The following is a 57671-nucleotide window of genomic DNA, read 5'->3' on the forward strand; positions in this document are numbered from 1 at the left end:
CATTGCACGCATCGCGAATAGCGGGGCATGTCTCATAAACTTCCTGCACCATCGTGCCGATCAGGCAGGTAAATTCAGGGACGTTACCGACCAGTATTTCCTTGCGGAAATCGATATAACCCAGCACACGCTTCAGCGGATCTTTATGGCGATGATAAGGTGCCGCCGCAAAAAACTCACTCGTGATTTGCGACCAGTATTCCGCAGCCGCCACGGCCAGCGCTTCCTTTCCCTTGAAGTGATGGAAAAAAGAACCCTTCGCCACCCCGGCTTCGGCGCATAATTCGTCGACTGTTGTGGCTTCATAGCCCTTCGTGCGGATCACTTTAAGTGCCGCATCCAGCAGCTTTTGCCGTGCCGCCGCCATAGGGCGGTTATGGGAAGTCGTGTTGCTCATAAGAATATTTATACCGACCAGTCAGTATAAATGCAAGAAAAATCTTAAGTGCCTTTAATATAAAGCATTATGCATCCGTTGAATTTATTGCTGCGCTTTAAGCCAAGCCGCCAGCTCTTCCTTCGGCATCGGTCTGGCAAAGTAATAGCCCTGTCCTTTATCGCATCCAAGTGCTTTGAGCAGCTCTTTCTGCTCCTGGGTCTCAATACCTTCTGCGACCACTTTGAGATTGAGCGCATGCGCCAGATTGATAGTAGCACTGGCAATCAGCAGGTTATGGCCATTGGTCAGAATATCTGCGACGAAGGAACGGTCTATTTTCAGAATATCCAGCGGCAGCTGGCTCAGATAACTGAGCGACGAATAACCTGTGCCGAAATCATCGATAAATACCGAAGCCCCTAACTCACGGCACAATGTCAAAGTCTGTATGGCCTGCTTTGGATTTTCCATCAGCGTGCCTTCGGTGACTTCCAGCGCAATATGCTTCGGGTCGATCCCGGCGCGCCGCAGTATTTCCTGCAAATGGCGGGAAAAACCTTCCTGCTGGAAATCACGCGAGGCGAGGTTCAACGCAATATAGATCGGCTGTTCCTGTATGCCTTGCCATAAGACCGCATCTTCGCATGCCTGCCGTATGACATAGTCGCTGACTTCGGTAATAAGTCCGGATTTTTCCGCCAGCGGAATAAAGGCCAGAGGTGGAATCATTCCTCTTTCAGGATGCTGCCAGCGCACCAGCGTCTCCACACCGCAAGGTTTCGCGGTTTTCAGATCGATGATCGGCTGATAATAATTCAGCAACTGGCGCTGCTGTATAGCAGTGCGTAAATCCCTTTCCAGCAGCACGCGCTGGCTCAGTTCTTCATTCAGCGCCGACGTATAAAATTCAAATGTGCTGTCGGCATTCTGCCGGGCGCGATGCAAGGCACTGTCCGCATGCGTAATCAATGTGTTCTTATCGCTGCCGCAGGCGGGATAAATCGCAATGCCGATGCTGGCGCCAATATGCAAAGCAAGCCCGTTGATTTCAAAAGGCCGCTCGACTACCTTCAGCAACTGGCCAGAAAGTTTGGCCAATTCCGCCGGAAGTGCGGACTGTCCGGTGACCAGTATCGCGAACTCGTCCCCCTCCATCCGCGCCACCGCGTCCTGCTGCGTAATGCGCTCGCTCAGCCGGACTCCCACCGCTTTCAGCAATGCCTGTCCCATCTCCGGCCCAAGCGTAGCGGTGACTTCCTTAAAGCGCCTGAGGCTTAACAGGAGCACCGCCAGCGGTGAATCCGGCTGACCGGCAAGCCTGCTTTCCAGACGCTCCATGAAAAGATTGCGGTTGATAAGGCCCGTCACACGATCGAAATGCGCCAGCTCAATAACTTTGCTCTCAAATTGTTTACGCTCGATGGCATAACGAATCGCGCGCGGCAGTATCTTATTACCGTATTGTCCTTTGACAATATAATCCTGCGCACCGCGCTGAAGCGCTCCCAGAGCTCTTTTATCGTCGTCCAGCCCCGTCATGACGATAATGGGGACTCCGGGTAAATCACGGCGCAACTTTTCAATCGCTTCCATGCCGGTAATGCCCGGCAGGTTCAGGTCAAGCAGGAGAAGATTGAACGGTTTATTTTTATACTGCGGTTCCGCTTCCTCTAATGTAGGGGAATGTTGAATGGAAAATGTATGAGGGGCTTCCTGCTCCAGCATTTCCCGAATTAGGAATGCGTCGCCCTCATTATCCTCAATGATTAAAATATTAAGCGCAGCATCCACAACTTATCCTACCTGGTTAAGTTTTTCACCGACAAACCCATTACGCTAAATATTATAAGAAAATCTCTATCTACACAAGGACCATAAGCGTATGAATACGCTGGAGATGTCATGAATGCTCCGCCATACCGTTTCAACCGATAGAATTTTTATGATGAAATCATCTACTCTGTTTTAACTATGCAAACACGGGAAGAAGTATGAAACCCTCCATCACATTGCCGCCCTGGCCGCAGGACGCAAAACAGGCTATCTCCATGCAGGAAGAGCTGCGCCGAAAGATCAGCCTGAACGACGATTTCGGCGAGATCAGAGTGATTGCCGGGGTCGATGTCAGCTATGATATTAACAACAATATCAGCCGTGGTTTTGTCGTCTGCCTGCATGCGGATACGCTGCAGCCTTTCTGTTCGGTGAAAGCGGAACTTCCCACCACCTTCCCCTATATTCCGGGGTTACTGTCATTCCGGGAAATCCCGGTCATTATCAAAGCGCTCAATATGCTGGATAGGACGCCCGACCTCCTGATGGTGGATGGACAAGGTATCGCCCATCCGCGCCGTCTAGGCATCGCGGCCCACCTTGGGGTGCTTACGGGGCTTCCCTCCATAGGAGTTGCAAAGTCGCGTCTGGTTGGAAGTTACAAAGAACCAGCCTTAGATAAAGGCAGTCAGAAACCACTGACGCATAAAGGGGAAAAAATCGGAACGGTGCTCCGCAGTAAGGACAAACTGCTCCCGCTATTTATTTCCCCCGGCAACCGTGTCTCTCATGAGACCGCTGTCAGAATCACCCTGGAATGCCTGACCAAATACCGCCTTCCCGAACCCACACGCATCGCGGATAAATTATCGAAGGAGAAGAATCAGGATTCTTTGTTTACGGTGTAAGGACTATTTCTAACGCCCACGCGGCTGCACATCCCCCCTCCGCCCCACTTCAAACGTATGTGACGGAGTGCGGAAAACTTCCAGCCTGTCGATTGACGTCATACGCAGCAAATCTGCAGTATCGGATGGCGACATTCCCTTCACCGTCAAATCATCGCGCTCCGCACCGCCTAGCAATTGCGCCGCCATATCCGCCGCTCCCATGGCAAGCGCTCCCATCGCTCCAAGCCCTGCGACCACAACACCATTACTGCATCCCGGAATCCTATCCACAATCGCATGATTATCCGGCGTAACGGGCCGTATCCCCGCCCAGCTTCCGGAATAGTGGGAAAGGTTTGCAATATCTCCCCCCAGTTGATCGCGCAGGAATGCATGCGCCTGATCGGGATATAGCTTTTCGAACATCTCATACTGGCGCGTAAGAAAATCGATCGCAAACGGCTCACTCGTGCTGACATCCTTTGCACCGGAAAAAACCGTATAGCCTCCGACGCGCACACACGGTTTCCCCTCGTTATCATTGATCGGAATCATCACGGGTCCACCGTGTTTGTCCACAAACTTGAGGGGAATATGAAGCTTTTCTTCCGCAACAGGGACCGTCAATGTCGTGCCGCCGACTCCCATAATCGGAGACGAACGATAGCCCAATTTCTGCCAAATCGCCTGATCGGGCCCTGTAGCGAATACATAGCGGTCGTCCAGAGAGCCTACATGGCTGGTGCGTCCGTCCTGAGACTTCAATTGAAGTCCGGTAATATCGCCGGAGTTACCACCATATTCAATATTCTCGACTTCCTGTCCGCCTACGAAATTGATTTTGACACCCTGCGCTTTCAGATGCTCGAGCATTTTGGTGCAAAAAGCCTGACCGTTAATATTTCCACCCTGCTGAGAACAGTAAAGCGCATCCTGTCCGTAAGCATCCACCGCAGCAGGGCAATAGGCATGCGCCTCATCCTGATTTAATTGTCGGCAGAATTGAGCATCACCTCCCACTCCCTGCAAAAAATCCCTGTCTTTCTCAAATTTTGTTCCGGTACCGTCGGCGTAAATTTTCAGAATACCGCTTTGGCCTTCTCCACTGGAATAGCGAAAGCTGCATGCGGATGCGAACTCGGGGTTTTCCTGGCAGAATCGTTCCCAGTCATGAATAGAAGATAATCCGAAACGATGATAAACGGTCTCGTCGGCACGCCGCACTTCCGGTGGCCGGTCGGCGCTTTTGACAACTTGTTCTACCCACCTTGTTTCATCTTTCGTGGCATCATGCAGCGCCCATCCGGAAGCAACTCCTTCGTTCCTTTGCGCATCAGGAATATAAGGCGTCGACAACCTGGTTCTGGCTTCATCCGCACGTGGGAAATCCACTGTCAAATAAGAATTGGCTGTCAGAAGCCCGCCATACGCCTGACTGCTGCCTTGGGCAACATCCGCATTGCGGTCGATAATCGTAATCTCTGGTACAGGCTCGCCTGAGGCACGCGCCTGCTCGGTGAGTTTATAAGCAGTCGCAAGTCCGGCAACACCCCCGCCGACAATATAAACATGCGATTGATCTTCAGCAGACATAACGGAACTCCTATCCTAACTCACTGAACGAAGGATAGAACATATACTGCAAATGAATATTGGGTAAACGCCAATTATAGAGCTTTATATCTGCGGCCTGAACACCATGATATAAAATATGACCATGACCGCCGGGAACGCTATGGAGCCCAGCCCGATCCACCAGCGGTTCATTCGCCAGTAAGCATCAGGCAGCGCCCTCTGCATCTCCAAAGCTACCCTTGCCATATCGCGCATCTTGATCTGCAGCACGACCACCGGCACCCAGCACACACCCGCCAGGCAATAAAGCGCCAGCGCAATCGTGATTCATTGTTCCGTAAGCGCATATCCCTGAAGATGGGCAAGATATATCCCCGTCACTAACTGGAGAATCACGGCAGGAGTCGTAAACACCCAATCCGCTATCACCACATGACGCGCGACGAAATAAATACCATGAATTTCCTTGCGGCAATTGGCCATAAACATGAAAAATGCGCTGCCGAGTCCCGTCCCGAACAGTAGGGTGGAGCTAAGGATATGAACCCATTTTACCCACAGATAGATCATGACGATATTCCTCTGGCAACTATACCTGTTCTCTTTATAATCGCCACCGTTTTAACGGAGGGAAGCGTGCAGCAGGAGGGAATCTGGTTTGTCTACGATGGTGATTGCCCGATATGCACCACCGCCGCACATGCCTTGCGCATCCGTGAAGCCGCTGGCAAACTGCATCTGCTCAATGCCCGCACGCAAGCCTCTCATCCGCTGATGCAGGAAATCCATAACCAGAAACTTAATCTGGACGAAGGCATGGTCATTCGGATCGGTGAAAATTTCTACCATGGCGCAGACGCACTGCATATCATGGCATTGCTCGGAACGAATCGCGGCTGGTTCAATCGAATGAACGCCTTGCTCTTCCGCTCAAAGACAACTGCAAGACTCTGTTACCCTTCCATGCGCGCCTGCCGCAACCTGCTGTTGAGGCTCAAGGGAGTTCACAAAATTCGCAACCTGGAAAACACCTAATGACGAAAATACTGATTCTCGGCGGTTACGGCACATTCGGCGGCAGACTGGCGCAGTTGCTGGCAGACGAACCACGCCTTACGCTTGTCATTGCAGGCCGCTCGCACCGAAAAGCAGAACAATTCTGCAACAAACTCTTCTCCGCTGCAGCACTTACGCCGCTGGCGATAGACCGCAACGGCAATCTTGAAGAACAGTTGAAACTAATAAGCCCTGATATCGTGGTGGATGCGAGCGGTCCGTTTCAGGCATATGGAAACGATCCGTACCGTGTGGTGAAAGCCTGTATCGCACTGGGCATTCATTACCTTGACCTGGCCGACGGATCGGACTTCGTCAAAAACATCCGACAGTTCGATGACGCCGCAAAACAGCGCGGCCTGTTTATCCTCTCCGGTGCAAGCAGCTTTCCTGTGCTGACTTCTGCCGTGGTCCGCCACCTGGCCCAAGGTATGGATAAGGTAAAAACCATTACCGCCGGCATTGCGCCTTCACCTTACGCCGGAGTGGGACTCAACGTCATCCGCGCCGTCATGAGTTACGCGGGCAAGCCCATAAGCCTGATCCGCAATGGCCGCAAGGCCATAGGCTATGGTTTAACCGAAACCATGCGTTACACGATTGCCCCTCCCGGCAAGCTGCCCCTGCGCAATCTGCATTTTTCACTTGTGGACGTGCCTGATCTCCAGCTTCTGCCGGATGATTACCCCGCGCTGGAATCCATCTGGATAGGCGTAGCGCCAGTGCCTGCAATCCTGCACCGCATGCTGAACGCACTGGCAGTGCTGGTAAAAAAAGGCCTTATGCCCTCGCTCCTGCCCTATGCCGGATTCATGCACCGCGTCATCAATATCCTGCGCTGGGGCGAGCATCGCGGCGGGATGTTTGTGTCCGTCACGGGAACTGACAGCAGTGGTGTAACTCTGGAGCGTTCATGGCATATGCTTGCCGAAGGCGATGACGGCCCCATGATTCCCTCCATGGCGGTGGAAGGCATTATTCGTAAACTTCTGGGCGGTGAAACACCTTCCCCTGGTGCGCGTGCAGCTACTCTGGAATTATCCGATTACAATACACTGTTCCGCAGGCGCACCATTTATACCGGTGTGCGCAACCTGTCCGCCCTGCCGGAGAATGCCCCTCTATATCAGCGCATGCTGCAGGATGCATGGCAGGAACTTCCCCCTGCTATTCGTGATATGCACACACTGTATGACACGAAATCCGCTTCCGGAAAAGCAACCGTAGAACGCGGGCCCCATCCGCTGGCACGCTTTGTCGCCGCCTGTATCGGCTTTCCTTCTGCAGGTGAGGATGTACCCGTTACCGTGACTTTCCGTCTTGAGAACCGCAAAGAAATCTGGCAACGGAATTTCGCAGGCCAACGTTTCCACAGTATTCAGTCGGAAGGCACGGGACGCATGGCCGGATTATTATGCGAACAATTCGGCCCCTTCACATTCGGGCTGGCATTGGTGCTGAAAGAAGGTCGCCTGACTCTGATCGTCAGACGCTGGAGCCTCTGCGGCATCCCCCTTCCCGCCAGCCTAGCGCCATCGGGAGAATCTTTCGAATACGCCGATAATGGCCGCTTCCGTTTCCACGTAGAAATAAAACATCCGTTGACCGGACTGATCGTCAGGTACCGCGGCTGGCTGGAATAACAGTCAGAGACCTATGCCGTTAGATAACGTGCCTGCAAATGACGTTTATAATAAGTGGTGTTAAGAACCTCTCCCGTAGCATGCTTAAGCAATTCCTCGGAAGAAAGCTTTGAACCAAGACTATGCACATTCGCACGCAGCCATGCAAACAACGGGGCAAATTCGCCGCTGCGTATCTTCGCCAACAAATCGGGAATCGCCTTTTCAATCGCCTGAAATAATTGCGCCGCTGTCATCGCACCGAGCGTATAGGTCGGGAAATAACCGAACGTTCCGTCCGGCCAGTGAATATCCTGCATGCAGCCATTTGCATCGGAATCCGGCACGATGCCGAGCAGCCCCTGCATCTGTTCACGCCAGGCTTCCGGAAGATCTTTCACCGCCAGTTCCCCGCCGATCAGTTTACGCTCCAGCCGGTAGCGCAGAATCACATGAGCAGGATACGTCACCTCATCTGCATCCACACGGATCAGGCTGGGCTGCACACGCGTCATCAAGCGGTAAATATTGTCAGGAGTCCATGCATCGCCAGACACACCGAACGCTCCACGAATAACCGGCACGGAATATTCCAGAAACTCACGGCGGATACACAACTGCATTTCCGAAAGAAGCGACTGGCTCTCATGGAACGCCATGCCGCGCGCCTGCCCCACCGGCTGATTACGCCAACGTTCCGGCAACCCCATTTCATAAAGCGCATGGCCGGTTTCATGCATCACGGCAAAGAACCCTGACAGGAAATCCTGTTCATTATAGCGTGCCGTCAACCGGACATCGCCCGGCACGCCACCGCAGAACGGGTGCACGCTTTCATCCAGCCGCCCGTGAGTAAAATCAAATCCGACCTTTTTCATGAATTCAATGCCCAGAGCTTTCTGCGCGCTGACGGGAACGGGTTCATGGATTTCAATCGGTGCTACCTCGGAAGCCTGCCGCTCGCGCACCTGCTGGATAAATTCCGGCAGAAACACGGCCAGATCCTTAAATACAGTGTCGATAGTTGTGCTGCGTGTGCCCGGATCATATTGGTCGAGCAGCGCATCATAAGGCGAAAGTCCCAGCACCGCCGCCTTGGCCTGTGCCGATTCCCGCACCAGCTCCAGCACTTTGGCCTGATGCGGAGCAAAATCCTTGAAATTATTTTCCTTGCGCGCCGTACGCCAGAAAAGCTCCGATTCATGGCAGGCTTTAGTCATCGCAGACACCAGCTCCACCGGCAGCGCCGTAGCATGCCGCCATACACGCTTCATCTCACGCAAATTAGCCTGCTGCCACTCATCCAGCGAACCTGCCTGCGCCTCCGCCCCTGCAAACAACTCGCCTAGCACAGGCTGCGTGATCGTCTCATGCGCCAGTTCCGCCAGCACTGCCAGCTGTTCCCCCCGCATATCCCCCGCCCCGGACGGCATCATCGTCGCATTATCCCAATGCAATATACTGGCCGCGTTGTTCAACGCGTTCCAGCGGGTGAAGATAGATTCAAGACTAGCGTAGGGGGGCATACTTTTCCATTTCACCGGTTGCTGATCTTGGTAATATTCTGTGCATTGATCCCCAGATGAACGTCACCATAGGAGTATTGCTGTGCAAGAATATCCTTCTTATCTTTCTGATTCTCGCCAGCGTCCTGACGATACTTAGCTCCGATTGCAGCATAATGATTCACGTCCAGAACAGACGTAAATCGTTCACCTCCCTCCAGTTCAAAACTTCCTACATTGTACTTGGATTCGTCTGCCGGAGTATTAGTCTGAATCTTATCGATACTGATAAAATGTTTACCTTTAGAAAAAGGATGCTCATACATTGCATCGCCATAAGCAGGGCACGCAATATGATTGCGCTCGGAAACCACCAGATCCACCACTTCCCGCATAAGCGACTCACGGGTATTTCCGCTCTTCAACAGATAGTGATCGTCACTGAACTCATAGGCATTTTTCGATAACAGAACAGTGAGAAGCCTTCTGGAAAAGGGCGGGAAGTTGGATTGTACGCAATGGATAAGACGCTGATCGAATAAAACAACATCTCCTTTTGAAACCTTCACTTCGACATGAGGAACATCCGGAAATTGAGTGTTCATTCCGAATAAATCCTTGAAATAGTCCGTTAGAAACGTAATCGGATGCCTTCTTGGATTCTGAGTCATAGGAAGAAAATCATTTTCCGCCAGTCCTCCGGGATGCTTATTCTGCATTGGCCAGGCCATGCTCTTTTGGAGGAATCTTGCATAAGCATCTTCCGTATAGTTGCTGCCCGGGATGACCATAAATTTCCCGCCGAAGAACGGGAATGGATTAAAATAGAAGTTAAATTTCATAATCGGCATCTTAGTGTACCAATCCTTATGCCACGGAAAACTCGTAGTAATGAAATGGCTGCCGTCGCTTCCTAAATATAAGAACCGCTCCCCGGCAAAATACCGGTAAATCGGCATCATCTTCTCACTAAAGAAATGATTCATGAACAACGGGGATGAGTCCACAAAATCTGGCAGGAACCGCATTCCCCATCCACGGCACATCTCACGAAGAATAGCCTTAAAGCCATATTGCTTGGGCCCTGAAAATCCCAAGCGGTTTAAGAGCATTTTAACAACAGATTTTTTAGCCCCCATTCTGGCGGCATATTGTTGATCATACTCGCATAACAGTTGCTTAAACTCTTTTTTTGTCAGTAGCCCCTTAATGACAACAATACCAAAAGTATCAAAGTAATTCCTGATTTTCGGATCGCCTGCTTGAATAGCTTCCAACAACTCGCTTTTAGTCCATTTCATTAGGGGCCTCTTAGAAAAAAATGATAAGAATACATACTATACATGTATTATGACTTAGATATATCTAGGACTTATACGCTTGCATACAACAAAATATAAATCGATAATACGACTGATATACATGATAGCGGCAGCATGCATATCGTAAGAATTCAGACTACCGCTAGACACGATAAATACATTACTTATGAACATAACTATTTCTCTTCCCGGCTTCGTGCCATTCAGCAATGGAATAAAAATCTTTCATGATGCCGCTCTTGAAATGAGCAAACAAGGCTGCAATGTGCGGATTATTCCCTGGGATATCCACTATAGGATCAGTGATACGCCTTCCCAATATCAACCGTTGTACACTACACGTTTTAACAGTGAAGATTCAATCGCGCTCCTGCCGGACAGCGCACCGCCGGAGATAACGTATAAAATGCGTTATTCTCATAAGTTAACCTGTTGGTGGCTATGCAATATTCCGGGGTTGCTTGGGCATCCCGCCCCCCATTTTGAGGACACGGAATTGCTTGTTGCTTATTCCCGGCAGATAAGTACGCACTTGCCTAACTTTTACTTTCACCCGGCTCTCACCGAACTGACTGATCAACTGACAGATTTACGAAAGCTCCCTAAAAATAACAGCATTGTAATTTATACCGGAAAAGGCCATATCACCCCATTGCCTCCGGCAATCAGACAATTCTGCAAAGGAAAAAAGATTATTTACATCACAAGGCATTGGCCAAGCTCCAAGGACTTGCTTTACACATTAGTGGCAAAAGCCGATGCTTTGATTTCCTTCGATCCCATTAGCAATTTAAATTATGAAGCTACGCTGTTGGGAACTCCGACTTATCTCGTTCATGCATTACGCGGCAGCACATTGAATCAGAACTTTAATGTGCCTTTACATGGTTTATATGTTGATGTAGCCGCCTTTCTTGAATCTCTGACAACGCCATTTGACCATGAACGGGTAATGCACTGTCATTATGAGGCACTTGCCGCAAATAGTCAGCGGGTACATTCTTTTCTCGAGAGTATAAAACACTTTACAGCAAATGCCTCCCCGGAAGAACGAAAAGCCAATGCAGTCATTAATAGACTTTATAATGAAATCGTTCCTATTGAATTAAGGCACTTTCGCCCCCTTCTGAATCCAACCATGGGAGGTGATTCCGAGAATCCGATAACAATAGCCAACACAGCTGTCTACATTGAACGTCCTGAGTTGTTAAAACCTTATAGATGCATTGGTCGGTTTATCTTCAGTGCCCGCCACAAAGGATATGTGAGAACAATGGCACGGCGCTGTGCTTCACGCTTACTGCGCCCTGTTATCAGAATACTAAGAAGGCTCCACTGATAGGATACCTATTAAAGGACGCATATATTGGTATGTGAGATTCATCTGGGCTTCGGAAGATAAGAAAGCTCTTCGGCACATCTCCCCAAACACCTCCCCCTCCCCTCTATACCTATCCGCCGGCAATGAAGGATTATAATCGCGGATAATAGCACTGCTGTCCCGCCCTGTAAGCTGGCAGATACGTTCCGCCAGTTCTCCGATTTCAATGGTTTCGGAAGAAGAAACATCAAAGATCAAGGTTTCCGGTTGGGTCTGCAACAGCCAGCCGGTCACGACATTAATAATATCGCCGACATACACATAGCTGCGGATTACCGGATGGCGCGCTTTGATTATCAGAGGTTCCCCCCGCATCGCCATTTGAAGCAGGCTGGAAAGTGCATAGGCATCCCATTTATTGATGTAAGGTCCGCTCATATTGAAAATGCGCGGAATAATAAGCGGAATACGTCCGGCACAAAGGCGCGTGAAATACTCCTCTTCCTCGACCTTGAGCGCAGCATAGGGATAGGCTTCCAGATCGCGGTTAAGCGTGCGCTCTTTCGTATAAACCGCACCCGACGAAGTGACGCACAGACCGGATACATTCAGCCTGCCAAGCGCCTCTCCCACCTGTGTACGAATCGCTCGATTGCGTTCTGCATACTCTTCCAGAGGCATGGCGCTTTGCTTGTCTTTTGTAAGGAAAGCCAAATGAAAGACAAAATAACGGTGCTGCTGCGGCAACGCATTGATTTCCTGTAAAGGTCGTACGGGCACCGTAGTCCCATCCATCAACTCTACTGCATTTTCGCGCGAAGCAAACGCATGCAGCCGCTCTTTGCTTTCTTCACCCAGCGCATGAGTGAGCGCATCCAGCAACGCCTTGCCAAACCAGCCAGTCGCTCCTGTTACGACGAAATGCGCGCCGCTTTCTTTAACACGTGCTGCAATGGAAGGTTCAAGCTCTACGGCAGAAATCATGGAATACGTCCAGGATATAGCCGATTTCCGCATCGCCCAGTCCCGGATAAACGCCGATCCAGAACGTATGATTCATGACGCGGTCGCTGTTTTCCAGCGTGCCGTGCGTGCGGTGCGGACGGCCTTTCATATAAGGCTGGCGCAGCAGATTGCCGCCGAACAGCAGGCGCGTGCCGATCTTCTTTTCATTCAGGTGAATCAGGAATTCATCGCGCGTAAACGGTACGCCGTCCTGCACCGTGAGCGGGAAACCGAACCAGGAAGGATCGCTGTTGGGCGTTGCTTCCGGCAGCAGGAAGAACTCCTGCAGGTCCTGCAGGCCCGCATGCAATTTCTTGAAGTTGTTGCGGCGCGCTTCAATGAAGCCCGGCAGATGCCCCATCTGCGCCACACCGACTGCTGCCTGCATATCCGTGATCTTCAGGTTATAGCCAAGATGCGAATAGGTATATTTATGATCATACCCCGTCGGCAGGTCGCCCAGCTGCCACTCATAACGGCGGCCGCAAGTATTGTCCTTACCCGGTTCGCAGTAACAATCACGTCCCCAGTCGCGCAGGGATTCAAGCGCGCGCTTGAGCGCACTGCGTTGCGTGAACACCGCACCGCCCTCGCCCATCGTGATATGATGCGCAGGATAAAAGCTGACCGTACCGATATCGCCGATCGTGCCGACTTTCCGCCCGCGCCAGGTCGCGCCAAGCGCATCGCATGTATCTTCCACCACGAACAGATTATGGCGTTTGGCCACGTCCATCACTACATCCAGATCGAACGGATTGCCGAGCGTATGCGCCACCATGATCGCCTTCGTGCGCGGTGACACCGCCGCTTCAATCTGCGCCGGATCGATATTGTAAGTCGGCAGATGCACATCCACAAACACCGGAATCAGCCCGTTCATCAGCAGCGGATTGACGGTAGTGGGAAACCCGGTCGCACAGGTGATCACTTCGTCACCCGGCTTCAGCGCGCGGTCTTTCAGCAAATGGCTGGTCAGCGCTGTGGCCGCAAGCAGGTTCGCAGACGAGCCCGAGTTGCAGGTCAGCACGAATTTTGCACCGAGAAAAGTGCCGAGCTGTTTCTCGAACACCTGATTGTAACGCCCTGTCGTCAGCCAAAAATCCAGCGACGAATCCACCAGCATATTGACATCCGCATCCGTGTAGACACGGCCCGAGACTGGCACGGCGGACTGTCCCGCCACAAACGGTTTCTTCGCATGCTCAAGCTGGTAGGCCTCCTTCACCAGCTCGGCAATCTCGGCACGCACCTGTTCTGCGGTGCGTTCTTTGGTCTGGGTCATCGTCGATGTCATCTTTCATTATCCTTTATGTTAAGCCGCGCAGTAACGCTCGATCTGGTCGAGCGAGAAACGCAGCATATCTTCATTCTGCGTGTAGGCCTTATACCATGAGGCCGTTTCCACGACCGTCTGTTCCATATCCCACACCGGGTTCCAATGCAGTTGCTTGCGTGCCTTGGTAATATCGAGCGTCAAGAGATGGGCTTCATGCACCGCTTTCGGATCCGGTACAATCTGTGGCTCAATGCCGCCGCCCCATACTTCGCAGAACCTGCGCGCCAGCGTACCCACATCCACCTGGCCCGATGTATCCGGTCCGAAATTATAGGCAACAGGATCATCCTGTATCTTGCCGTACATCATTTCCGCAAGCATCAGGTAACCCGAAAGCGGCTCCAGCACATGCTGCCACGGACGCACGGAAGAAGGATTACGCAGCACAGGCGCCTGCCCCTGCATCAACCCGCGCACCAGATCCGGCACCAGCCGGTCTTCCGACCAGTCGCCGCCACCGATCACATTGCCAGCGCGTGCGCTCGCGATCGCTCCGGATTTACCGCCCGGCACGAAGAAAGAACGCGTATAAGCCTGCACCACAAGCTCAGCACAAGCCTTGCTGTTGCTGTACGGATCATGCCCACCTAGACGGTCATGCTCGCGGTATCCCCAAATCTGCTCGACATTCTCATAGCATTTATCGGTCGTAATAATGAGCGTAGCCTTCACGCCCGGACAGGCACGCACCGCTTCCAGCAGATTCACCGTCCCCATCACATTGGTTTCATAGGTTTCCACCGGCGCTTTGTACGAATAGCGGACAAGCGGCTGCGCGGCCAGATGCAGCACGATCTCCGGCTGTGCCTTGTGCAAAAGTCCTGCCAGCTCCGCCCCGTCGCGTATATCGGCAACGATATGGTGCATGCGCTTTTCCAGCCCGACCGTCTCAAAAAAATTAGGTTCCGTATGCGGTGCAAGCGCAATACCGGTGACATCCGCTCCCATCTGCGTCAACCACAACGCAAGCCAACCTCCCTTAAAGCCGGTATGGCCTGTCACAAGAACGCGTTTATGTTTCCAGAAACCTGCTTTTACCATATTTTCCACGGCGCCTTGCCGGCGTCCCACATTTCCTGAAGATGTGTTTTATCGCGCAGCGTGTCCATCGGCTGCCAGAATCCGTCATGCGTATAGGCGGCAAGCTGCTTATCACGCGCTACACCCTCAAGCGGAGCCGCTTCCCACGGCATGGAATCGCCTTCGATATAATCCAGCACCTTGGGCGAAAGCACGAAGAACCCGCCATTGATATAGCCGCCTTCATTATCCGGCTTTTCCTGGAAACGCGTCACAAGTCCGTTTTCCATATGCAACGCACCGAAACGCGCGGCCGGGCGCACACCGCTGATCGTAGCATACTTCCCGTGTGATTTATGGAATTTCACAGTCTCCGAAATATTGATATCGGAAACACCGTCGCCATACGTAAAGCAGAAGAACTCATCGTCCTTCACATAATTGCCCACACGCTTGAGACGTCCCCCGGTCTGCGTTTCTTCGCCGGTATCCACCAGCGTAATACGCCAGTCTTCCACATCGGCATTATGCGCAATGATAGTGCCTTCGCGCGTTTCAACCGTAATATCCGAATTGAACATGCTGTAATGATAGAAGAACTCTTTGATCATCGAGCTCTTATAACCAAGACATAGTACGAAATCGCGGAACCCGTGCTGATGATAGATCTTCATGATATGCCACAGGATCGGCTTGCCGCCGATTTCCACCATCGGCTTTGGCCGTCCAACGGTTTCTTCCGAAAGACGCGTACCCTTGCCTCCCGCCAGAATGACAACCTTCTCTTTACGCATTTCCATATTATTGCTCCTCCTGGGGCAGGTATTTGCCGATGCGTTGCAGCACATCGTCCGGCAATGGCGGCGACATACGGTGCAACGGATTGGATTCCATGCCGCCTCCCGGCAGCACACGGCTTGCGATCTTCGGTAAATAGGTTTGTTCCGGGTCGATCGGCACAATGAACGCCGCAGGCCCCTGCGCATTGAAGGCCGAAAGAAACTCAGGATTCTTCTCAAATCCCGGCACAAGCGGAACATACGTGATGCCGTAAGCTGCAAACAGATGTTTCCACTCCGGAATGCCAAGGCCGGTGCGGATATCGCAGCCCACATATTTTCCGCCGAAATAATTTTTCTGCGTCATGCGGATGGAGGCATAGCCATTGTCGTTAAAGATAAAGATTTTCAAATTCAGTTTATTGACCTGTGCCGTGCCTAGTTCCTGCAGGTTCTGGGTAAATCCACCGTCTCCTTCCACCAGCAGCACGCGCCTATCCGGATTCGCAAAAGCCGCGCCGATAGCTCCGCTCAAACCATACCCCATGGAGGCAAGGCCTTTATCGGTGATCATCGTCTGTCCCTGCTTCTGGGCAAAAGTCTGCATCATGACGGTAAATGCGCCGCCGCTGCTGCACGGAACAATAATATCTTCCGCGCCCGCCACGCCGGAAAGCGCCTCACAGACTCGGTAAGGCGAGATATACTTTTCACCTGTCGTATTAATCGGCTCGATCAGAGGAACGGCTTCTTTTATTTCGCGGCAATACTGAATCCACCGGCTGTAATCACCGAGTTTCCGTTCGCACAAAGCCAACAGCGTTGCATTCGCATCCGCACAAATGGCAAGGTCTACGCGCGGATGGCCTTTTTCGAGTTCCGCCTTGTCACAATCCACTTGGATCACCTTGCCTACCGGCGCAAATTTCTGCCAGTTAAATCCGGTCTGCTGCATGCCAAGACGTGTGCCCAGTGCGATAATACAGTCGGATTGCTGCAGTACCAGATTCGCATAACGCTGCCCCCAGGTATTGGGACGGCCAAAATAAAGCGGATGATCTGCTGCGATGCGATCCGCACCGTTCCAGGTCGTCGTAATCGGAATACCGAATTTCTCGGCGGATTTCATAAAGGCTGCCGCTGCTTTGCGGGTAATGCCGCCACCCAACAGCAATACAGGACGTTCGCTGCCTTTCACCAACTCTTCTATGCGCTGAATATTCTCAGCACTTGCTGGCGAAGGTTCCTTGACCTGAACAGCTTCCGAAGTGAGCCAGCCATCATCCACCAGCTGCCCTTGTACATTCAGTGGCAACTCCAGAAAAATGGGACCTTTACGCGGCGAAGCGCCTTCGTTCACCAAGGCAGTAAGCTTTGCGGGCGCAACCGGTTCATCCAGTCGCACAGCACGTTTGGAAACCGGCGCAGCAATACTGACACCGTCAATTTCCTGAATGCCGCGCTGGCGCAATTTACCATGCGCAAGATCCGCCGTCTTCACCTGACCGCCGATTACGAGCAGTTCACGGCTTTCCAGATAAGCTCCCGCCATAGCAGTCACGATATTTGTAAGCCCTGGCCCAGCCGTCACCAGTGCAAACGCTTTCGCTCCCGTTTCACTTTCGTTAAAATATTCCGCCGCAATACCTGCCGCCACCTCATGCACCACCGCCACACAGGTAAAATACCGGCTGGCGCTTTCCAGCAGGTGCATGATGTTCCCGCCCGCAACAAAGAAACAATGCGTATAACCTTGCGCCTTAAGTGCAGCGCATATCACATCACTATATTTGGCCATGACTCGTAATTACCTGATTTATCGCCTGCGCCAGCAGCTTATCACATTGTGCGTCACGCGCAATTTTTTCCTTTACCAGTTGCCCCTGCGCATCAGGCACCACAACTGTATAATGTGTCGGGGAATGCTTCTTATCTTTCTGGAATGCCGTCAGAACACGGCTTGCATCCAGTTTCTTCACATGCTGCGCTAGCTCCGGAACAGAAGCCAGCAGCGCCCGCACATGTTCATACAATTGTTTGACACGCGGATGCCCGGCAGAATTTTGAGCGAACTCCATCGCACACAGCATTCCAAGCCCCACCCCGATGCCATGGCTGATAACATAATCACCCGCCGTCTCAATGGCATGGCCGAACGTATGGCCGAAATTCAGCAGCAGCCGCTCATTCTTGTCGAACTCATCTTTCTCGATAAACCATTTTTTGGCTTTTAATGTGAGCGTGATGAGCTCATCATACGCTTCCGGCGTTAACGGCTCAAGGCAATCAAGCGCCATATATTTATCGAACGTAGCCGTGTCCGGATGTGCAAAGCAGATTTTTGCCGCTTCGCATAACCCATCCACAATCTGTTCATGCTTCAGCGTTTTAATAAATCCAGGATCGACAATAATGCTTTTGGGCGGACAGTATGTGCCAACAAGATTCTTAACTCCGGCGGCATTGATGGAGGATTTCCCGCCGATGCAGGAATCGAGCATCCCAAGCAATGTCGTCGGGGCATAATGCCATGTAACGCCGCGCATATAAATAGAAGCGATAAAACCGCTGATATCCTGGATAACGCCGCCACCTATGGCGACAATTAATCCGCTGCGCGTCAGGCGCGCTTCACGTAAGACCGCAAGATAAGTCGCAATCGCTTCAAACTCTTTGCTGTCTTCATTCGCTACAATACTCAAGCAGGAATGGGTGGGCAGAAGTTTCACCTGCTGCACAAGCGCAGCATCAATAATCACATGGGCGGTTGGATTGGATTCAAGCAGCTTTGCCGCAGCAGCAGCCTGCACTTCAACTCCATAGATGCTGTGCAGCGAAACAATATCAAAGCATGTGGGCATTGCTGAATCCTAAATCTACGGCAATGGACTGCCCGGTAATGCTATTATTCTGCTTAGAGCATAGATAACAGACGAGCGAAGCCACATCGTCAGGGGTGGCAAGCCGACCGAAAAAGGTTGCGTCTATCACGCGTGCAAGCTGTTCGGGCTTAAGATTGGCGCGCGTCATCGGCGTATCCAGGACACCGGGCATGACAATATTAATAAGGTGCCCGTCACGCCCCAGATCGAGTGCTGCAGAATGCACAAATCCCTGTAAAGCCGCCTTACTCATTGTGTAGGAAAGTTTATCCTGACGCGCAATCGTCTGCCAGATGGAGCTTAAGACCACCATACGTGCCGGACTGGTCAGTAATCCGCGTTCTAGCAGCAGGCGCAATGAGGCAAGAATATAAGCGCAATTCGCATCATAAAGCTCATGATGCTTATCAATATCGACATTATAAACCGAATCTCCGGCATTAGCGCCCTGCGCCCAGCATACAGCATCATAAGGACCGGAAGCCGCAAGCGCAGCACTATCCGCCTCTCCGGAATATTGTATATAAGTATATCGGCGCGGATTGGAAGAGGAACTATCCGGTGCCTTTCGTCCCGTTCCAACCACTTCAAAACCCTGCTGCACCGCATAAGCCGCTATGGCACTGCCGATAGCACCGCCTGCACCGAATAATAACAGCCTGCCCATGGGAGATTATGCCGTAGCGACCAGTTTCCTGGTGCTGCTCTGCGCCCGCAACTGCTGCACGCGCGCATCCAGCATTTCAATACGCTTCACATCCTCTTCAGAGATAGTGAGGTAATAACTGCGTTTATTCTGCAGCCACAGCAATTCAAACTCCACTGCTTCGCGGAGCCCCTGTTCAGCCTGCCCTTCCCTGTTCAGGGACTGCGCATCAAAAATGACCTTACGGGTTTCAAAACGCGTCAGGTATGCCGCATTGATTTTACGCAACGTATCGATCGACTCCAGAGCAACGCCGCCGCCCACGACAAAGTCAAGCTTGTGCGGCTTGGTGGCTTTGGCTGCAGTAACACAGTCATTCGTTACTTTATCGCCTGTGATAGCATCACGGGAAAGCCCGCAGGAGCCGGAATAATCCACCCGGCCGAACACCACACCATCCGCACCGTCCGGTTTGGTGGCCATTTCGAGAATGGAATCCAACGAAACAAATGCTGCATGCGTTTCCACATTAAACAGGAAGCGCACCTGCTCACGCTCATATGGCGTATAAAGCTTATTTTTAATCTGAATATATTTGGAAAGAGCGTAAGCGCTCTCGATCATCGGCGCGATAATATAGTCAGCACCAATCTGCTTGCTGTCGATCAGGTCGCGCACCGCTTCGCCGCCGCCAATCTTAATACCAATCTTTAATCCTGCCCGACGAGTAATGTCGATCAGCCGCAGCATTTCGTCCATGCGCGTGCCTTCCGCCTCAAATTCAGCTTTTATCCCTACATAACCATATTCATCACGGCCACGCTTCAGTATATCCAGCATCGCCTGCTCAAGCCTATTCATGTATCCCCCGGATTAGATAATTGCTACGATTCAAGTTCTAGCCTTACCTTCTCAGAATGACAACCCCTAAAAGCACTCAGTTCTTTCAACTAAACGTATTGCCCCTCATATGTCCTCACGAAACCACATAGAATCGCTACTAGTTAACTATTATCATTGACTCAGCTCCATCGTTTACACCAAAATTGGATTTATATTTTATGAACTACCACTGTAAATTTGTATGCCATTTCCTTCAATGCCCCTTCCTCAATTAAATCTTTTTCCTGAAGAAACAACACCTTATATAATAGTTACACCTCAATACAGCAGCATGTCAGCCGGCATACGCGCACTGCATATGTTATGTCATAGCCTTAATATGCTGGGCCAGCATGCTTATATATATACATACCGACAATTCACTGTAGATCCGCGCTTCTCATCCCCCAATTGCCCAGATCTTTGTACCCCTCTGATTACTCAAAATATTATTAGCTACTTTGAACAGCAAGGCCGCCACCCTATTGTCGTTTACCCCGAAAGTATTTCCGGGAATCCGTTAGGTGCAAAACATATTATACGCTATATATTAAATTATCCCAATCTCTTAGGAGGAGATCAAGATTACGACGCACATGAAATGGTATACGCTTATTCCCGCACCCTAGCAGAATACGCGGGAATTAAAATGGATCGCGTATTATTTCTTCCTGCTTCTGATCCCAAACTTTTTACTCCTCCTCCTGCCAATACTCCACGGCATGGCAGCTGTTTTTATGCCGCAAAATACCGTGATTTTCACAAAGGGACATTATTGCCAATCACAGCAAACAGTACCGAGATCACCCGCTATCAGCCAGATTCCCCCACAAAGCAGCAAATCGCAGAGTTATTCCGCAAAAGCGAAATATTTTATACGTATGAAGATACAGCTCTGGCCATTGAAGCAGCATTATGTGGGTGTCCAACCGTATTTATTCCTAATGAGCATTTGAGAAAGTCACTTGGACTCGCGGATCTCGGTATGGATGGCTTTGCATGGGGCACCGATCCTGATGAAATTGCTAGAGCCAAGGCCACCGTACATAAATTTCGGGATAATTACGAAGCTGTTATGGAACGCTACTGGTTGCAACTGCAGAACTTCATTACACAGACACAAAAATATGCCGCAGAAAGTACCTCTACGGCAAATACACACATAACATTATCCGCACTGGAATATTCTTATTGCGCCTACCTGCTGGACTACATCCGTAAATACGGTATGCTGCACTTTATACGCAAGGCCTATTCCTTTACGAACAAATGGGGAGTGGCACGTATTATGAGTATTCTGGCCCGTTCGTAAGAAAGCGCCCTGATTATATCTATGACTGATAGAGAACCTTCTATTATTCAGCTGACCATTGCAATTCCTACGTGGAACAGAGCTGATTATCTACGACTGAATCTTGTGCAGCTTGCAAAGGAACTGAAAACAATTCCCCCGGATAAAGTTGAACTTTTTATATCCGACAATGCATCTACAGACGCCACTGCTTCCGTAGTCCAGGAGTTTATCGACCATGGCATTCCGCTGCGCTATATCCGAAACCCGGAAAATATCGGCTCCGATCACAATATCGCCCAATGTTTTAACGAAGCCTCAGGACGTTACGTACTGATCTTGGGTGATGACGATTTGCTTATAGATGGAACATTAGCTAAAATTCTGGCAATCATTCAACAAGATGATTATGGGGTTATTTTTCTGCGTCCCTATGGTTATAATGAAGATTTTCGCATGGAATACCCTGGCCACTATGAAAGAAAGCCAAGAATCTTAAAGCCGGGCAAATTCATAGTAAAATTGGGTTCACACTCAACACTGATATCCAGTTGTATTATAGGAAAACATTTATTGCCCGGTATGGATGCACGGCAATACTGCGATACAAATCTTGTTCAAAGCTATTTAATTTATCAAGCTGCATTACGCGCTGGCACAAATGTATATTGCGAAAGCTATAGTGTTGCATGCAAGCGCAATAACAGTGGGGGATATTCCATCACAAAAGTATTCATTAATAATTTCTGGGCTATTATTGACCGATTCAAATTCGATATCGGTTCAGAGAACATCCGGCAATTAGCCAAGCAGATGCTGTTGAGATTCTACCCATTCTACGTCTGGAAACAACGCCTGAAACCAGAAGACAGCAACCTGGAAGAAGATTATCAGAGGTTCTACAACCGTTTCCATAACAATATCTGGTTCTGGATCATGATTGCTCCGCTCTATAAGCTACCGCGCATTCCCGCCATTATCTGGGGAGCCGTGGCCGTGACACTAGGACGCGCTGCGACAGGAGACGCTTGGCGCGGAATCTATTTCGGCTGGAACGCACTGCGCAAGAAACTCCGTCCGCAGTAACGGGAATTAGTCTGCGCTTCTTAGCCGATCAAAAATCCCTTGCCAAGCGCCGGGCAATTGCGTCACAATAGCTCCCCCTGCGAATAAAAGGGGAACGTAGAAACGGAAGGATTGAACTATGGCAAAAGTTGGTGGTATTGCAGCCGATCAGTTGCGCTCGATTATTGAGCGTATTGAAAGGCTGGAAGAAGAAAAAGCAGGCATTGCATCCGACATTAAAGACGTCTTCGCGGAAGCAAAAGGCAACGGTTATGATGTCAAAACGCTGCGCACCATTATCCGCCTGCGCAAGAAAGATGCTGCAGAGCGTGAAGAAGAAGAAACCATCCTGGAAACCTATATGCGCGCGCTCGGCATGGCTCCGGAATTTGACGACGACGCAGAAGCCGCTTAAAAGATTACTCAGGGGCCGGAAGCTATTGGCTATTCCGGCCCTTACTTTATCCAAACTACATTTCCATTTATTTTTTCGCCTTATTTTCCGTTACACGTTTGTAATGCAGCGGAATAACTCCTGTAAGACTCACTGTTATATAACGTGAGTATCGTTAATGACTAACAGGAGTAAATATGAAGAAGACATTGTTATCCCTTATGCTGGCTTTGGCCATTCCCCTTGCACCGATGGCAGCATCGGCACATGACTGGGAAGAACATGAATGGCATCATCACCACCACCACCACTGGCATGATGGGGGTGTATACGTCACGGAAGGCCCACCGGCATATTACGCTCCAGCCCCGAGCTATTATTATCCCGCCCCTGCTCCAGTGGTCGTAGCCCCGCAGCCTGTCTATTATGAACCGCAGCCACTCTTATCGTTCGTCTTCCCTCTGTCACACTAGAGGGAAGCGGACGTTTCTGCCGCACTTAGAAGCCAGCTTTAAATATCAGCGAACAGGTGATGCCCGAGTTAGTTACCGTATAGGTCGCTGTTGCTACGGTACTGCTTGAGGTGCAGTTGTTCTGATACGAAGCCGCTCCTGTCGGAGGCAGGGACATGACAGTTCCCGTTGCGGGAAGGGCATTATCGATCTTTTTATCGATGCTATAAGCATCCAGCGCGCTCATGACGGGATATAAATTGATTCCCAGATAGTTATTATTCGCGCCCGTATCCTGAGCGCCGTAAAAATAAGCATGATTGCAGAACCCATTGAGGAAATAAGAAGAACCGGTGGTGACGCAGAGATAAAATGCGGAGAACCCCGCATTGGAGCTGATGCGGGAACCTGGCACATTCAAGCCGGTAAGCACCCAGGAGCTGCTGCCGGAATTAAGGTAGGAATGCCGTGCAGTAAGCCCTCCCGCATCAATGAGCTTTGCCATCGAAAGGTGGTGCCAGAATAATAATCCCTCATCATCCTCAACATTCGCGGGGCCAGGCCCACCACCGCCGAAAGTGCCATTCCCATCACCATTGCAGGTTTGAGAATTAGTGCTGGTGCTCATCATATTCATGCAGCTTGTCGTATAATTATCGCTGGCATTCCCTCCTGCATTACCAAAAAACTGCACCGCATTGGTGGCATCTCCGGGAATCTGTCCGTATTTATTGCGAAAAGTCTGCGCCGCCGTATCGTATTTGCCTATCTGGGAAATAATATAATTGAGCTCGGACGCCCTGATAAGATCCCGCCCGGCCAGAATCCCGCCAACAATCAACCCGATAATCACCAGGACAATAGAGAGTTCGATAAGCGTAAAACCGTTTCTGGGGAAATGGGAACGCAATGGCATACGGTTGTGTTTCATATATCAGATATTAGAAGTTGTGAACAATCGTAAGCACATAGTAAAGAAGCGGAATACACATGAGGTAGATAAATTGCGTCAACAGACGCCTTGCAAAAGATACACCCTCCGAGGCCATATAGAGAGTAATCACTTTTATGAAAATACCTGTAACAACTCCATAGCACATAAAATCGAAAAGTATCACCCCCATCACATAGCCAGGGCCATCATTTTCCGAATGAGGAGCATTAATGTCATGATAACCATAGGCCATCAAACCGATGTAGACGATACAAAGAGCAATAAAGCTTCGTTTACCTGGCATCAGTTGAAGGATAAAGTAGGGTATGCCAAAGAACAAAGAGGGCCAAATGTAAAATAGTGCAGTTAACACTTAATGATACATAAAATTAGAGAGAATAAGTGGTGGAGGTGAACGGAATCGAACCGATGACATTCTGCTTGCAAAGCAGATGCTCTACCAACTGAGCTACACCCCCACTCGAAGCAAGGCAAAACTAGCCGGAACTGGGTTTTAGTCAAGAAAAATTTGCGAAATTTCACCAACCTTTTTTGAACGCCAAACTGACAGAGTATTGCACTTGTAAAAATACGCTACAAACGAAAAACCCCGATGTTTCCATCGGGGTTTTTTATCAAATAAATACTGGCTTTCAAGGCTTGGCAGCGACCTACTCTCCCAAGACTTAAGTCTTAGTACCATCGGCGCGGAGCGTTTTCACGGTCGTGTTCGGGATGGGAACGGGTGTTACCCACTCGCAATAACCACCAAGCCATGAAAGCCAGCATTTATTCACAAATATGTGAAAGGTTTTTCTGTAGATGCACTAATGTGCCAACTCATTTTTTGCACTGCATGCAATGCAATTAAGTGTATTAAATCAATCGAGCTATTAGTAACGCTCAGCTTCATGCCTTGCAGCACTTCCACATGCGTCCTATCAACGTGGTGGTCTACCACGGCTCTAATGGGGAAAACTCGTTTTGAGGCGGGTTTCACGCTTAGATGCTTTCAGCGTTTATCCCTTCCGTACATAGCTACCCTGCGGTGCGGCTGGCGCCACAACAGGTACACCAGAGGTACGTCCAACCCGGTCCTCTCGTACTAAGGTCAGATCCTCTCAATTTTCCTACACCCACGGCAGATAGGGACCGAACTGTCTCACGACGTTCTAAACCCAGCTCACGTACCACTTTAAATGGCGAACAGCCATACCCTTGGGACCTTCTCCAGCCCCAGGATGTGATGAGCCGACATCGAGGTGCCAAACGATTCCGTCGATATGGACTCTTGGGAATCATCAGCCTGTTATCCCCGGCGTACCTTTTATCCGTTGAGCGATGGCCCTTCCACAAGGAACCACCGGATCACTATGACCGACTTTCGTCTCTGCTCGACTTGTTTGTCTCGCAGTCAGGCAAGCTTATGCCATTGCACTCTAATGGATGATTTCCGACCATCCTGAGCTTACCATCGCGCGCCTCCGTTACGCTTTAGGAGGCGACCGCCCCAGTCAAACTACCCACCATGCAGGGTCCTAGCGCAGGATAACTGCGCGTAGTTAGATATCAAGCATCACAAGGGTGGTATTTCAAGGACGACTCCACCTCAGCTGACGCCAAAGCTTCAAAGTCTCCCACCTATCCTACACATGCGACACCTAATACCACTGCAAAGTTGTAGTAAAGGTGCACGGGGTCTTTCCGTCTAACCGCGGGAACTCCGCATCTTCACGGAGAATTCAATTTCACTGAGTCGACGCTGGAGACAGTGGGGAAGTCGTTACGCCATTCGTGCGGGTCGGAACTTACCCGACAAGGAATTTCGCTACCTTAGGACCGTTATAGTTACGGCCGCCGTTTACTGGGGCTTCAATTCAGTGCTTGCACACCTCCTTTTAACCTTCCAGCACCGGGCAGGCGTCAGACCCTATACGTCATCTTTCGATTTCGCAGAGCCCTGTGTTTTTAATAAACAGTCGCTACCCCCTAGCCTGTGCCGCCCCATCATACTTGCGTACAAAAGGGCCCCTCTTCTTCCGAAGTTACGAGGGCAATTTGCCTAGTTCCTTCAGCATCGTTCTCTCAAGCGCCTTGGTATACTCTACCATTCCACCTGTGTCGGTTTAGGGTACGGTCTAATGATGGAGTTATTTCCTGGCACTGCTTCACCGCCCGAACAATCCAATAAGTTCGAACAATTTACGCAATGCGTCACTTCCATCTGGCTCACGAATATTAACGTGATTCCCATCGACTACGCCTCTCGGCCTCGCCTTAGGGACCGGCTAACCCTGCGCAGATTAACTTTACGCAGGAACCCTTGGAATTTCGGCGACAGAGTTTCTCACTCTGTTTGTCGTTACTCATGTCAGCATTCTCACTTCTCATACCTCCAGCACACCTCACGATGCACCTTCACAGGCTTAGAGAACGCTCCGCTACCACTTACTTGCGTAAGTCCTAAGCTTCGGCGGGTGGTTTGATCCCCGTTACATTTTCGGCGCGGGAACGCTTAATTAGACCAGTGAGCTGTTACGCTTTCTTTAAAGGATGGCTGCTTCTAAGCCAACCTCCTGGTTGTTATGGCGTTCCTACATCCTTTCAAACTTAACCACCACTTTGGGGGCCTTAGCTGTAGGTCTGGGTTGTTTCCCTTTCGACAATGGACGTTAGCATTCACTGTCTGTCTGCCGGGTAGTACTCTTGGGTATTCGGAGTTTGGTTGGGTTTGGTAAGTCTTTGGGACCCCCTAGCCCATCCAGTGCTCTACCCCCCAAGGTATTCGCCCGACGCTCTACCTAAATAGATTTCGCGGAGAACCAGCTATTTCCCAGTTTGATTGGCCTTTCACCCCTAACCACAGTTCATCCCCGACCTTTTCAACGGGCGTGGGTTCGGTCCTCCAGCAGGTGTTACCCCACCTTCAACCTGACCATGGCTAGATCACTAGGTTTCGGGTCTAATACGTCTAACTAAATCGCCCTATTCAGACTCGCTTTCGCTACGCCTACACCTACCGGCTTAAGCTTGCTAGACACATTAAGTCGCTGACCCATTATACAAGAGGTACGCTGTCACACCTTGCGGTGCTCCAACTGCTTGTAAGCATTCGATTTCAGATACTATTTCATTCCCCTTATCGGGGTGCTTTTCACCTTTCCCTCACGGTACTAGTTCACTATCGGTCGATAGAGAGTACTTAGGCTTGGAGAGTGGTCTCCCCATATTCAGACAGGATTGCACGTGTCCCGCCCTACTCGAGAATTAGTATGCTTTCTACTTATACGGGGCTATCACCCACTATGGCTGACCTTTCCAGATCATTCTAATTCTTACACACTAACTACTGGCCTAGTCCCCGTTCGCTCGTCACTACTAAGGGAGTCTCTGTGATTTCCTTTCCTCCGGGTACTTAGATATTTCAGTTCCCCGGGTTCGCTTTTAAACCCTATGTATTCAGGTTTAAATACCTTTTAACTATACCTGTTAATTGTTACCCGTGATTGCTCACGAATAACTGAGAACAGGTATAAAGGTGGGTTTCCCCATTCGGACATCCCCGGATCAAAGCTTTTTGGCAGCTCCCCGAGGCTTAACGCAGCCTAACACGTCCTTCATCGCCTTCTATCGCCAAGGCATCCATCAAATGCTCTTATCATATTTAATACACATATAATCAGTTAATTAATTATATGCATTTTTGAATTACATCACATGCAGAACAAAAAACTGCTCTGCAAGCGAAGAGTTTGGCACATTATTTATCAGCATCAACTCTTATGATTAGAATTTTTATTGCTACAAAGTCATCACAACTTCGTAGACTTTCTAAAAATAAGGGTTTTATCAGAAAAACCTATTCACAATTTCATACAGCAGGCTGTCCAAGTAATCGTCTCTTTTTCAGCGCCCCTTCTTGCGTCGGGAGGGCATTAATAGCTACATTCCCCCCCAATCGTCAACAACAATTTTACGATTTTTTAATTTTTTATGATTATTACGTAATTTCAACATGTTGGCGATCGCTGTGCGGACTTCCCATCTTTCAGTATATAGTTTATAATGCCCTTCCATGAGTACACAGATCATAAAACCCACCCAGACAAAACCGGACGGCCTCGTCGTAATGGAGCCCAAGACCCGTATCAAGACGGCACGGCCGCCTTTATATAAGGTCGTCCTGTTAAATGACGATTATACGCCAATGGACTTCGTCGTTCTCGTGCTGAAGGAATTTTTTCATAAAGGTCATGAGGATGCGATCAATATCATGCTGGAAGTGCATAACCAGGGCTCAGGCACCTGCGGCATTTTCACGCGTGACGTGGCGGAAACCAAAATAGAGCAGGTTATGGCCGCCGCCCGGCAGAGCGAACACCCGCTGCAGTGCGTAATGGAAAAAGAATGACAATCACCTGCACCCGCCGCATCGAGTTCGATGCAGGCCACCGTATCCTGGAACATGAAAGCAAATGCAAGTACCTGCATGGCCATCGCTATGTAATAGAGGCGACATTTGCAGCGCAAGGTCTCGACAATCTGGGCCGCGTGATCGATTTCGGCACAATCCGCGAGCTGCTCGGCCAGTGGATCGACACAAACTGGGACCACACCACTATTTTATGCGAAGCTGACAGGGAGTTGGGCGAGACCATCTCCGCCCGCACCGGCCAGCCCGTATTCTATATGGAGAAAAACCCTACCGCCGAGAACATGGCGCAATACCTGCTGGAAACCGTGTGCCCTGCCCTGTTTGCAGGAAAGAATGCCAAATGCACACGCATCCGCCTGTATGAAACGCCGAATTGTTACGCGGACGCAACGGCATAAGCACATCACAGCCATTGCCATCCCTGCCTGCATCCTGTAGATTGAGCGCACGCTTCTCATCATAAACGGGGTGCTGCGAGTGATCACCGTCCAGAATCTGAGCTTTGAATATCCGGGAAAACGTGCACTCGATCACGTGAGCTTTCACGTGCCCGCAGGCAGTATTACAGCGCTTGTCGGCCCTAACGGCGCTGGCAAGACGACCTTACTGCGCTGTATCGCTGCACTGGATGAACCGCTGGAAGGCAATATTCTGGTAGACGGTATAGATACCTGCCTGCATCCGCGCCAGGTGCATCGCGTATTGGGCTACCTTTCCGACTCTTTCGGGCTTTATGACGATCTGACCGTGGAGCAATGCCTGATCTTCACCGCCCGCGCGCGCCAGGTGGCGGAGGCCCGAATAGCCGCACAGGTGGAATGGGCTGCGGCCGCGCTGGAACTCACGCAATACCTGCCCAAGAAAGCGGGCACGCTCTCACGTGGATGGCGCCAGCGCGTCGGCATCGCGCAGGCGATTATCCATTCTCCGAAGCTCCTGCTGTTGGATGAACCGGCTTCCGGCCTCGACCCGGAAGCGCGCATTGCACTTTCCGCGCTTTTGCGTAAATTATGCAGCCAGGGCATGACGATTCTCGTCTCATCGCACATACTCGCGGAGCTGGAAGATTACTGCACCTCCATGCTCGTGCTGCGAAATGGCCATATTTCCGAACCGGTGCCACCCGCCGCCCCGTCCGAAGAAAGCTGCATAATAGAAGTGACATTGCTGGAAACATCTTCTGCCGCTTCTTTCCTGCCGCTGCTGCAATCCCATCCCGCCGTGCGCCATACCCATGCGGAGGGCAATCTCATCCGTCTTTCCTGCCACGGCACGGAAGCTCACCGGGTGGATATATTGCGGCTGCTGGTCACGCGTGGCGCTCCCGTAAGTTCCTTTACCGTTAAACATGCCCGCCTGCAGGATATCTATTTGTCACTGGGTACGCAGAAAGAGCAAGAAGATGCGCCTGAATCCTGAACTGCAACGCTATGGCTGGCTGGAGTTTTCCTGGCAGCGCCTTCTGATTGCCCCGGCGCTGCTGGCGGCAATTTACCTGCTGGCAAGCCGCACGCCTATTATCGCAATGCAGCTTATTATCCACCTCAGCAAATATGGCTTTCTCATTCTTGTGCTGCTCTGGGGTGGCAATAAAGCCGCACGCTGCGTGACCGAAGAAGTCGCCGCCAACACCTGGGACTGGCAGCGCCTTTCCTCGCTTTCCCCGCCATCGCTTGCATTCGGCAAAATCGCCGGGAACGCTATCTATAACTGGTATGCAGGCGCACTATGTCTGGGATTGTACGTCTGGGGCTGTGCACAAACCGGGCAGCCGACCGATCTTATCCTGCGCAACTGCACCCTGTTAGTAACAGGCGGCATTCTGTGTCAGACTGTAGCACTGCTGGCAAGCCTCATAACCATGCAGGAAGCAGGGGTAAGAAGAAAGCGATACGCTTCGCTCGGAGTGCATATCGCTGGTCTTCTGGCTGCTTTAATACCGCTGCGCCAGGTAAATGAAACCGTCACTGTAGAACCCTTGCCCGGCAGTAATATGGAGCATATCTGGTGGTATGGCTCATCCTATCCGGAAACCGGCTTTGTTACTGTTACCACCTTACTTGCCTGTGCGTGGGCAATTGCCGGAATTTACTGGCAGATGCGCGGTCAGCTGCGCATGCGGACCGGCCCATGGCTATGGGCTGCTTTCGGCCTGTTTGCGATAGGCTTCTGTGCGGGATTCGATATAGGGGCGCTCAATGGAAAGACGCTTGCATTTACCGTCAGTCTCGCGCTGTTCTATATAATAGCTATCCTTGAGCAGTGGGACGGTCTGACCTGGCGCAAATTGCTGACACACTGGAAGAACGGAAAGCGCATGGCGTTTTCCTGCCTGCTGCCACGCTGGGTCATCTCGCTGGTGTTCTGCTCGCTGATCACAGCCTATGGATATATAAGACAGGAAGAGAGCCCACTATTGTTTTCAGCACAGCTCGTATTCGCAATGCGCGACATCGCCCTATTGCACTATTTCCACCTGCACCCGAAAAACGCCCGCGCTAACGCTTCCACAATCCTGACATTGGCAATCCTCTATATATTGCTGCCCTGGCTTGCATTTACTGCACATAAAACGGAGCTGATGCTGTGGTTCATGCCACTATCCGCAGCCGGTCATACCGCAACCCCAGTGATCTCTGGTATCATTCAGACCGCTATTATCCTTGTATTGGTATATTGGCGCTGGCGGAATTATTGGGGAAACCCCACCACCGCTACTCGTCCAGCAAATCCGCCTGCACAGGCACAGTCTTAGGCGGTTTCATGCCGATATGCGTAAAGGCCTTGGGTGTGAGCATGCGACCGCGCGGCGTACGCTGCACGAATCCGCACTGGATCAGATAAGGCTCAATTGTCTCCTCCAGCGAATCGCGCTGTTCGGCAAGCCCCGCGGCAATGGTTTCCACACCGACCGGTCCGCCCTGGTAATGCTCCGCGATAAAACGCATATAGCGATGGTCGGAAGCATCGAGCCCCAACCCATCCACATCCAGCCGCCGTAGCGATTCGTCCGCAAGCTTGCGGTCAATCCCTGCCAGACCCTGCGCCTGTGCAAAGTCGCGCACACGCCGCAGCAACCGCACAGCGATACGCGGCGTACCGCGCGAGCGCCGCGCAATTTCAAGCGAACCTTCCTTGCCGATATCCATATTCAGAATACTGGCTGCACGTTCGATCACATGCTGTAGCTCCTCCACCTCGTAAAACTGTAGTCGCAGCGGAATGCCGAAACGATCGCGTAGCGGGTTGGAAATCAGGCCAAGCCGAGTAGTCGCCCCAACCAGCGTGAAAGGTGGCACATCAATGCGGATCGTGCGTGCAGCGGGCCCCTCTCCGATAATCAAATCCAGCTTGAAATCTTCCATCGCCGGATAAAGCACTTCTTCAACGGCAGCGTTAAGGCGGTGGATCTCATCCACAAACAATACATCGCCTTTCTGAAGACTGGTAAGAATCGCCGCCAGATCGCCCGCTTTGGTGAGAATCGGACCGGAAGTCGCGCGGAAACCCACACCCATTTCCTTGGCGATAATCTGCGCAAGCGTGGTCTTCCCGAGCCCCGGAGGGCCGTAAAGCAGCGTATGGTCGAGCGCATCGCCACGCGCACGCGCCGCTTCAACAAAGACACGCAGATTTCCGCAGGCCTGGCGCTGCCCCGTGAAATCGGCGAAAGAAAGCGGCCTGAGCGTGCTCAGGGTCACATCTTCTTCACTGAGTTCCGAGGAAATGATACGCGCCTGCTCTGTCATGAAATACCAATAGGTCCAGCTGAATGAATCGCGAATGATACTCTTACAAAATATTAAGATAGGCAAACATTCTTTACCCGAAAGCCTTTGCTGCGCCGCAACATTTTTGCGGCACATTCGCGGATTAATTGGAAGCAGATTGAAATAATTCCTTGAATATCGGCGGATTTTATACTTTATGTTATGAATTCCAAAGATAGGGACCGGAAAATTGAAAAAGCCTTTTTATAAAGATCTGTTCCTGCAGGTAATCGCGGCCATCATCCTGGGCGTCATTTTCGGATATGTGAACCCTGCCGCGGCCTCAAAAATGAAACCGCTGGGCGATGCATTCATCAACCTCATTAAAATGATGATCGCGCCGATCATATTCTGCACTATCGTCTCCGGCGTGGCTGGCATGGGCAGCATGAAACAGGTCGGCCGTGTGGGCGTAAAGGCACTGCTGTGTTTTGAAGTCATCACCACATTCGCTCTCGTCATCGGCCTGATACTCGTCAAGATCCTGCATCCGGGCGCGGATCTCAATATCGACGTCAGCAAGGTGGATACCACCGTCGTCAAAAGCATCGGTCATGTGGAAGAAGCCTCCACAGTCGACTTCCTGATGCATATTATTCCCTCCACATTGGTGGGCGCGTTCTCCAATGGGGAAATCCTGCAGGTGCTATTGGTAGCAATCCTGTTTGCAATGGCCCTGCCCGCCCTTGGCGAACGCGGCAAGGAGATGCTGAACTTTCTCGACCTATTCTCGCACATTCTGTTCAAGATGGTCGATATTATTACCAAACTGGCCCCTCTCGGTGCATTCGGCGCCATGGCCTTCACAGTCGGCCGGTTCGGCATCGGCTCGCTGAAGGATCTGGGCGAACTGGTAGCTATATTCTATGTGACCTGCGGACTGTTCATTATTATCGCCATGTGGCCGCTTATGCGTTTCTACTGCCGCCTGAGCACCTGGCAGTTCCTGAAGTTTATCCGCGAGGAAATTTTCATCGTGCTGGGCACCTCCTCTTCCGAATCCGTACTGCCGCGCATTATGGAAAAGCTTGAAATTCTGGGCTGCAGCCGTCCAGTCGTCGGCATGGTCGTGCCGACCGGTTATTCGTTTAACCTCGTCGGCTCCTCGATCTATTTCACGATGGGCGCATTATTTATCGCCTATGCTACCCACACGCAGATCACTTTATGGCAGGAACTGACCCTGCTCGGCGTATTGTTGATTGCCTCCAAAGGCGCGGCGGGTGTCACCGGCAGCGCATTTATCGTCCTTGCAGCCACTTTGGGCTCCATGAAAATCATGCCGCAGCAGAATCTGGATATCGGCCTCGCCCTGATCTTCGCCGTGGATCGCTTCATGTCTACCGGCCGCGCCATCACCAACCTCATCGGCAACGGCATTACGACCATTGTCGTGGCCAAATGGGAAAATGCGCTGAAGCACGAACAGGCCGAGCGCCTGCTGCGGGAAGGCTGCCCGGATATATAGAACCGTAAAAACTTGCTTTTTCCGTCTTGCCAGCTTAGAACAGGAAATCAATTCAATGACGGCGGAAAATGGCCAGTATACCTAAAATCTCCAGCCGCGGGCTGAATGTCTTTTACGGGGCAAAGCAGGCGCTGTTCGACATCAATATTGATATCGAATCCAATGCCGTAACGGCATTTATTGGGCCTTCCGGCTGCGGGAAATCGACTTTCCTGCGTACGATCAACCGCATGAACGATACGATCGAGAGCTGCCGCATCGAAGGCAAAATCCTGATCGATGGGGAAAATATCTATTCCGCCGGCACCGATCCCGTCCAGTTGCGCTCGCGCGTGGGTATGGTCTTCCAGAAACCGAACCCCTTCCCCAAATCCATTTACGATAATGTCGCCTATGGCCCGCGCATTCACGGCCTGTTCGACAAGAAAGCCGAGCTGGACGCTATTGTGGAAGACAGCCTGACCAAGGCAGGCTTATGGAATGAAGTGAAAGACCGCCTGCGCGAACCGGGCACGAGCCTTTCGGGCGGCCAGCAGCAGCGACTCTGCATTGCGCGCACTATCGCCGTAAGCCCCAAAGTCATTCTGATGGACGAACCCTGCTCCGCACTCGACCCTATCGCCACGGCCAAAGTGGAAGAGCTGATCAATGAGCTGCAGGAACAGTATACGATTGTCATCGTCACCCACTCCATGCAGCAGGCCGCCCGTATTTCCCAGAAAACGGCATTCTTCTATATGGGGAAACTGCTCGAATACGGTAACACGGAAAAACTTTTCACCCACGCTGAACACCAGCAGACACGCGACTATATCACCGGCCGCTACGGCTGACATACAAAGATCATACTAAAAATAAAAAGACAAACAGAGCGGAAACTACCCGCAGTCAGAGGACTGCGTCCTTTAGTCACCGAAGGCGTTAGTTTCATCGCGAAGGTCAGCAGACCGAAGCGGGAAAGATCCAATAAACTCAATGAACGCTGAGCGGTGCAAGGTTATACTGGCGCGCGGTAAAAAAGGCCGACTCATAGCTTTCAAACACAGCAAGCTGCTTGCCATCGGCAAGATGTACGGCATAACCGGCTTCACCATTGGATGAAAAAGGCTTGATATAGGCGATATTGTCCATCTCCAGGGTCATGGCCGATTCCTGTAGCGCTTCCGGTAAAATATCCATATCCGCCTCCTTAATGCTGATATTCCCAGTATAGCAGCAAACCGGGCAGCGTGTATGAATATTTCGTGACAGAGGGCAATCCCTACATGCCTGTTATTGATTGTACATTTGCAATAAATACTTTAATCTGCTCACGTTATGAACAAATCCTCCATGCCAACCGGCTTTGTGTTCTTTATGGCGCTCCTTGCGCTCCTGCTTGTGACGGGCAGCGTAACCTACGAGACATGGCTGGAACATAAGGCCATGATCGTCCGCCAGATGGAGACGGAAGCCGCCCGCATCGACAGGGCGCTCATTATCGAAGTCGAACATTCCTCTCATATTCTTCTCGGCATCGGCCAGGAAATGACGCATATGGACACGAGCAACCTCAACAGTATCGCTATCCTGCTGCGCTCGTTCGATACAACCGCCACCGTCCACCATGTTTTTTCGTGGATCGACGCAAAGGACAATAACGTCGTCAGCAGTAATAAAGGCGTTCACCCGGCAATTGATGTCTCGGACCGTGACTTTCTGAAGAAAAGCAAAGCCAATCCCGGAAGAATCGAAATCGGCGATCCGATCCACGGCAGGGTTTCCGGCCTGTGGGCTTTGCCCGTCGGACTGGGCCTGACGGATGCCACCGGCCAGTATACCGGCACCGTGCTCATCAGCATGGATATCCACACGATTACGGCGGATCTCCAGCGTGCGGTGAAAGACTCCGGTATTTACTTTGCCATTTACAGCCCCAATCTCCTTCCCCTTACCCACAGCATTTCAGAAGAAACGCCGATCAAATTCACCGACTATAATAATAAGCTGCAATCCCTGGACATGCAGAAACACCCTTCCGGGCTGGTCGCCTTCTCTTCCCCGTTCGATCCGCAATCGGCCTATGTTTATTATGAAAAATCCGCTACCTACCCTTACGTAATCGTACTGGGTTTCGACCGTAATGCCGAAATGGAGATGCTGAATTCGCTGCTTGTGCCGAGGCTGCTGGAAATTCTGGCACTGAGCGCATTGATGCTGGGCGTCATGTGGCTTATACGCTCGCGTATTGTCCAGCCTATCACGGAACTGGCCGTCATCACAAATGAGATCGCCCACGGCTCACCATTTCGCGACCCCGCAACCACCAGCGGCATAGGGGAAATGCAGGCCCTGACGCGCCAAATCCGCAAATTAAGCGACTACCTGCATGAAATCCGCATCATTCAGGAAGAACAGCGCACCAAGAATATCATGCTGAGGAACGGCAAGCTTGCTGCCGACCTGAGCAAGAAAATCAAAACCGATTTCATGGCCGCTATGAGTCATGATCTGCGTATTCCGCTTAATACGATCGTGGGCTTTGCCGAAATCATGAAGAACCAGAATTACGGCAAGTTCGACAGCGCGCAATACGCCCAATACGCTCAGGATATCTATGATGCCGCCCGGCAGATGCAATATCTGATCAACGATATCAAAAAACTCTCCAGCGCCGAGGCCGCCATGGCCCAGCTTCAGGAAAAGCCGATTGAGATCAAGATGATGCTCGGCAAGGCACTGCGCCTGGTGGGCAAGGTCGTAGCCGAAAGAAGACTCGCCATTGAAATCAAAGTGCCGGACAACCTACCGACCATCCTGATGGATGAGCACCGTTTCGAACAGATTATCGTCAATATCGCGCTCAATATCGCAGGCAACAGCCCCCCAGGCAGCAACATCATTATCCGCGCCTATCACGAGAAGGATTACAATAATAACGACAGTTTGTGCATCTCGTTCGACTCCATCCCCGGCGCCGTGAAATCGGAGACAGAACCCAGCAAGAGAAGCAAACCCAATGTGGGCCATCTGGGCATTCCGCTGACGAAAGCGCTCGCCGCCATGCATGAAATACAGCTTGAGATCAAGAACAGCATCGGCAAGCCCGCTTCCATCACCCTGCGCTTCCCGAAGGAACGCATCGTCGGCACTCCGGCATAATTAAAGATTGCCAAACTCCAAAACTTCTATATAACCACGCACGCAAAAAAAAAACGCAGGGCCGTTCCTTGGGAACGCCGCTGCGTGCAGTAGTCAACAACTTTAGGATGGTGTTTTAGCGGTATGCCCCCAGCTCCAGTATCTGGGAAGCACTAAATGCATTATGGGTACAAATCAATAAAACCCCCGTAAAAACGACGCTGAGAAACAGCGCTATACCAGCAAGTATCCGAGCCAAATCTCTCTCCTGTTTTGTAAAATACATCATATTGCTAGTAGATAGTGTAGAAAAATAATTCATGCAATAAAAAAATGTGGAATAATACAAAACCACTTAATTATTATGTGAATAAGCGCAAATATTCTCTAAAAGCGGCCAGCACAGAAACAGGCAGTGATTTGCTAATAAGTCTTGAAAGCGGATGGATTTGCTGGCAAGAAGACTCTCGTGTGGGGCCGTAGCTCAGCTGGATAGAGCACCAGATTCCTAATCTGGGGGTCGAGGGTTCGAATCCCGCCGGTCCCACCATATTGTTATCCCCCAGCATTCATATTTCCTCATACTAGCGCCGCCAGATCGAAAGCCTGGAAAAGCTAAGGGTTAACGCCGCTTTATGAGCCTATTAATGCTCACGGCTTTCCATATGGCCAGTATTAGCATTAACGCGCGCCTTAATGCGCTTGCCATCCGCCTCAAGCTTAATCTCATACACATATTGTTCGTCTTCGCGTTCAAATTCTGCAGAGATCGCCCTTGCATGCGTCGAATCCTCCGCTTTAGCAATGGCATCAGGCATAGAAATTTTGGCAGCTTTTAATGCCGCAATCTTTTTATCGGAAATAAAGAATGCTTTAATACGGTGTTTTATCTCATCGGTTTTAGCTTCAACAACCTTGCCTGTTTCAGCATCCACCTCCACTTCCGTTATCTGGTGATCGTGCACAATGTCGATTTCATAATTCTCTTCTCCGCGTTCCTGGTCTGCTTCCAGAACTTGCCCCGGAGTATGTGCAAGTGCGGCAAGCACGGCTGCATGTAAATCATTATGTACGATATGCGTGACATTCGGTAGAGCCATAGCCGATGCGGCAAATGCAAAACAGGATAGGGTTGCGGTAATAGCGGGATTATAACGCATGATAACCTCCTTTTTAATAATGGGAGCGTTTACTAAAGCACGAGATGCCGAGGAAAAACTTGACCATAATCAAGCAGTATCATCGTCATGCTAATAGACTGATAAGAATAGTAGATTTCACCACATGACTCATATTTGCGTGTGCTGTTGCGGTCGTCATACAACCTTAACTGTAATTATTCGTTCCAATATGTTACTATATTTCCTGTCCATTTTAATCTTGCAAGATGACAACAGAAACAACAGTTCCCGTTAATTCATATCAAGAGGCTTCTGCTGAGAAGACCGCTGCTAAAACCTTGTTGCAGCGTTCCGAAGCGAAGCTTAAGGACATGTTCACCGGAGATAATCTGTTCGGCAGCGCTACGATTGCAGCCTATCTTTATCCGCAATGGAAAACTATCTCAGGTGGCAAAGCGCGCAGAGATATTGCGGGCCGTCCTGCGGCAGATAAATGGCGAATGGGGTCCAGCGCATTTGATGTATTCAGCAATGCTGGATTGTTCCTTTCCGACCGGGGAGCAGAAGCCCCTGAAGGTCATAATGTCGTTACACGAATCAAAAATACGCTTTTGCATCCGAATATATCTTCGGTTTATTTCTATCGCCTTACGCAAGTTCCCGTACAGGTGCTCTCCATAATCGCCAATGTACAAAAAGGCATGGAAGCGATGAAAGAAGGAGGCAGGAAATCGGAGCGCATTCGCCTTCTGTCAGCAGCCGTCACAGCTGTCGGCAGCTTCCTATATTTTACCGGCATGTTCGGTTCTCAAACGGAAAGGACATCCTCCAAAACAGAGCCTTCTTCCGACAATCGCAGCTTGAGCAACAAGACAGAAGAAGTGCTATATCCGGCAGATGTGGTAAAATCAGCTTTTCGCCGATACCCACGCCTTATAATGGCTGCTGTAACGGATGTGCTAGTGGATTTATCGTTATTAACGGAAGCAGTCCTGGTTAATAGGGAATCTGCCGCCGGTCAGAAAAGAAGCAGTGGAGAGCTTGCAAAAGCCGCAGCAGCCAATATTGCCCTGGATAGCAGTATTAATTACTATACCTGGGCGCAGATGGTAAAAGAATCACGCAATCCAGCAGAAAACATAAAGAGTCAGGTGAAATAGCGCATTGGGAAGTACTTCTTCAATCCGGCTGCACCGCAGACATATATTCCGCATCCGTCATCTTCTCCAGTCAATCTACCATTTGCCCTCAGCACCTCCTGAACAGCGATACACCCATGACGGTGACCGCTTCCACCTTATTCCAAACCCGACATAAAATGATATATCAATCGCTTCCCACTCAGAAACTCCCTGTATTGTAACACAATATTAACAATTCTCCGCTACAATAACGGGAGAAAAAGGTTCATTATAAAATTCTGGGATAATGACTCGGGTCTTTTATCGCGCGTATGGAACAGGTTACAGATAATATCGACAAGGAGAGCGGGCAGGCAGGGGAAGATCATCACGCCGCCCACACCAAACCGTCGCTGAATAAATCGGCGCCGTTCTGGTCGACTATTATCCCGGTGCTGGTATCCAGGCAGCTTTTCCAAAGCATCAACAAGCTGGCCCAGCCTTTCGAGAAAGGGCTGGAAGAAGGAAAATATACAAGCAAGCCGGCCCGCTTCGCGGCGCAGAATGCTTATTCGCTGTTTTTCGGCGGACTGGTTACCGCGGTCAGCGGCTTTTATGCAAAACGCAATCTGGAAGCCATCAAGACGCTCTATGCGGATGCAGTCGGCGCGGAACTCGGCAAGCCCAAAGACAACGTTACGCTTGGCGATATCCTGTTTCGTTCCAAGAACGAAGTCGTCCGCCAGAGCGCCAAGGAGTTCTGGCGCACGGGACTCGCGCGCAGCGCCGTCATTTCCACCTTTTTCGCTCCCTGGCATTTGCTTACCAAGAGCGCGGAAAAGCCGCACAATATCCAGGCCAGCATCGGCGCCGGTGCCATGGGTTTATACGTGCTGCAGAACCGCTTCCGCGAGAACACTTCGCTGCTGGAAGCATTGCAGACGATGGTGGATACGAAACTGCACCATAATAACAGCATGCCGTATGATATGATTACGGCCAACGACATCGGCAATATGCTGGTGATCCAGCACAAGACCAATAACCGCTCCTATCACTCGCCCTCACTCACCGAGCCGACGGAAAAACAGGAGATGGCTGTTTCGCAGCGCCTGGCCGACTTGCTGAATGCCACCTATCATAATACGGATAATATTCATTCCCATTTCACATTGGGAAACCTTATTTACCTGATGGGCATGGAAGCCAAGGGAACGGGCAAGACCTTCCTAGAGCAGCCCTATCCTGTCAATATGGCATATATCAACCTTGCCGATAAACATAAAGCCAAGGATATTGAAGCCGTCGCCAGTGCAATCGCCTCGGGAACCAAGTGGCAGGATGCCTTCGCCCAATACGGCATCACGGTGCCAGAACCGCAGGCAACACCTGCAGGAGCCGCTCCCGAACCCTCTGTGGAACAGGAACAGCATTTTACCCGTAAATTTGCCCCCGCCTCTGCACCCGCCACTTCCCATGCCGCCGGAATGGATGCAGGCGCATCATACACCCAGAAAGAACAGGCGCGGCAAAGTGCGGAACCCTCCCCCGCCGCCGCGCGATAGAGCATAAAAATCCCGTAATAAAACACTCGCCCCATCCAAAATGGGATGATATAGTTAAAATATGTAAATGATTTGAGGTGATTTGTATGTTGGCTTTGAAGGCGGCGATTGGCGCAGTGATCATGGTTCTCATTGCACTTTTGTCGAATTCGCGAAGCTACTATATTGCCGGATTGCTCCCCCTCTTCCCCACTTTTACACTGATCGCTCACTATAGCGTCGGCGTCCAGCGCTCGCATGGGGACCTCAAGCAGACAATCATTTTCAGCATGTGCGCCGTCGTGCCCTACATGGTGTATCTGATCTCTTCTTATTACCTGCTCGATAAAATGAGCCTGAAACTCGCTTTGACAAGCGCGGCATTGCTCTGGTGCCTGGCAGCAGCGGGCCTGCTGTTCATCTGGCCTTACATCAAAGGTTAGGTCATCCGCTGTAAAAGATTCACCCGGTCTTTAATTCGATGTTTAGCAACCGCCAGCACATGCAGCGCAATAACACCGATAAGAATCAATCCCAGATTTTCATGCGTCTCTTGCATTAATTTGCTCAATCCCCGATCCACACCGACAAGCTTAGGCAGTTCAAGGCCGAACAGCTTAACCGGAAAACCAAACCAGGTGGACATCAGATAACCTGTTATAGGCATGGCTAACATGAAACCATAAAGCGCAAAATGACCGAGTTTAGCAAGCTGGCGTTCCAGCGGGGCAATCACTTCCGGCAGCGCGGGAGCACCAAATTTCAGACGCAGGCCGATACGGATAATACAGAGGATAAAAGCCGTAACACCAAAGGATTTATGAAGGCTCATAAGAGGATCATGCCATTCATGCCCTTTGGGCAAATCAGCTACTATAAGCCCAATAATCAAAAGGCTGATGACAAGCAATGCCATCAGCCAGTGAGTAATACGTATGGATAGATGATATTTCTGCTCCATAGCCTATCTGAATCCGTTTGTTATGCTGCGGTGGGCTCCTCAGCGGGAACAGCTTCTTCTATCACATCGGACTCGTTGCGTACAACCAAAACTTTCAGCGGCACTTCAACTTCCGGATGCAGCACGATTTTTGCGCTATAAATACCGGTGTTCTTGATCGTTGCAGTCAGTACGAGCTGCTTGCGTTCCACAGCATGGCCGTCAGCCTGAACCGCTTCCGCAATGTCACGCACGGTTACGGAACCGTACAGCTTGCCGTCTTCGCTGGCCTGACGAACGATCTTAACCGACAGATCCTTCAGCTTTTCAGCTTTCTTTTCGGCTTCCTTACGGGTGGCGGCGTTTGCAGCTTCGATTTCAGCGCGCTTGGCTTCGAAGATTGCCTTGCTGTCTTTGGTGGCGCGCATAGCTTTCTTCTGCGGCAACAGGAAGTTACGGCCGTAACCGTCCTTTACCTTGACGACATCGCCTACGGTACCGAGGCGGCCGACGCGCTCCAACAAAATCACTTCCATGGTCAATACTCCTAGCCTGATTTTCAATATAAGGGCGCTTCATTAATACATTCAGCGCCCCTTGGCAAGCGTTTTTTACGCGGCCATAGCGGCAATCAGCGCTCCCAAAGCGTTAAAACGGTTGCTTCCCTGTTTTCTGCCGTCATAGATAATCCGGTCTTCATAGCCGGAAATCCACAGCGCATTGGGGTTACGCCGTGCGATAATGATATCGCTCTGCGTTTCCGCCGAATAGGGTGAACGGTGGATCTTAAAGATGATAAATCCGTCTTTAAGCGTCGCGCGGAGCGTTTCCGGCAGTGCAGCGGACATTTCATCGGGAATCCCGTCAACCACGCTGACGATCTCCATTTTGCCCCATTCCGAAGACATGGCGAAGCGCGAACGGGCCGTATCCGAAACCCCTTTCTGGGATTCGGCATGGATGCGCCATGCTTCTTCAACCGGTACGGCAAACGCCTTATGACCTTCAATCTCACGGCACTGGAATATATATTTGGGCTTCACATTCTTGCGGCGCAATTCCTGATGCAGCAGATGCAGGGCCATGGCGTCATTATTGACCTTGTCAATCATCGGGCTCTGGTTTTCCAGGCTGACAAACGGCAGGGCCGTCAGACGCTTCACTGCTTCATCGACAACGTTCAGCCACTTATAGCCGTTATTCTGGCGGATATAATTGCCTTTGATGTCACGTTCCAGGAACTCGTCCGGGTGGCTGAAATGCACGACGATATTCACATGCACGTTCGGATAATTATCGTGGAACATGCGCAGCGTATCGGCAAACGCGTCGTCAAAACGTTCGGGACGGAACGCAATTTCCTTAGTGCCGATGCGCACGATCGAAACGTCCGCAGCCGCAGCAGCCGCCATATATTCATAGAGCTTGTGATTGGTCAGCACCATCGGGTCGCCACCGGAAAGCAGCACTTCATTGACCGGGTAAAAGATATGCTTGTCATTTTCGGCAATGTCATATTCGAAAGATGCGCGCTGTTTGAGCAGCGGATATTTTTCCATATCGAGGGCAGAAACATAGGTCGGACCATTATATTCCTGACCGGTACGCATTGCGATTTCCTTGAGCGCAGTGTTATATTCGCTGACATACGAACGCAGCTCTTCCGCTTTCACAAGGCTCTTTCCGGTCGAACCGTTGAACAGGTCCAGACGATAGCAGTAACGGCAATGTGCCGAGCAGGCCAGAGCCGAATAAGCCAGTACGATCTCGTCATATTTATGCAGCAGTTTGCCGCTCAGCGCGCCGGCATAGCGGTTCTGGTTGGACGGGTCTTTCTCCCCTGTCATGTCGAAGCTTTCGCCCAGACGCGGCATTACGAGCGCGAGCAGCGCGTTGCTTGCAGGCATATCCGGCAGCACCTCTTTCCCAGTGGCTTCGTCATTCAGGCCGCCGCCCATCACCAGCGCCAGGTAATGCGGGTTGATGCCGAACACCATGCGCTTGTCCACACCGGCAGCTTTCATCTCTTCCACTTCCTGCTGTGAATAGATCTTCTGCAGCATGGCTTCGACCTTCTTCATATCGAAGCGGCCGCGTGTAATCGGGAACTGTTCGAGATCGGTTGCCGGAATGGAGGCCTTCAGATCCTGGCCGGTAATGGTAGCGGTAACAGTAGCAGTAGCGGTCGACATAACGAATCCTCTTCAAAGATAATCTTATAGGAAATAACGGTGGAAAGGCTTAGGCAACGCGGCGTTCGCTATTGAAAGCGTCAACCCAGTTGCACAGCATTTCGATACCTTCGAGCTGATGCGCGCAATGCTTTCTCAGGAAAGCCGTATCGATGACATCGGCTTTCTGTGCAGCGGCCAGCACGGCTACCCCGTCGAAATCCACATAGGCCAGACGTGCCGCCAGCAGTTTCGCAGGCATGCCGAACGCCGTGCCCGGCAGAAGCGCAACACCGGTATCGGCCAGCAGGCTTTCACACAAAGCCTGTGAAGTCGTTATACCGGCAGAGACCAGCTTGTCCGCAACCGCGCTGAAATCCGGAAACAGGTAGAAAGCGCCTTCCGGTTTATCCACGCGTACGCCGCTCGCCTGCAGACGCTCAACGCAGTGAGCGCCGAGAGCCGCAAGAATACGACGCTGCTGCTTGACATACTCCATGGTTTCCGGCGAAGCCTTGTAAGCTTCGCATGCGGCCAACTGCACAGGCAGCGTTGCGCAGGAATAGGTTTCGGACGCAATACCGAGCATCGTGTCCTTGAATTCACCGCCGAGCGCCACCGGCAGCACGGCCGTACCAAGACGCCAGCCGCCCGCACCGCACCATTTGGAAAGGCCGCCCGTAACGATCGTGCCTTCCGGATAATGCTTCGCAAGCGAGACATGACCGCCTGTATGGTGCAGCACACCGTAAATCTCATCGGAGATCACAAGCACATTGTGTTTACGTGCGACTTCACCGATGGCTTTCAGCTCGGCATCAGTATAGCTCAGACCATCGGGGTTACCCGGATAGTTCAGGATCAGTACGGACGGAACGTCTTTATCCTTCTTCTGCGCAACAGCTGCTTCCAACCCTTCCGCTGTCAGGCGCCAGCGCTTTTCAAACGTCGTCGGAATGGAAATAACGCCGTGGCCGAGCAGATGCGCCTGCGGCACGTAAGATACCCACGCCGGGGCACAGACCAGCAGGTCAGCGCGCGTAAATGCAGCCAGCACAGCATAAATCAGAATCTTGGAACCCGGGGCGATCAATACGTTTTCTGCTCTAGCATCGATACCATCCACTTTGCGGTGAAACTCGGCAACTGCCTCCCTGAGTGCAGGGATACCCTGTACGGGTGAGTAATCTTTGCGGTGTGCATTCTCCTTCAATAAGTCGATCACGTGCTGAGGTGGCAAGAAGGGCGACTGCCCGAAACCAAACTTGTAAACTTTCTTTCCTCCCTGCTCGAGGTTACGTGACTGCTCATTCAGGAGCAAAGTCTGGGATTTCTCAACAGTACGCAGGTATTTTGAAAACGACATAGTCAGGTCCTATCCTGTAATAAATAACAAATGCTGCACCGCAAAAAAGCTAAAATTGCAGCCACCATTTAATATGGGCTCGCGCAGGAAGTGTCAACCACTACACTCAGGGTTGCCTCAAATATTTTTGACAGAAATGAGAATCGAACAGAACGAATGCTGCATTGCAACATTTTTACTCATATCGGCACAAAACTATGTTCTGGCGGCAACACTTCCTGCTTTATATCTGAGTACCAGACCTGCGGCAGAAAAGACCAGACACATCTCCGCTGTTTCACTATAGCTAAACCATTAATCCTATTGTGAATTTTTCATGACGGCAGGCCGTTAAAGTCGTATTTCCGGCCCTATTATGCTACATTAATTGGATATCGAATAACCAGGAACCGGTATTTATGTCTTCACAACAGGACATACAGGACGGTGCTTTCTCGGCAAATAGCTCTGCTACATCACCGCCGCCAGATATAACGCCACCGGATGCGAAAGCCCCTGCGCCGCCCCCAAAAGAGCGGCGCCAGACATGGGACTATCTGAAATCGCGCTTTGATAAAGAACACTGGTTCGGCAGTGCAGTGCTCATCGCGCATATGACCAGCGCATACCAGACCATACGGGCAGCTCTGGTCCGAAAGGTCCACGGTGAAATAAAGCCGGATCGCACGCGCTTCTACAGCGGCATTGTCCCCATCGCAGGGTATGGCTGGTCTTTCCTGTCGGAGCGAGGTGCAGAATTTCCCAAGGGCAGAACGCTGCTGAAACGTATTATGTATACGCTAGCGCATCCGAGCCAGTGTTCCGCACAATTCGAATTCATACTGCATACAATTCCCAATGCCATGGCAACGGCCAATAATTTTATCAAGGGAGGCAGAGCACATGGATTGGGGCTGAAGCAGGGCGAGAAGGCTTATACACCTGAGAAAGTACGTCTATATACTGGGCTGCTGCAGATCGTGGGCTGGACATCCACCGGATATGGCCATTTTCGTGAACGCAAACCAGAACCTCCCTTATCGGCAATACAAACACTGGATGACGCCTATAGCGGCAAAAAGCGTAATTTTGCTGGCGTCATTAAAACGCTCTGGAAGCATGACCGAACCCTACTACTGGGCACCCTGGTAACATTGACCATGGACGCGCTTTCCTTAACGGAAGGGTTGAAGAAAACACACGGCAGCAAGGAAGAATCCAGACGCATTCTTAAAGCCGGTGCATACTATGTGATCTCCGATCTCGCCTATGACGCTTTCATCTTTAAAAGATTATTCACCAGCAATTTTGATCAGGAAACCGCAGCAAAACAGAATACTGAAATCGGCAAAGAGACCGCACATCAGGAAACTCCCACGGCTTCTTTCACGCAAAAAATCCAGCCTCGCAATCCGGCTCCCAAAATCCCTGAACGCAAACATAGCTTTACCGAGCTCGTGCAGCAGGCCACCCTGCCCGATCTTATCGAATGGTCACCCTAACACTTTATATTATAGAGACCGTGTAACGATTCGTGCAGCCGCAGCGATGACAGTACTGCATTGCTCCGGCGGATTATGCGAACCGGTATAATAGACCATTAAAAGAATCGGTGCTTTTCCGGGAGGCCAGAGAATCGCTATATCATTGGCCGATCCATTATCTCCCGTACCGGTTTTATCCCCCACCAGCCACTGTGCAGGTACCCCCGCACGGATGCGTGCATTACCGGTCGTATTGCCTGTCATCCACTCCAGTAAAAGCTTGCGCTGTGCGATTGGCAAGGCGTTCCCGAGCAGCAGGCGCTGCATATTGCCAAGCATAGCGGCAGGCGTCGTCGTATCGCGGTCATCTCCAGCTATTGCCGTATTCAGATCGGGCTCATACCGGTCCAGATGCGTGATCCAGTCACCAAGCGAGTGAATATAGTCCATCAATGCATGCGGCCCGCCAATAATATCAAGCAAAAGGTTCGCCGCCGTATTATCGCTATAGCGCATGGCACTGTCGCATAGAGCCTCAACGGTCATGCCGGAAGCGATATGCTTTCCCGTGACGGGAGAATAACTCGTCATGACATCCGGCGTATAATGCACGAGCCGTGATAGGAGTGCCGGTTCCCGTGCTGACCTTTCTAGAACCGCTGCCACCAGCAGGAACTTGAAGGTGCTGCACATCGCAAAACGCTCCGTAGCACGATAAGAAATGCTCGCGCCGTTGCCCGTATCAAGCGCGGCTACACCAAGCCGCCCGCCCGAACTGCGCTCAAGCGCTTCCAGCGCCTTTACTGCCTCTGCCCGATCATTCTGCCGCAATCGGCCGCAGGAAGCCAGCACCGGCATAGCCAGCATGGAAAGCAGCATTTGGCGGCGAGTGAGCAAGCTACCCTGCCTTATACCATCTTTTCCGGACGCACCCACTGGTCGAACTGCTCGGACGTCAGAAGCCCAAGCGCAATACCTGCTTCTTTCAGTGAGGTGCCTTCTTTATGAGCCTTCTTTGCAATTTTGGCCGCATTGTCATAACCGATATGCGGATTCAGTGACGTGACCAGCATGAGCGACTCATTCATAAGCTTCGTAATGCGGTCTGTATTGGCTTCAATCCCCACAATGCAGTTATCGGTAAAGCTTACCGCCGCATCCGCCAGCAGCTTGATTGACTGCAGTACATTATAAATGATGACGGGCTTGAACACGTTCAGTTCAAAATGGCCATTCGATCCGCCGATGCTGACCGTCACATGGTTGCCCATCACCTGCGCTGCCACCATCGTGAGCGCTTCGGACTGGGTCGGGTTGACCTTGCCCGGCATGATGGATGAACCCGGCTCATTTTCCGGCAGCGAAAGCTCACCGAAACCGCAGCGCGGGCCGGAGCCAAGCAGACGGACGTCGTTGGCGATCTTCATCAGCGACACCGCAATCGTGTTCAGCGCGCCGGAAACTTCCACCATTGTGTCATGCGTGGCGAGTGCTTCAAACTTATTGGGCGCGGTCACAAACGGCAGCTTCGTAATTTTAGCCACTTCCTGCGCGAACGCTTCGGCAAAGCCTTTCTTGGCATTAAGGCCGGTACCCACGGCAGTGCCACCCTGCGCCAGCTCATACAGATGCGGCAGCGTTGCTTCAATACGCTTGATGCCGTTCTCAACCTGACAGGTATAGCCCGAAAACTCCTGACCCAGCGTCAGCGGCGTAGCATCCTGAAGATGGGTGCGGCCGATCTTAATGATATCCTTGAACGCCTGCGCTTTATCGTTCAGCGCATTGCGCAGCTTCTGCAGCGAAGGGATAAGGTGATGGGTGATTTCCATGGCCGCCGCGATATGCATCGCCGTCGGGAAGGAATCGTTCGAGGACTGGCCCATATTCACATGGTCATTCGGATGGACCGGCTTCTTGGAACCGATCACGCCGCCTGCCATTTCGATAGCACGGTTCGAGATCACTTCATTCACGTTCATGTTCGTCTGCGTGCCGGAACCGGTCTGCCAGACAACAAGCGGGAAATGCCCGTCCAGCTTGCCTTCCATGACTTCGGTCGCAGCCTTGACAATCTGCAGGCCGATGGACTCATCCAGCGCTCCCAGGCGCATATTGACGACTGCGGCAGAGCATTTCAGGGTGCCGAACGCGCTGATGAGCGGCTTGGGCATGGTTTCGCCGCCGATCTTGAAATTCTGCAGGCTGCGCTGCGTCTGTGCGCCCCAGTATTTATCGGCAGCCACTTCGATCTCGCCGAAACTGTCCGTCTCAATACGTACTTTTGCTTCCGCGCTCGCGTTTTTTGCCTGTACCGAACCCATAATAATGCTCCTTAGAAGATGTTATGCGTAATTTTGCGCCGACTATAGAAATATAGCGAACGCTTGCAATATTTTTTATAGAAAATTCTTTGCGTATTAATAATTTGTTAAATATTATCCGCGTAATATCATACTCACAAGTTGTTTTAAGTACTTAGGTCAGGCGCCCTCCTAAGCGCCTGACCATCCTTCGGAAATACCAGCCAGGAGTAATCCCGATGATTCCGCAGCTCAAACTTGCCGAACTTCTCTGCACCCGCCTTTGCCATGATCTGACCGGCCCGATCGGCGCGATTGCTAACGGAACGGAATTCCTGAGCGAAGAAACCGGCAAGATGCAGGAACAGGCGATCGAGCTCATCGGCAGCAGCGCCGCACAGGCTGTGGCGCGACTGCAGTTCTACCGTAAGGCTTACGGGCGCATCAATGATGACGGGGAAGTGAATCTGGAATCCTTGCGCAAAACCACTGCCGACCTGTTCACCGGCAGCAAAATAACGCTCGACTGGCCCGACGCGCATCTGGAATCCTCCGGCATCCCGGTCAGCTATAAAATGGGCAGAATACTTTTAAATCTTGTCATTATTGCTTCGGCAACTTTGCTGCGCGGCGGTACGCTCAGCGTAAGACTTGCGGCAGATGACAACTCAAAAACCGTACAGGTCAGAGCGGAAGGCAAATCCATCAAATGGGACAGCGAGATCGAACAGGCGCTTTCGCAAGATCTGTCGCTTGAGGCATTGAATCCGAAAAACGTTCAGGCTAACCTCACACGCCTGCTTGCGCAGGAGATCGATTCACAGCTCGGCTGGCATGCCACCGAAGACACGTTTACTATCAGCAGCAGCCGTAAATTATAATAAGCTGCGTATTGCGCAGTCATTTGTCACAATAAGTTCACATATCTTTAGAACCGATCAGGCTATAATCAGCTGATCGACAACATTCTCGACATTACATGAGCTATGGCAAATAGCATTTACATACCCAATGAGCAGAAAGAGCCGGGCAAATCCAAGGCTGAACGCAAATCATGGACGGGCGCTGCATGGGGCACGTTCATCGGCAGCTTCGTCAGCTCAATGGCAATCTTTGTTGCAGGTATGGCCAAAGCGCTCTCGGAAGGTATTGGTTCCCTGGACCGCAATACACTGAATAAGATGGTATCATTCCAGATGATGGGCACACTGGCGGGTACAACAATAGGATATTTCACAGGCAACAAGCGCGGCCAGAAGATTGATGAGCGGGAAAATGCCACCGGAATGCATGAGGTCAAATCACCTAGCCTTTTCAACTGGAGAGCTGCACAGGGCTACACACTAGGCACTATGAGCAGCAGTGTAATTAATGCTATCTCCTACGCAACAAATCATCAAAATCGCTCTATTCAGAAAGCAGCGCAATGGGCAGGCACGGGACTCTCAATCGGCGGCACCGTTCTGGGTGCTATCAAAGGCAAGCAGGAAATGCAGCAGGAATATAATAAAGCCCTGGCCGCAAAACAATCTGAAAGCGCATTATTCTTAGCAGGCGCACAACCGCAAACAGAGCAATCCTCTCAGAAAGCAGAACTCCCTCAGACCGGCAGCAAACAATTCACAAAAGCTGAAGATGAGCGCCGCACTGCCTCTGTTGATCTGCAGACCGGCACAGCAACCCCTACACGCCATTAAGCATTCTGTAATTTCCTGTTGGCAAACTGGTTAACTTCCCTTATAAAACGTGGCGTTATTCATTTGCCATTGGTCACTTTCAGGTTATGCCCCTTATCGTACAGAAGTTCGGCGGCACGTCGGTAGCGGATCTCGAACGCATCCGCAACGTTGCGCGCAAAGTCAAAAAAGAAGTGGATCTCGGCAACAAGGTCGCCGTGGTCGTATCCGCCATGTCCGGCGTCACGGACCAGCTCGTCGGGCTGGTGCGCCAGGTCTCGCCGCTTTCCACCCCCATCGCACTGGAAGAATACGACACGGTCGTTTCCTCCGGCGAGCAGGTGACCGCAGGCATGCTCGCGCTTACGCTCAATGAGATGGGCATTCCTGCCCGCTCTTGGCTTGGCTGGCAGGTTCCGCTGATCAGCGATAGCGCCCACAGCAAAGCGCGCATCAGCGAAATCAAGAGCGAAGCGATGCTCGCTTCCATTAACGCTGGCAATGTGGCAGTGCTTGCGGGCTTTCAGGGCATAGACGAACATGGCCGCATCTCGACCTTGGGCCGTGGCGGATCGGACACTTCCGCCGTGGCGCTCGCCGCCGCGCTGCATGCGGAACGCTGCGATATATATACGGACGTGGACGGTGTTTACACCTGTGATCCGCGCATCGTGACCAAGGCAAGCAAGCTGCATAAAGTGGCTTATGAAGAAATACTGGAAATGGCATCGCAGGGCGCAAAAGTATTGCAGACACGCTCGGTCGAGATGGCCATGAATCATCATGTCCGCGTGCAGGTGCTCTCGAGCTTCAGCGACGCGGAAGGAACGTTACTTGTGGATGAGGAGGAAATTGTGGAGAGGAAAAAAGTCACCGGCATCGCTTACAGCCGCGACGAGGCGCGTATTACGCTGACTTCGGTCGCCAACGTGCCGGGTGTGAGCGCCGAGATTTTCGGCCCGCTCGCCGATGCGAATATCAACGTGGACATGATCGTCCAGAACGTGAGCGAAATCGGTGCGGAAACGGACGTTACCTTCACCGTGCCGCGCGGCGATTTGCAGAACGCGCTCAAAGCAATGGAAAAGGCAAAGAGCAAGATCAAGTACAAGTCGCTGCTGTCGGACAAGAACGTTGCGAAGATTTCCGTCATCGGCGTCGGTATGCGCAGCTATGCCGGTATCGCGCAGGAGATGTTCCGCACACTCGCCGACAAAGGTATCAACATCCTTGTGATCTCCACTTCGGAAATCAAGATTTCCGTGCTGATCGCCGAAGAATATACCGAACTGGCGCTGCGCGCTCTGCACACAGCCTACGATCTCGATAACGATGGGAAATAAACCATGACCGTATTCGAAACCATAGAAGTACACGCGGCGGAAGTTGCCTGCGACGGCAAGAACGGTGGCGCCGGCCATCCGCGCGTATACCTGCATATCGACCGCAATAGCAACCAGATCACCTGCCCCTATTGCAGCCGCACCTATGTACTGAAAACCGAAAGCCACGCTTCGGAATAGCACTCCATACTCAAAAAGAGGCCCTGCCGCAAAAACGGCAGGGCACGGAGTTGCCAAATCATTTTATACCGTCATACCATTGCGCAAGATGCCGTGGTCAAGCCACGGCATGACGAGCATTTAGACAAGCGGCGGATTGATACGCGCGAATCCTTGCTGAATGCGATAGGGGTAATACGGATAAGCAGGCATCTGGTAACTGGCTTTATCCAGCCGCTCAATCTGTTCTTGGGAAAGATTCCATCCCACCGCTCCCAGATTGTCACGCAGCTGCGCTTCATTACGCGCCCCGATAATCACCGTAGAAACGGTTGGGCGCTGCAGCAGCCAGTTCAGCGCCACTTGCGGCACCGTCTTGCCTGTTTCCACCGCAATAGCATCCAACACATCCACGACCTTATACAGATATTCTTCCGGAACCGGCGGGCCGAAAGAAGCCGTTTCATGCAGGCGGCTATTTTTCGGCAGAGGCTGGCCGCGGCGTATTTTACCCGTAAGCCTGCCCCATCCGAGCGGACTCCACACCATCGCCCCTACTCCCTGATCCTGCCCCAGTGGCATCAGCTCCCACTCATAATCACGGCCGACCAGCGAGTAATAAACCTGGTGCACTACATGGCGCGGATAACCATATTTGTCGGAAACACTCAACGATTTCATCAATTCCCAACCCGCAAAATTTGAGGCGCCGATATAACGGACCTTGCCCTGTCGGATGAGATTATCCAGTGTCGATAAAACTTCCTCTTGCGGCGTGGCAGCATCGTAAGCATGCAAGTGGAGGATATCGATATAATCCGTCTGCAGCCGTTTGAGCGATGCCTCCACTGCCCGGATAAGCCGCCAGCGCGAAGAGCCCGCATCCATCGGCCCGTCTCCCATCGGCAGTGAGGTCTTCGTGGAGATGAGGACCTTGTCACGTATCGTTTTAACGGCTTCCCCTAGCACGGATTCGGAATCACCGTCCGAATAGACATCCGCCGTGTCGAACAGATTCACTCCCGCTTCCAGGCATATATCGATCAGCTTTCTTGCTTCCGCTACATCCGTCGTTCCCCAGTTGCTGAACAGCGGCCCCTTGCCTGCGAAGGTCCCCGTGCCGAAACTCAGCGCTGGCACTTTCAGCCCGGAACGTCCTAATTGCCGGTATTCCATAACTCCTCCTTAAACCTTGGGTTTGTGATGTTGAAAAATGCTATGCAGCAGCCCGGGGAAACGGCTCTCGATCTCCGCCTTCCGGGACGTATTGATAACCTCGACGCCTCTCTTTTCTGAGCGAATAAGCCCTGCCTCACGCAGTACCTTATGATGAAACGATATCGTCGAAGGCGGTAGCGTCTTGCAGGTAGCGGAACAATTCACCCCCTGACATCCCATAACAGCGAACAGAATATCCCGGCGATCAGGATCGGAAAGCGCGTAAAGAATTCCGTCGATCGTAATATCGTCAAGTGCCGGATGAGAGAAAGGTCGTGGCATAATTCATTATTTCAATATTATTGAACTATTAGATAACAGAACCAATTCACCGCCGCAACTTTATTTATTATAACAATATCCAATTGATATTCATATAAATACTGTCGATAACAATCGAATGAGCAACTTTTTGGTTGCATTTAAACTTTACGTCAGCTACATAATAAGCAACTAGAAGGTTGCATTATGACAGATACAAATACGATTACAAAACAGATTGAATTGAAAGCGCCCGTGGAAAAAGTGTGGCGTGCACTGACGGATTATAAAGAATTCGGCAAATGGTTCGGTGCTGAGCTGGATGGCCCTTTTGTGACAGGGAAGATGTCCACTGGCATGGTCAGCTGCTGTAATCCACCCGCAAAATGGGCAGCGACAATAGAGCGGATAGACCCGCAACATACATTTGCCTATCGCTGGCATCCGTTTGCCATCAATCCCGAAACCGACTATTCGCAGGAGCCCACGACACTGGTAGAATTCAGGCTGGAAGCTATCGCAAACGGAACGAGATTGACCGTCACCGAATCCGGATTCGACGCATTGCCTAAACATCGTATGCCGGAAGCGTTCCACATGAACAGCAAAGGCTGGGGCAAGCAATTGGAGAACGTTAAACAATATGTTGAGTCATAACCTACCCTCTTTCACTGCCGCGCCGGTTCATATCTTCGCAGCGCTGGGCGACCCGACGCGCCTTTCCCTGCTGGAGAAACTCAGCAGCGGAGAAGCACAGCCTATCGCGAGCCTCTCTCAGGGCACAGGCCTGACACGCCAGGCGGTTACCAAACACCTGCGCGTTCTGGAGGGTGCAGGATTGGTGACCAGTAGCCATATTGGCCGGGAAAGCCTGTTTACCTTCAGGCCCGAACCGATCGCCGATGTGAAGGCTTATCTGGAGCATGTCTCCAGGCAATGGGATATGGCACTGCTACGGCTCAAGGCCTTCGTGGAAGAATAAACATCTTCTTTGGAAATTTCGACACCGGATCAACGCGCGGCATAAGTCGCGTGCGGCTAAACTTAACCCTAATTATGAAAGGAAAAACGATGAATACCGAAAATTTCACAACCAGCATTCTGGTCAGCCAGACACCGCAGGAAGCCTTTAACGCCATCAATAATGTACGCGCATGGTGGTCGGGAGAAATTCAGGGAAAAACCGGAACCGTCGGAGATGAGTTCACATACCGTTATAAAGACATGCACCGTTCGACGCAAAAAGTGACTGAGCTCGTTTCAGGCAAAAAAGTTGTCTGGGATGTGGTGGATGCCTCGCTTAGTTTCACCGACAACGAAACCGAATGGAAGGGCACCACAATTATTTTCGATATCGCCGTCAAAGGAAAAGAAACAGAAATCCGTTTTACCCATCAGGGGCTGACACCGCACTGTGAATGCTACGGCGCTTGTTCAGAAGGCTGGAGCATGCTGATCAACGATAATCTGCGCCAGCTGATTGCATCCGGTAAAAACCAGCCGGACGTTTTCGCAGAATCCGCTTAGTTCGGTATTCCCCCGGCATGGATAAGAATACCATGCCGGGGATAATTCACATTACGCTGCCGCCTGCTTCGAAAGCTTACCGCAAGCTTCTTTAATACGCTCCAGCGCCTTTGCAAGATTTGCATCCGAAGTCGCATAGGAAATGCGGAAATGCCCTTCCAGGCCGAACGCGCTGCCTGCGACCGCAGCCACAAGCGCATCTTCCAGCAGATATTCGCAGAACGTGGTGCTGTCTGTAATCACTTTGCCACCCGGTGTCTTCTGGCCGAAGAAGCCGGAGCAGTTCGGGAACACATAGAACGCGCCCTGCGGATTTGCGCAGCTCATGCCCGGAATTGCATTCAGCCCGTTCACTACATTGTCGCGACGCTGCTGGAACGACTTCACCCATTCCTTCATGAAATCCAGCGGCTGGTTCAGCGCGGCAACCGAAGCAGCCTGGCTGATCGAGCACGGGTTGGACGTGCTGTGCGACTGGATGTCCGTGATCGCGGAAATCAGCTTCTTGTCGCCTGCGCCGTAACCGATGCGCCAGCCCGTCATGGAAAACGCCTTGGAAACGCCGTTCACCGTCAGCGTGCGCGCATAAAGTTTCGGCTCGATCTGCGCGAGCGTCTTGAACACGACATTGTCATACACGATATGTTCGTAGATATCGTCAGCGATCACATACACATGCTCATGCGCCAGCAGAACGTCCGCAATCGCACGCAGTTCGCTTTCCGTATAGACCGCACCGGTCGGGTTGGAGGGCGAGTTCAGGATGAGCCACTTGGTTTTCGGCGTAATCGCCTTGGCAAGATCCGCCGGGTTCAGCTTGAACCCCTGGCTACCCGGGCATGCTACAACAACCGGCGTACCGCCTGCAAACAGCACCATATCCGGATAGGAAACCCAGAACGGCGCGGGGATGATGACTTCATCACCGTCATTGATCGTCGCCATGAGCGCGTTGAATATCACCTGCTTCGCACCGCCGCCAACCACAATCTGGTTCGCAGCATATTCAAGCCCGTTTTCGCGCTTGAACTTGTCGATGATGGCCTTCTTCAATGCAGGAGTGCCGCCTACAGCCGTATATTTCGTTTCACCGCGCTTGATCGCTTCTACGGCCGCCTGTTTGATATGTTCCGGCGTATCGAAATCCGGCTCGCCTGCGCCCAGGCCGATCACGTCCTTACCGGCAGCCTTGAGTTCGGCAGCTTTGGTGGTCACGGCAATCGTCGGCGAGGGTTTAACACGGGCAAGACGTGTGGTCAGGAAAGACATAAATATCCTTTTTTACTTTGCTTGATGTTCAATGCTCGTTTTGTCCGGTGCGCCTGCCCGCGTGTCACCGCTTTTTACATCGGCAGGAACAGCTGTTTCCGCAGGTTTGGAAGCATCCGTCTGCCCGGTTTCACCGGCAGGCTGGTCATCGGCAGCATCCTCTTTAGCCTTTATGACATCGATATGCAACAGCCGTATTTCCGCCAAAATCATTTCATTTTCCGGTAAGGACGGCAGAAGACGGGACTTCTCCCCGGAATCAATCAGCGGTTTTGCGTAAGCCGGCGGCACCACAACCAGTCGCACGCCACCTTCCATCATGCCCCCAATCCCCTGCTCAATGCCATAAGGCAGCTGGGATTGGCCGATCACAAATGTCAGCGGTTTGTCTTCAGTGGAGAAGAATTTCGAGCCATCCATTTTCCAGAGCGTAATCTCAGCAATCACACGGTCACCGCACATCGCTTCCCCGCCATTGCCGATAATATCGGTATTGATAAAACGCAACGGCTGGGCGGACACAGGCACCGCCGGTTCCACTTTTTTGAGCTCAAGCTGCGCAATCAGCGACGGTATCTTCACCTCATGCTGTTTTGTCATAACGGCTTCAATCGGACTGATAGCCATCGTCATGGGGTACGGCATGGTAACCGTGCGCTTTCCGCCCGGCTTCATACCGATCAGGCCAAGTTCAACACCATGCGGCTCACTGCCGCCGCCAATCACAATCTCTTTGGTGCCGGACGCAGTCGGGTCTTTTTTCGGCGGGCCGTAACTATACGTTACCAGCGCCTTCTGGCCGCAAACCGCTGCTTCCCCCGTTCCTGTCGCTGCATCTTCACTCTTGATCACAGGAATCAATCCTGGCAGTAACGGCACCGACATCAAAGGAAATACGGACTTCTTCGCACAATCCGCATCCGGCTTATTGGCCTGCGGCACGGATGAGGGCTGGGGCTCCTGCGGCACCGGTTTTTTAGGTAAAATATAAGTCGTATGGAACAATCCATACGCCAGTATTACCAGGACGACCCAACGTCCGACGCTCTGTAGGGAATTGGGGGTAAACTTAGGCATATTCGCTCCGTTATTGGATATAAGACCTATACCGGAATATAACGGCAACCGGACTTGCGCGTAAACAAACTTTTAGCAAATGATAGCCCGCATCATAAACCATCGGCGTGGAAGAAGCGTCACTGGCTCAAATCTACATAGCACAAATGTATATGGCAAAATTGACGCATTTTGAAACAACTATATC

The 57671-nt window shown here is 51.4% G+C and carries 53 protein-coding genes, 2 tRNA genes, 2 rRNA genes and 1 pseudogene (1 of these 58 running past the window's edge); 27 read left to right on the forward strand and 31 right to left on the reverse strand.

Features of this window, described 5'->3' with window-relative positions:
* Both VFT64_12325 and VFT64_12330 read right to left on the reverse strand, forming a co-directional pair.
* A protein-coding gene (locus VFT64_12325) for a TetR/AcrR family transcriptional regulator (protein HEU5048616.1) crosses the window boundary here: on the reverse strand, positions 1-397 show its 5' portion. Its footprint begins 245 nt before the window's first position; 397 of the gene's 642 nt are visible here — the first part of the coding sequence; it begins with the start codon at positions 395-397; its stop codon lies off the left edge, out of view.
* 84 nt (positions 398-481) lie between these two features.
* Complete coding sequence (locus VFT64_12330; GenBank protein HEU5048617.1) at positions 482-2170, reverse strand: EAL domain-containing protein; 1689 nt, start codon at positions 2168-2170, stop codon at positions 482-484.
* Between the two features lie 200 nt (positions 2171-2370).
* On the opposite strand from VFT64_12330, the gene nfi reads away from it, so the two are divergent.
* A complete protein-coding gene (gene nfi / locus VFT64_12335) occupies positions 2371-3060 on the forward strand; it encodes a deoxyribonuclease V (GenBank protein ID HEU5048618.1) in 690 nt (229 codons plus the stop codon).
* A gap of 9 nt (positions 3061-3069) precedes the next feature.
* Here nfi and VFT64_12340 read toward each other — a convergent pair whose 3' ends face one another.
* Together VFT64_12340 and VFT64_12345 are read right to left on the reverse strand one after the other, a co-directional pair.
* Positions 3070-4635: an FAD-dependent oxidoreductase gene (locus tag VFT64_12340; GenBank protein HEU5048619.1), complete on the reverse strand. Its 1566-nt coding sequence runs from the start codon at positions 4633-4635 to the stop codon at positions 3070-3072.
* 84 nt (positions 4636-4719) lie between these two features.
* Positions 4720-5187: pseudogene (locus VFT64_12345) on the reverse strand (DUF2269 domain-containing protein).
* A gap of 66 nt (positions 5188-5253) precedes the next feature.
* On the opposite strand from VFT64_12345, the gene VFT64_12350 reads away from it, so the two are divergent.
* Both VFT64_12350 and VFT64_12355 read left to right on the forward strand, forming a co-directional pair.
* Positions 5254-5652, forward strand: coding sequence for a DCC1-like thiol-disulfide oxidoreductase family protein (locus VFT64_12350; GenBank protein HEU5048620.1), 399 nt, complete (start codon positions 5254-5256; stop codon positions 5650-5652).
* Positions 5652-7316, forward strand: coding sequence for a DUF4166 domain-containing protein (locus tag VFT64_12355; GenBank protein ID HEU5048621.1), 1665 nt, complete (start codon positions 5652-5654; stop codon positions 7314-7316). Before VFT64_12350 ends, VFT64_12355 begins: the two co-directional genes overlap by 1 nt.
* A gap of 11 nt (positions 7317-7327) precedes the next feature.
* Here VFT64_12355 and VFT64_12360 read toward each other — a convergent pair whose 3' ends face one another.
* Both VFT64_12360 and VFT64_12365 read right to left on the reverse strand, forming a co-directional pair.
* On the reverse strand, positions 7328-8821 hold the full coding sequence (locus VFT64_12360; GenBank protein HEU5048622.1) for a carboxypeptidase M32: 1494 nt from the start codon (positions 8819-8821) through the stop codon (positions 7328-7330).
* Between the two features lie 11 nt (positions 8822-8832).
* Complete coding sequence (locus VFT64_12365; protein HEU5048623.1) at positions 8833-10101, reverse strand: phytanoyl-CoA dioxygenase family protein; 1269 nt, start codon at positions 10099-10101, stop codon at positions 8833-8835.
* Positions 10102-10288: 187 nt separating this feature from the next.
* On the opposite strand from VFT64_12365, the gene VFT64_12370 reads away from it, so the two are divergent.
* Positions 10289-11461, forward strand: coding sequence for a hypothetical protein (locus tag VFT64_12370; GenBank protein HEU5048624.1), 1173 nt, complete (start codon positions 10289-10291; stop codon positions 11459-11461).
* Here VFT64_12370 and VFT64_12375 read toward each other — a convergent pair.
* Genes VFT64_12375 through VFT64_12410 form a run of 8 tightly spaced genes read right to left on the reverse strand, consistent with a single transcriptional unit; the run spans position 11444 to position 19975 of the window.
* Positions 11444-12427 (reverse strand): NAD(P)-dependent oxidoreductase, encoded by a 984-nt coding sequence (locus VFT64_12375; protein HEU5048625.1) that lies wholly within the window; start codon positions 12425-12427, stop codon positions 11444-11446. The two genes, VFT64_12370 and VFT64_12375, sit on opposite strands and share 18 nt — an antisense overlap.
* A complete protein-coding gene (rfbH, locus tag VFT64_12380) occupies positions 12405-13745 on the reverse strand; it encodes a lipopolysaccharide biosynthesis protein RfbH (protein HEU5048626.1) in 1341 nt (446 codons plus the stop codon). The genes VFT64_12375 and rfbH overlap by 23 nt, the downstream gene beginning before the upstream one ends.
* A gap of 18 nt (positions 13746-13763) precedes the next feature.
* A complete protein-coding gene (gene rfbG / locus VFT64_12385; GenBank protein HEU5048627.1) occupies positions 13764-14828 on the reverse strand; it encodes a CDP-glucose 4,6-dehydratase in 1065 nt (354 codons plus the stop codon).
* Positions 14822-15607, reverse strand: coding sequence for a glucose-1-phosphate cytidylyltransferase (gene rfbF / locus VFT64_12390; protein ID HEU5048628.1), 786 nt, complete (start codon positions 15605-15607; stop codon positions 14822-14824). The genes rfbG and rfbF overlap by 7 nt, the downstream gene beginning before the upstream one ends.
* Before the next feature lies 1 nt (position 15608).
* Positions 15609-17384 (reverse strand): thiamine pyrophosphate-binding protein, encoded by a 1776-nt coding sequence (locus VFT64_12395; protein ID HEU5048629.1) that lies wholly within the window; start codon positions 17382-17384, stop codon positions 15609-15611.
* Complete coding sequence (locus VFT64_12400; protein ID HEU5048630.1) at positions 17371-18447, reverse strand: 3-dehydroquinate synthase family protein; 1077 nt, start codon at positions 18445-18447, stop codon at positions 17371-17373. Before VFT64_12400 ends, VFT64_12395 begins: the two co-directional genes overlap by 14 nt.
* Positions 18431-19135: an SDR family oxidoreductase gene (locus tag VFT64_12405; GenBank protein ID HEU5048631.1), complete on the reverse strand. Its 705-nt coding sequence runs from the start codon at positions 19133-19135 to the stop codon at positions 18431-18433. The genes VFT64_12400 and VFT64_12405 overlap by 17 nt, the downstream gene beginning before the upstream one ends.
* Positions 19136-19141: 6 nt before the next feature.
* The gene (locus VFT64_12410) at positions 19142-19975 is read right to left on the reverse strand and encodes an aldolase/citrate lyase family protein (GenBank protein ID HEU5048632.1); all 834 of its coding nucleotides are present in this window, start codon (positions 19973-19975) and stop codon (positions 19142-19144) included.
* A gap of 223 nt (positions 19976-20198) precedes the next feature.
* On the opposite strand from VFT64_12410, the gene VFT64_12415 reads away from it, so the two are divergent.
* The 4 genes from VFT64_12415 (at position 20199) to VFT64_12430 (ending at position 23219) form a co-directional block, all read left to right on the forward strand.
* Positions 20199-21308, forward strand: coding sequence for a hypothetical protein (locus VFT64_12415; protein ID HEU5048633.1), 1110 nt, complete (start codon positions 20199-20201; stop codon positions 21306-21308).
* Between the two features lie 21 nt (positions 21309-21329).
* Positions 21330-22373: a glycosyltransferase family 2 protein gene (locus tag VFT64_12420; GenBank protein HEU5048634.1), complete on the forward strand. Its 1044-nt coding sequence runs from the start codon at positions 21330-21332 to the stop codon at positions 22371-22373.
* A 118-nt stretch (positions 22374-22491) separates the two neighbouring features.
* The gene (locus VFT64_12425; GenBank protein ID HEU5048635.1) at positions 22492-22767 is read left to right on the forward strand and encodes a DUF2312 domain-containing protein; all 276 of its coding nucleotides are present in this window, start codon (positions 22492-22494) and stop codon (positions 22765-22767) included.
* Positions 22768-22943: 176 nt separating this feature from the next.
* Entirely contained in the window at positions 22944-23219 is a 276-nt protein-coding gene (locus tag VFT64_12430; protein ID HEU5048636.1) for a hypothetical protein, read from the forward strand.
* A 25-nt stretch (positions 23220-23244) separates the two neighbouring features.
* Here the strand turns inward: VFT64_12430 and VFT64_12435 are convergent, their stop codons facing one another.
* The 4 genes from VFT64_12435 to VFT64_12450 all read right to left on the reverse strand — a co-directional run bounded on the left by VFT64_12435 (position 23245) and on the right by VFT64_12450 (position 27802).
* Entirely contained in the window at positions 23245-24114 is an 870-nt protein-coding gene (locus VFT64_12435) for a prepilin-type N-terminal cleavage/methylation domain-containing protein (GenBank protein HEU5048637.1), read from the reverse strand.
* Positions 24115-24535: 421 nt separating this feature from the next.
* Positions 24536-24611, reverse strand: a tRNA-Ala gene (locus VFT64_12440).
* A 179-nt stretch (positions 24612-24790) separates the two neighbouring features.
* Positions 24791-24905 (reverse strand): 5S ribosomal RNA (gene rrf, locus VFT64_12445).
* Between the two features lie 99 nt (positions 24906-25004).
* A 23S ribosomal RNA gene (locus VFT64_12450) occupies positions 25005-27802 on the reverse strand.
* A gap of 405 nt (positions 27803-28207) precedes the next feature.
* Here VFT64_12450 and clpS point away from each other — a divergent pair.
* The 4 genes from clpS (at position 28208) to VFT64_12470 (ending at position 31322) form a co-directional block, all read left to right on the forward strand.
* Complete coding sequence (gene clpS / locus VFT64_12455) at positions 28208-28543, forward strand: ATP-dependent Clp protease adapter ClpS (GenBank protein HEU5048638.1); 336 nt, start codon at positions 28208-28210, stop codon at positions 28541-28543.
* Positions 28540-28965: a 6-carboxytetrahydropterin synthase gene (locus VFT64_12460; protein HEU5048639.1), complete on the forward strand. Its 426-nt coding sequence runs from the start codon at positions 28540-28542 to the stop codon at positions 28963-28965. The genes clpS and VFT64_12460 overlap by 4 nt, the downstream gene beginning before the upstream one ends.
* A gap of 79 nt (positions 28966-29044) precedes the next feature.
* Entirely contained in the window at positions 29045-29986 is a 942-nt protein-coding gene (locus VFT64_12465; GenBank protein HEU5048640.1) for an ABC transporter ATP-binding protein, read from the forward strand.
* Positions 29970-31322, forward strand: coding sequence for a hypothetical protein (locus tag VFT64_12470; GenBank protein HEU5048641.1), 1353 nt, complete (start codon positions 29970-29972; stop codon positions 31320-31322). Before VFT64_12465 ends, VFT64_12470 begins: the two co-directional genes overlap by 17 nt.
* On the opposite strand, the gene ruvB is transcribed toward VFT64_12470, so the two are convergent.
* Positions 31282-32316 (reverse strand): Holliday junction branch migration DNA helicase RuvB, encoded by a 1035-nt coding sequence (ruvB, locus tag VFT64_12475; protein HEU5048642.1) that lies wholly within the window; start codon positions 32314-32316, stop codon positions 31282-31284. The two genes, VFT64_12470 and ruvB, sit on opposite strands and share 41 nt — an antisense overlap.
* Before the next feature lie 211 nt (positions 32317-32527).
* On the opposite strand from ruvB, the gene dctA reads away from it, so the two are divergent.
* Positions 32528-33805, forward strand: coding sequence for a C4-dicarboxylate transporter DctA (gene dctA / locus VFT64_12480; protein ID HEU5048643.1), 1278 nt, complete (start codon positions 32528-32530; stop codon positions 33803-33805).
* A 68-nt stretch (positions 33806-33873) separates the two neighbouring features.
* Entirely contained in the window at positions 33874-34638 is a 765-nt protein-coding gene (pstB, locus tag VFT64_12485; GenBank protein HEU5048644.1) for a phosphate ABC transporter ATP-binding protein PstB, read from the forward strand.
* Between the two features lie 139 nt (positions 34639-34777).
* Here the strand turns inward: pstB and VFT64_12490 are convergent, their stop codons facing one another.
* Positions 34778-34984 (reverse strand): DUF1150 family protein, encoded by a 207-nt coding sequence (locus tag VFT64_12490; protein ID HEU5048645.1) that lies wholly within the window; start codon positions 34982-34984, stop codon positions 34778-34780.
* Positions 34985-35122: 138 nt separating this feature from the next.
* On the opposite strand from VFT64_12490, the gene VFT64_12495 reads away from it, so the two are divergent.
* Together VFT64_12495 and VFT64_12500 are read left to right on the forward strand one after the other, a co-directional pair.
* The gene (locus VFT64_12495) at positions 35123-36946 is read left to right on the forward strand and encodes a sensor histidine kinase (GenBank protein ID HEU5048646.1); all 1824 of its coding nucleotides are present in this window, start codon (positions 35123-35125) and stop codon (positions 36944-36946) included.
* 452 nt (positions 36947-37398) lie between these two features.
* Positions 37399-37475 (forward strand) — tRNA-Arg (locus VFT64_12500).
* Positions 37476-37569: 94 nt separating this feature from the next.
* On the opposite strand, the gene VFT64_12505 is transcribed toward VFT64_12500, so the two are convergent.
* Positions 37570-38085 (reverse strand): PepSY domain-containing protein, encoded by a 516-nt coding sequence (locus VFT64_12505; GenBank protein HEU5048647.1) that lies wholly within the window; start codon positions 38083-38085, stop codon positions 37570-37572.
* Positions 38086-38312: 227 nt separating this feature from the next.
* Between VFT64_12505 and VFT64_12510 the strand changes: the two genes are divergently transcribed.
* From VFT64_12510 to VFT64_12520, 3 genes are all read left to right on the forward strand, one after another.
* Positions 38313-39206 (forward strand): hypothetical protein, encoded by an 894-nt coding sequence (locus VFT64_12510; GenBank protein HEU5048648.1) that lies wholly within the window; start codon positions 38313-38315, stop codon positions 39204-39206.
* Positions 39207-39499: 293 nt separating this feature from the next.
* Entirely contained in the window at positions 39500-40732 is a 1233-nt protein-coding gene (locus VFT64_12515) for a hypothetical protein (protein ID HEU5048649.1), read from the forward strand.
* Between the two features lie 86 nt (positions 40733-40818).
* Positions 40819-41154, forward strand: coding sequence for a GlpM family protein (locus tag VFT64_12520; protein ID HEU5048650.1), 336 nt, complete (start codon positions 40819-40821; stop codon positions 41152-41154).
* On the opposite strand, the gene VFT64_12525 is transcribed toward VFT64_12520, so the two are convergent.
* The 4 genes from VFT64_12525 to VFT64_12540 form a co-directional block, all read right to left on the reverse strand.
* On the reverse strand, positions 41151-41672 hold the full coding sequence (locus tag VFT64_12525; protein ID HEU5048651.1) for a cytochrome b: 522 nt from the start codon (positions 41670-41672) through the stop codon (positions 41151-41153). The genes VFT64_12520 and VFT64_12525 overlap by 4 nt on opposite strands.
* Before the next feature lie 20 nt (positions 41673-41692).
* The gene (rplI, locus tag VFT64_12530; GenBank protein ID HEU5048652.1) at positions 41693-42187 is read right to left on the reverse strand and encodes a 50S ribosomal protein L9; all 495 of its coding nucleotides are present in this window, start codon (positions 42185-42187) and stop codon (positions 41693-41695) included.
* A gap of 75 nt (positions 42188-42262) precedes the next feature.
* Positions 42263-43843 carry a hypothetical protein gene (locus VFT64_12535; GenBank protein ID HEU5048653.1) on the reverse strand — a complete coding sequence of 527 codons (1581 nt, stop codon included), beginning with the start codon at positions 43841-43843 and terminating at the stop codon, positions 42263-42265.
* Positions 43844-43892: 49 nt separating this feature from the next.
* On the reverse strand, positions 43893-45188 hold the full coding sequence (locus tag VFT64_12540; protein ID HEU5048654.1) for an aminotransferase class I/II-fold pyridoxal phosphate-dependent enzyme: 1296 nt from the start codon (positions 45186-45188) through the stop codon (positions 43893-43895).
* Between the two features lie 398 nt (positions 45189-45586).
* On the opposite strand from VFT64_12540, the gene VFT64_12545 reads away from it, so the two are divergent.
* Entirely contained in the window at positions 45587-46669 is a 1083-nt protein-coding gene (locus tag VFT64_12545; GenBank protein ID HEU5048655.1) for a hypothetical protein, read from the forward strand.
* 9 nt (positions 46670-46678) lie between these two features.
* Here the strand turns inward: VFT64_12545 and bla are convergent, their stop codons facing one another.
* Together bla and fumC are read right to left on the reverse strand one after the other, a co-directional pair.
* Positions 46679-47548, reverse strand: a complete 870-nt coding sequence (gene bla / locus VFT64_12550) for a class A beta-lactamase (protein ID HEU5048656.1) — start codon at positions 47546-47548, stop codon at positions 46679-46681.
* Between the two features lie 11 nt (positions 47549-47559).
* Positions 47560-48975 carry a class II fumarate hydratase gene (fumC, locus tag VFT64_12555; protein HEU5048657.1) on the reverse strand — a complete coding sequence of 472 codons (1416 nt, stop codon included), beginning with the start codon at positions 48973-48975 and terminating at the stop codon, positions 47560-47562.
* 218 nt (positions 48976-49193) lie between these two features.
* Between fumC and VFT64_12560 the strand changes: the two genes are divergently transcribed.
* From VFT64_12560 to VFT64_12575, 4 genes are all read left to right on the forward strand, one after another.
* Complete coding sequence (locus VFT64_12560) at positions 49194-49835, forward strand: histidine phosphotransferase family protein (protein ID HEU5048658.1); 642 nt, start codon at positions 49194-49196, stop codon at positions 49833-49835.
* 105 nt (positions 49836-49940) lie between these two features.
* A complete protein-coding gene (locus tag VFT64_12565; protein ID HEU5048659.1) occupies positions 49941-50651 on the forward strand; it encodes a hypothetical protein in 711 nt (236 codons plus the stop codon).
* A gap of 86 nt (positions 50652-50737) precedes the next feature.
* Positions 50738-51973 (forward strand): aspartate kinase, encoded by a 1236-nt coding sequence (locus VFT64_12570; protein ID HEU5048660.1) that lies wholly within the window; start codon positions 50738-50740, stop codon positions 51971-51973.
* Positions 51974-51976: 3 nt separating this feature from the next.
* Entirely contained in the window at positions 51977-52153 is a 177-nt protein-coding gene (locus VFT64_12575; GenBank protein HEU5048661.1) for a zinc-finger domain-containing protein, read from the forward strand.
* A gap of 120 nt (positions 52154-52273) precedes the next feature.
* Here VFT64_12575 and VFT64_12580 read toward each other — a convergent pair whose 3' ends face one another.
* Positions 52274-53308 (reverse strand): aldo/keto reductase, encoded by a 1035-nt coding sequence (locus VFT64_12580; protein ID HEU5048662.1) that lies wholly within the window; start codon positions 53306-53308, stop codon positions 52274-52276.
* 9 nt (positions 53309-53317) lie between these two features.
* Entirely contained in the window at positions 53318-53632 is a 315-nt protein-coding gene (locus tag VFT64_12585; GenBank protein ID HEU5048663.1) for a helix-turn-helix domain-containing protein, read from the reverse strand.
* Positions 53633-53818: 186 nt separating this feature from the next.
* Between VFT64_12585 and VFT64_12590 the strand changes: the two genes are divergently transcribed.
* The 3 genes from VFT64_12590 to VFT64_12600 all read left to right on the forward strand — a co-directional run bounded on the left by VFT64_12590 (position 53819) and on the right by VFT64_12600 (position 55138).
* Positions 53819-54268, forward strand: a complete 450-nt coding sequence (locus VFT64_12590) for an SRPBCC family protein (GenBank protein HEU5048664.1) — start codon at positions 53819-53821, stop codon at positions 54266-54268.
* The gene (locus VFT64_12595; GenBank protein ID HEU5048665.1) at positions 54255-54593 is read left to right on the forward strand and encodes a metalloregulator ArsR/SmtB family transcription factor; all 339 of its coding nucleotides are present in this window, start codon (positions 54255-54257) and stop codon (positions 54591-54593) included. The genes VFT64_12590 and VFT64_12595 overlap by 14 nt, the downstream gene beginning before the upstream one ends.
* Positions 54594-54682: 89 nt before the next feature.
* Complete coding sequence (locus VFT64_12600; GenBank protein ID HEU5048666.1) at positions 54683-55138, forward strand: SRPBCC domain-containing protein; 456 nt, start codon at positions 54683-54685, stop codon at positions 55136-55138.
* A gap of 51 nt (positions 55139-55189) precedes the next feature.
* Here VFT64_12600 and VFT64_12605 read toward each other — a convergent pair whose 3' ends face one another.
* Positions 55190-56407, reverse strand: a complete 1218-nt coding sequence (locus VFT64_12605) for a pyridoxal phosphate-dependent aminotransferase (GenBank protein HEU5048667.1) — start codon at positions 56405-56407, stop codon at positions 55190-55192.
* A 12-nt stretch (positions 56408-56419) separates the two neighbouring features.
* Positions 56420-57484 carry an FKBP-type peptidyl-prolyl cis-trans isomerase gene (locus tag VFT64_12610; protein HEU5048668.1) on the reverse strand — a complete coding sequence of 355 codons (1065 nt, stop codon included), beginning with the start codon at positions 57482-57484 and terminating at the stop codon, positions 56420-56422.
* Between the last annotated feature and the right edge of the window lie 187 nt (positions 57485-57671).

The sequence above is a fragment of the Rickettsiales bacterium genome (assembly GCA_035765535.1).
In the GTDB taxonomy this organism is placed as follows: Bacteria; Pseudomonadota; Alphaproteobacteria; order Rickettsiales; family JABCZZ01; genus JABCZZ01.

Excerpts from the sequence above, each read along its gene's own strand:
- nfi (HEU5048618.1), top strand. The coding sequence starts at position 2,371 with ATGAAACCCTCCATCACATTGCCGCCCTGGCCGCAGGACGCAAAACAG.
- VFT64_12340 (HEU5048619.1), bottom strand. The coding sequence starts at position 4,635 with ATGTCTGCTGAAGATCAATCGCATGTTTATATTGTCGGCGGGGGTGTT.
- VFT64_12355 (HEU5048621.1), top strand. The coding sequence starts at position 5,652 with ATGACGAAAATACTGATTCTCGGCGGTTACGGCACATTCGGCGGCAGA.
- VFT64_12360 (HEU5048622.1), bottom strand. The coding sequence starts at position 8,821 with ATGCCCCCCTACGCTAGTCTTGAATCTATCTTCACCCGCTGGAACGCG.
- VFT64_12365 (HEU5048623.1), bottom strand. The coding sequence starts at position 10,101 with ATGAAATGGACTAAAAGCGAGTTGTTGGAAGCTATTCAAGCAGGCGAT.
- VFT64_12370 (HEU5048624.1), top strand. The coding sequence starts at position 10,289 with ATGAACATAACTATTTCTCTTCCCGGCTTCGTGCCATTCAGCAATGGA.
- VFT64_12375 (HEU5048625.1), bottom strand. The coding sequence starts at position 12,427 with ATGATTTCTGCCGTAGAGCTTGAACCTTCCATTGCAGCACGTGTTAAA.
- rfbH (HEU5048626.1), bottom strand. The coding sequence starts at position 13,745 with ATGACATCGACGATGACCCAGACCAAAGAACGCACCGCAGAACAGGTG.
- rfbG (HEU5048627.1), bottom strand. The coding sequence starts at position 14,828 with ATGGTAAAAGCAGGTTTCTGGAAACATAAACGCGTTCTTGTGACAGGC.
- rfbF (HEU5048628.1), bottom strand. The coding sequence starts at position 15,607 with ATGGAAATGCGTAAAGAGAAGGTTGTCATTCTGGCGGGAGGCAAGGGT.
- VFT64_12395 (HEU5048629.1), bottom strand. The coding sequence starts at position 17,384 with ATGGCCAAATATAGTGATGTGATATGCGCTGCACTTAAGGCGCAAGGT.
- VFT64_12400 (HEU5048630.1), bottom strand. The coding sequence starts at position 18,447 with ATGCCCACATGCTTTGATATTGTTTCGCTGCACAGCATCTATGGAGTT.
- VFT64_12405 (HEU5048631.1), bottom strand. The coding sequence starts at position 19,135 with ATGGGCAGGCTGTTATTATTCGGTGCAGGCGGTGCTATCGGCAGTGCC.
- VFT64_12410 (HEU5048632.1), bottom strand. The coding sequence starts at position 19,975 with ATGAATAGGCTTGAGCAGGCGATGCTGGATATACTGAAGCGTGGCCGT.
- VFT64_12415 (HEU5048633.1), top strand. The coding sequence starts at position 20,199 with ATGCCATTTCCTTCAATGCCCCTTCCTCAATTAAATCTTTTTCCTGAA.
- VFT64_12420 (HEU5048634.1), top strand. The coding sequence starts at position 21,330 with ATGACTGATAGAGAACCTTCTATTATTCAGCTGACCATTGCAATTCCT.
- VFT64_12425 (HEU5048635.1), top strand. The coding sequence starts at position 22,492 with ATGGCAAAAGTTGGTGGTATTGCAGCCGATCAGTTGCGCTCGATTATT.
- VFT64_12430 (HEU5048636.1), top strand. The coding sequence starts at position 22,944 with ATGAAGAAGACATTGTTATCCCTTATGCTGGCTTTGGCCATTCCCCTT.
- VFT64_12435 (HEU5048637.1), bottom strand. The coding sequence starts at position 24,114 with ATGCCATTGCGTTCCCATTTCCCCAGAAACGGTTTTACGCTTATCGAA.
- clpS (HEU5048638.1), top strand. The coding sequence starts at position 28,208 with ATGAGTACACAGATCATAAAACCCACCCAGACAAAACCGGACGGCCTC.
- VFT64_12460 (HEU5048639.1), top strand. The coding sequence starts at position 28,540 with ATGACAATCACCTGCACCCGCCGCATCGAGTTCGATGCAGGCCACCGT.
- VFT64_12470 (HEU5048641.1), top strand. The coding sequence starts at position 29,970 with ATGCGCCTGAATCCTGAACTGCAACGCTATGGCTGGCTGGAGTTTTCC.
- ruvB (HEU5048642.1), bottom strand. The coding sequence starts at position 32,316 with ATGACAGAGCAGGCGCGTATCATTTCCTCGGAACTCAGTGAAGAAGAT.
- pstB (HEU5048644.1), top strand. The coding sequence starts at position 33,874 with ATGGCCAGTATACCTAAAATCTCCAGCCGCGGGCTGAATGTCTTTTAC.
- VFT64_12490 (HEU5048645.1), bottom strand. The coding sequence starts at position 34,984 with ATGGATATTTTACCGGAAGCGCTACAGGAATCGGCCATGACCCTGGAG.
- VFT64_12495 (HEU5048646.1), top strand. The coding sequence starts at position 35,123 with ATGAACAAATCCTCCATGCCAACCGGCTTTGTGTTCTTTATGGCGCTC.
- VFT64_12505 (HEU5048647.1), bottom strand. The coding sequence starts at position 38,085 with ATGCGTTATAATCCCGCTATTACCGCAACCCTATCCTGTTTTGCATTT.
- VFT64_12510 (HEU5048648.1), top strand. The coding sequence starts at position 38,313 with ATGACAACAGAAACAACAGTTCCCGTTAATTCATATCAAGAGGCTTCT.
- VFT64_12515 (HEU5048649.1), top strand. The coding sequence starts at position 39,500 with ATGGAACAGGTTACAGATAATATCGACAAGGAGAGCGGGCAGGCAGGG.
- VFT64_12520 (HEU5048650.1), top strand. The coding sequence starts at position 40,819 with ATGTTGGCTTTGAAGGCGGCGATTGGCGCAGTGATCATGGTTCTCATT.
- VFT64_12525 (HEU5048651.1), bottom strand. The coding sequence starts at position 41,672 with ATGGAGCAGAAATATCATCTATCCATACGTATTACTCACTGGCTGATG.
- rplI (HEU5048652.1), bottom strand. The coding sequence starts at position 42,187 with ATGGAAGTGATTTTGTTGGAGCGCGTCGGCCGCCTCGGTACCGTAGGC.
- VFT64_12535 (HEU5048653.1), bottom strand. The coding sequence starts at position 43,843 with ATGTCGACCGCTACTGCTACTGTTACCGCTACCATTACCGGCCAGGAT.
- VFT64_12540 (HEU5048654.1), bottom strand. The coding sequence starts at position 45,188 with ATGTCGTTTTCAAAATACCTGCGTACTGTTGAGAAATCCCAGACTTTG.
- VFT64_12545 (HEU5048655.1), top strand. The coding sequence starts at position 45,587 with ATGTCTTCACAACAGGACATACAGGACGGTGCTTTCTCGGCAAATAGC.
- fumC (HEU5048657.1), bottom strand. The coding sequence starts at position 48,975 with ATGGGTTCGGTACAGGCAAAAAACGCGAGCGCGGAAGCAAAAGTACGT.
- VFT64_12560 (HEU5048658.1), top strand. The coding sequence starts at position 49,194 with ATGATTCCGCAGCTCAAACTTGCCGAACTTCTCTGCACCCGCCTTTGC.
- VFT64_12565 (HEU5048659.1), top strand. The coding sequence starts at position 49,941 with ATGGCAAATAGCATTTACATACCCAATGAGCAGAAAGAGCCGGGCAAA.
- VFT64_12570 (HEU5048660.1), top strand. The coding sequence starts at position 50,738 with ATGCCCCTTATCGTACAGAAGTTCGGCGGCACGTCGGTAGCGGATCTC.
- VFT64_12575 (HEU5048661.1), top strand. The coding sequence starts at position 51,977 with ATGACCGTATTCGAAACCATAGAAGTACACGCGGCGGAAGTTGCCTGC.
- VFT64_12580 (HEU5048662.1), bottom strand. The coding sequence starts at position 53,308 with ATGGAATACCGGCAATTAGGACGTTCCGGGCTGAAAGTGCCAGCGCTG.
- VFT64_12585 (HEU5048663.1), bottom strand. The coding sequence starts at position 53,632 with ATGCCACGACCTTTCTCTCATCCGGCACTTGACGATATTACGATCGAC.
- VFT64_12590 (HEU5048664.1), top strand. The coding sequence starts at position 53,819 with ATGACAGATACAAATACGATTACAAAACAGATTGAATTGAAAGCGCCC.
- VFT64_12595 (HEU5048665.1), top strand. The coding sequence starts at position 54,255 with ATGTTGAGTCATAACCTACCCTCTTTCACTGCCGCGCCGGTTCATATC.
- VFT64_12600 (HEU5048666.1), top strand. The coding sequence starts at position 54,683 with ATGAATACCGAAAATTTCACAACCAGCATTCTGGTCAGCCAGACACCG.
- VFT64_12605 (HEU5048667.1), bottom strand. The coding sequence starts at position 56,407 with ATGTCTTTCCTGACCACACGTCTTGCCCGTGTTAAACCCTCGCCGACG.
- VFT64_12610 (HEU5048668.1), bottom strand. The coding sequence starts at position 57,484 with ATGCCTAAGTTTACCCCCAATTCCCTACAGAGCGTCGGACGTTGGGTC.